This is a genomic window from Acetobacter suratthaniensis (genome assembly GCF_017377745.1).
Taxonomy (GTDB): Bacteria; Pseudomonadota; Alphaproteobacteria; order Acetobacterales; family Acetobacteraceae; genus Acetobacter; species Acetobacter suratthaniensis.
Genome location: NZ_JAFVMG010000007.1, coordinates 1 through 57,671, shown reverse-complemented (window position 1 = coordinate 57,671; position 57,671 = coordinate 1). Strand labels below are relative to the sequence as shown.

Genomic DNA, 57,671 nt, shown 5'->3' with positions numbered 1-57,671 from the left:
TGCCCTTATAGAACAGGTCGGTTTCAAGGAAGATCTGACCATCGGTGATGGAGATCACGTTGGTGGGGATGTAAGCCGCAACGTCACCCGCCTGGGTTTCGATCACGGGCAGGGCCGTCAGGGAGCCAGCGCCATGGGCGTCGGACATCTTGGCGGCGCGCTCGAGCAGACGCGAATGCAGGAAGAACACATCGCCCGGATACGCTTCGCGGCCCGGCGGACGGCGCAGCAGCAGGGACATCTGGCGGTAAGCCACAGCCTGCTTGGACAGATCGTCGTAGCAGATCAGGGCGTGCATGCCGTTGTCACGGAAGTATTCACCCATGGCGCAGGCGGCATACGGTGCAAGATACTGAAGCGGCGCCGGATCGGACGCGGTCGCGGCAACGACGATGGAGTACTTCATCGCGCCTTTTTCTTCCAGCAGGCGCACGAGCTGTGCAACCGTGGAACGCTTCTGCCCAACCGCAACATAGATGCAGTAGAGGGACTTCTTGTCGTCGCCCGCGTCATTCACGCTCTTCTGAGCAAGAATGGTGTCGGTCAGGATGGTGGTCTTGCCGGTCTGGCGGTCACCGATAACCAGTTCGCGCTGGCCACGGCCAATCGGCACCAGAGCGTCAATGGCCTTGATACCGGTCTGCATGGGCTCATGCACGGACTGGCGGGGCATAATGCCGGGCGCCTTGACTTCCGCACGACGCATTTCAACGTCAACCAGCGGACCCTTGTCGTCGATCGGGTTACCCAGACCGTCAACAACGCGGCCCAGCAGGCCCTTACCAACCGGCACGCTGACAACAGTGCCGGAACGGGCAACGGTATCGCCTTCGCGGATGTTGGTGTCATCACCGAAAATGACGACGCCGACATTGTCGCTTTCGAGGTTCAGGGCCATACCCTTCTGCCCGACGGACGGGAAATCGACCAGTTCGCCCGCCATGACGTTCTGCAGGCCGAACACACGGGCAATACCATCCCCTACGGACAGGACAGTGCCGGTTTCGACAACATCAGATTCCTTGTCGAACGAGGCAATCTGCTGCTTGAGGATATCCGAAATCTCTGCGGGACGGATTTCCATCACGCGGCTCCCTTCATGGCGTAATGCAAACGGAACAGGCGGGTTTTGAGGCTTGCGTCATAAAGCTTTGCCCCCACGCGCACGACAAGACCGCCGAGCAGTGAGGAATCGACGCGCTCACGAATGGTAATACGGGAATAGCCGGCTTCGGCCAGACGAACCTGAAGCTGGGCGCGCTGCTCGGACGAAAGGGGGGCGACGCTCACGACTTCGGCCACCACTTCGCCCCTGCGGGCAATGGCGAGCGCGTCGAGGGCAGACAGAACCCGGCGCAACACGGGCAGACGGCGGTTTTCAGCCACCACGCCAACGAAGTTACGCAGAAGCTGCCCGAATCCCTGCGCCTCAAGCACGGCGAGAACAGCAGCGCTGGACACCTTGATGTCGAGCCGTCTGTCCGCGAGCACCGTACGCAGCGGCGCACTTTCATCTATCAGCCGCGCAAGGGCGGCCCCTTCATCAAGCACGGTATCGAGCTGCCGCTGTTCGGCTGCCAGATCATAAAGCGCTGTTGCGTACCGGCCTTCAAGACCATTGGCAGCAAAAGCGACTGGTTGTGCTGTCGTTACGCCCGAAGCCACCACTCTTTCGGTTCTTTCCTTCTGTGCGCGCCGGCATTCCACACGAGAGGGCGCCGCGCCGATGATCCAGAAAATGAATCCGGTTTTAAGGCACCCATCGGCGGGGCGTCTAGCATGCCCGTAACGGCCGCGCAACCGGCAGAACGGCGCAATCGCATTTCAAAGGAAAAAGCCCCCTGTTCCGGCGGCGTACCACGAGGGCGGACACCCCGCTGGGCCACCTCTCAAACCGCTAGCGCAACAGCCCCGAACCGGCACCTGAGCAACAGAGAATCCGCACAGCAGAACGCTGCCGCAAACAGCCGCACACGATTTGATGATATTATGAAATGCTACGGTGGGGAAACTGGAGCGGACAGAGGGAATCGAACCCTCCTCGGTAGCTTGGAAGGCTACTGCATTACCACTATGCTATGCCCGCACTCCGTTTGTGGGGCTTACATAACGCCAAAAGCCCCCAACGCGCAAGAGCCAGCCGCAGGGGCGCCACACACCCGCTGCCAAGTGCAAAATGGCCGACGGCACCACCACCAACACCCGACTGCCGGACACTCCCGCAGCAAAATCACGCAAATATGCCGTGACCTCTTGACTTTAGGCTCACAACATACTTTCTTCCGCCTCCTGCGCTAGGTCGCTTTTAAGTGGCTGGTCAGACCAACGGCTTTCCGTTATAGGTCTTTTCCAGCCGTGACGGACGCGCTGCAGGGGTGTAGCTCAATTGGCTAGAGTGCCGGTCTCCAAAACCGGAGGTTGTGGGTTCGAGACCCTCCACCCCTGCCAGATTTTCTGGCGCTGTACGGGAAAAGTCCGCTTTAATCTTCTGACAATGCGGTGTTTCGTGCAGGGCTGAACAGGTTCAGGTCGCCCGCTCAGGGTGCTATGAACGCAAGATGTGGAAGAGGGTGGGTTCGTGTCGTTCAGTCCCGGTAAGTTCCTGCATGACGTGCGCGCCGAGGCCGAACGGGTCACCTGGCCCTCCCGGCGGGCAACGCTTGTGACCACGGGTGCCGTTCTGGCCATGGCTGGCACGGCGTCCGTCTTTTTCTTTGTGGTTGACCAGCTGATCGGTCTCGGCCTGCGTCAACTCTTCGGGCTGGGAGGCTGAGGAAGCGACATGGCCAAGCGTTGGTACGTGGTTCACGTCTATTCGGGCTTCGAAAAGAAAATTGCCCAGTTCATCCGTGAGGAAGCTGAGCAGAAGGGCCTGAGCGATCATATTGATGAAATCCTTGTTCCCTCGGAAGAGGTGATCGAGGTGCGCCGTGGCCAGAAGGTCAACACGGAGCGCAAGTTCTTCCCCGGTTATGTCCTCATCAAGATGGAAATGACCGATGAGAGCTGGCACCTTGTAAAAGATTCGCCCAAGGTCACCGGCTTTCTGGGTACGCGTAACCGCCCCACCCCGATTTCGGCGGCGGAAGCGGAACGCATCATCCGCCAGACCGAGGAAGGCGTGCAGCATCCCCGCTCCGCCATTACCTTCGAAGTGGGCGAACAGATTCGCGTGGCCGATGGCCCCTTCACCTCCTTCAATGGTGTCATTGAGGAAGTGGACGAGGACAAGAGCCGCCTGAAGGTAAGCGTGTCGATCTTTGGCCGCTCCACTCCGGTCGATCTGGAGTTCAATCAGGTCGAAAAACTCTAAGCGGTTTTGCCGCTCTTATAAAAAAAGCGGCCACTGGCCGCTTTTTTTATGCCTGTTTCAGGCCTCCGCTCCTGCGGGCTCAAAACCGAACAGCCGTCCGTAAAACGCCAGTTCTTCCTCAAAGGCCGTGCGGATCGTGCTTTCCTGCCGGAAGCCATGCCCCTCACCGGGGAACTCACGCAAGGTGCAGGATGTGCCTACCTTCTCCAGTGCGTCTGCCATGGCGCGTGCCTGTGAAAGCGGCACCACCCTGTCCTCCTGCCCCTGAAACAGCAGTACCGGCGCACGAATCCGCGCGACCTTGCACAAAGGGGAACGCTCCAGATAAAGCGGCTCGGATTCGGGCCACGGGCCAATCAGGCCATCGAGATAACGCGACTCGAACTTGTGCGTTTCCGCCGCCAGCGCGCGCAGATCCGTCACCCCGTAAAGGCTGACACCGGCTGCAAACAGGCTGGATTCGGCTAGCGCCACCAACACGGTCATGCCTCCAGCACTGGAACCACGAATGGCAATGCGCCGGGCATCCACCCAGCCTTCTTGCACGACATGCGCACAGGCCGCGATACAGTCGGCCACATCCACAACGCCCCACTGCCCCCGCAGGCGCTCACGCCATGCCCGCCCAAAGCCGGTGGAGCCACCGTAATTGACATCCAGCACCGCAAAGCCGCGCGATGTCCACCATTGCACCTTAAAGGAAAAGCTGTCCTGTGCGCGGGCGGTAGGGCCACCATGCACCTGCACGATCAGCGGCGGTCGCTCCCCTTCAGGCACGCAGGCGGTGCGGCTGGTCGGCGGGTAAAAGAACGCATGGCCGGATGGCGTATCACCCTCCCCAACCCGGAAACGCACCGAAATAGGGCAGGCAATATCCTGCGCCTGCAAAACTGCTGTAGCCGCGTGATAGAGGCTACGCACCTGCTGCGGCTCGGCCGCCATATCCGCCAGCATAATGCGCGGCAGGGCATCGGGCGGGGCATCCAGCCAGACCAGACGCCCATCCGCCAGCGGTACGGGGCACTGCTCGGGCTGGCCGGGTACAGGCAGAAACGTGCCATCTGGCCGGCGCAAAACCGTCTGGCTTTCTCCGTCCCGCACGCTCAGGAACAGACATGCACCCCCCGGCAAGGGCTGATAGCTGCGTTGGCCAAACACCCAGGCTGGCTGGCCAATCTCGCCCGGCGGCACACGGCAGGGCGTAAGCCCGGCATGGGCCTCACCCCGTCCCGCCTGCCATACGCTCCATGCCCCGGAACGGTCTGAAATCACTAACAGCCGCCCGTCTTCCGTCCAGCGCGGTTCAAGCAGCGATTCCTGTCCTTCTGCCCCGGCCAGAACACAGGCCGCACCCAGCCCGGCAAGGGCACCGCTGGCTGTACGCTCAAGCGCAGCCACGCACAGGCGCGTGGATTCCCACGGCATGCAGGGATGCGACCATTCGATCCATGCCAGCAGCCGCCCATCGGGAGAAAGAGCAGGGGCTGCGTAAAAATCCGCCCCGCTAACCAGAACAAGACCCTCGTTCTGTTCCGGGCCGGTGCCAGGATCGAGCGCCACCAGTGCGGCCTGCGGTTCCGCCGGGTTATGCCGGTGGTCTTCGCGCACGGCCAGCAGGCCACCCCCCATAGGATCGAATCGCAGGTCGGCAAAGCGCAGACCGGCCTCACCCGCGAGTTGGCGGGGAGGAGCGATCCGCCCGGATGACGTATTTTTTTCCGCCAGCCACACGGCCCCGCTTTTGCGGTCTGAATACGCAATACCCGGCGCACCCACCGCGTAGGCCCCGCCGCCATATTCATGCACGCGGGTGCCGATATCGGTCTGGGGTGGCAGGGCTTCAGCCACACCCTCTCTCTCGCTCCAGCGCATGAGAACGGTGCGCCCGCCCTCCGCCGAGCGGCGCTCCAGCCAATAGACTGTCTGGCCCCATGCGGTGACTTCCGACAGGGTCAGGGTTTTTCCGGCCACAAGGGCCGCTGTCACGGGAGAAGGCCACGCGCCGCAGGGCATGGGCCTGCGCGGTGTGGAAGGAGGTGCGGATTGCTCTGTCATAGCCACATCCTAGCACCGCCGGGCGGGCCTGTTCAAAAACCCGTGGCCCTAGCCAGACCCCCGCGCATTATGCCACCATCCGCCTTTACGAAGCGTTCAGACTTGACAGAGAGGGAGCACTCACGGTTCCTCCCCATTGCTGCGGGGCTTCCTGCCTGCGCGCACCCTGTCAGAACTGGATACTCCCCCCTGCTGCATGCTCTGCACTCTGTCTTTTCTATCGACTTTCTCACCAACCTGTTCAGCCACTACGGCTATGGGGTGATTGGTGTTGTGGTCATGCTCGAAAGCATGGGGCTGCCCCTGCCTGCCGAAAGCCTGCTCATTACCAGTGCGCTGTTCTGTGCCACCACGCACAAACTGCAGATTGAAGGGGTCATGATCGCAGGGGTGACAGGCGCCATCATGGGCGACAATTTCGGTTATCTGATCGGCCACGGGCTGGGCCTGCATATGCTGGGCAAACATGGGCCCAAAGTGGGGCTAACCCCCCAGCGCCTGCTGCTGGGGCGCTATATCTTTCTGCGTCACGGCGGGTCTGTGGTATTTTTTGGCCGTTTCATCGCCATTCTGCGCATGTTTGTCGCCCTACTGGCCGGGGCTATCCGTATGCCTTGGCATACGTTCCTGTTTTACAATGCGCTGGGCGGCATATTCTGGGCTGGTGGATACACGCTATGCGCCTATATGCTGGGCAACGAAATCCTGCGCCTTTCAGGCTGGATCGCCATCGGCTTCGGCGTTGTGGCCTGCGCCGTGATTCTGGCCCTGCTGATTTTTTTCAAGCGCAATGAAAAACGTCTGACAGAAGAAGCCATGCAGGCCGCACAACAGGATGAACAGCTCAAGGCCCTTCTGCCATGACCGTACAACAGCCTGCCGGATTCCTTCATAAACTGGGCGCACTCCTGCCCGGCCGCCACGAAACATGGCGGGTCATGGATACAAAACCCGACCTGCACGGCCGCACAGCACTGGTGACAGGCGGCAATAGCGGGCTGGGGCTGGAAGTGGCGCGGGGCCTTGCGCGCCGGGGTGCGCGCCTGCTGCTGCCGGTGCGCGATACCGCACGGGGCCAACAGGCCGTGGCGGCGCTGACCGCCTCCTGCCCGCAGGCGCACATCACGCTGCTGGCTCTCGATCTCGCCTCGCTCGAATCGGTCAGTGCTTGCGCACGGGCCGTGGCGGAACAGACCAATACGCTGGATTTCCTCATCAACAATGCCGGGGTTATGGCTCCGGCGCATCGCCTTGAAACGCAGGATGGATTCGAACGCCAGTTCGGCGTGAATCATCTGGGGCATTTCGCCCTGACCGCCGCCCTGCGCCCTCTGCTGCAAGCGGCTCGGGGGGGCGGCACGGTCGTAACCGTGGCCAGCCTCGCGGCCGGACGCAACACCTTGCATTTTGACGACCTGCAAAGCCGCCATCGCTACAGCCCGTTTGGGGCGTATCAGCAGAGCAAACTGGCCAACCTGCTGTTTTCTCTGGAACTGGCACGCAGGGCGGCTGAAAACGGCTGGAACCTGCATGCACGCGCCGCCCATCCCGGCTGGGCCAGCACTGCCATTCTGGCGAACGGACAGGGTGCGACCCTTCCCGCACCGCTTGGCCGAATCGAGCAGACACTGGGAGGCGCTGTCCTGCGCGTTATGGGACAGTCCGCCGCACGCGGGGCCGAACCGCTGCTTTACGCCGCCCTGTCGCCCGATGCGCATGATGGAGACTATTACGGCCCGCAGGGGGCGGGAGAGAGACATGGCCGCCCCGGCCCCGTGCCCATTCCCCCCACCGCACGCAAGCCTAGTCTGGCCGCGCGCCTGTGGGATATTTCGGAACGACTGACCGGCTTCTCCATGGGCTAACGCCCACGGGTTTCAGAATTTCTGGGTCTGGCGCGCGCGGCTCTGCTGGCGCAGCACGCTTTCAATCCAGTCGTTCAGGCGACGGGTTGTATCCTCCGCCTCCTCCCGGTCGGGGTAGAATTCAGGAAAGCGCAGTGCGAGCCACCGCCAGGCCACCAGTCGCTTGTGGCGCTTTTCGGCCCGCTCCAGCTCCTCGCGCCCGGCACGCTCGGCCGGGGGCAGACGCCCCGTACCGGGGGGGAGCACACGCCGCCCCGCCGCATGATCGGCAGCCCAGCCCACAAGCCGCCGGATACCGTTGTCACGATCATCCACCGGACACATGGCATAGGCCCAGCGCGTAGGCAGGTCGAGCGCATCCACCCCTTCCAGCGCCGAGGCAATGGCAAAAGCCTGCTCCATATCCGACAGGCGGTAATTGGGATCATCCTTACGCAACACCGCACGGTGAATGCGTGACAGCACGCCATACAGGCTCTGCGAACCGATTTCCGTGGCAACCGCCTTTACGATATCCACATCCGGCTGCACGAAGGGCCGCAGGTCATCAGGCTGTTCGGGGTCGGCCTCAAGCTGGCGGCGCACGAAATGCGGGCTTCCCGCCCCCGCCAGCACGGCCACAACACCTGTTTCATGCTTGCCAAAGCGCCCGGCACGGCCACCAATCTGCTTGACTTCCTGCACGGTCAGGTCGCGCGTCTGGCGGCCATCGTATTTCTTGAGCGAAGCAAACACCACACGCTTGATGGACAGGTTAAGCCCCATGCCAATGGCATCGGTCGCGACCAGAATATCGGCCTGCCCCGAATTGAAACGCTGCGCCTCGGCCCGCCGCACCTCGGGGCTGAGCGCGCCATACACAACCGCCACCCGCTTGCCATGCTGCATAAGGGCCGCACGCAGGTCCAGCACCTCGCGGCGGGAAAAGGCGATCAGCGCATCGCCCGGCCCCAGATCCGCCAGCCTGACCGGCTGCGAGGCCGCACGCAGCGGGCTTTTGCGCTCAAGCGAGATTTCATCAAGCGGATCGCCACATAGTTCGGCTATCCGCCGCACCATGGGAATACAGTCCGGCGCCCCCAGCACGTAGAGATGGCGCGCAGGCACCCCCATGATCGCGGCTGTCCACGCAGCACCACGGTCGGTATCGAACAGCATCTGCGCCTCGTCGATCACCGCCACATCAACCGGGCTGTAGTAGGGACACATTTCCACCGTAGCTGCCAGATGGCGGCTGCCGGGAACGATCAGACGCTCCTCACCCGTGGAAAGCGATGCCTCGACCCCGCGTGAGGCCAAAGCCTCGCGAAATTCATGGGCCAGAAGCCGCAGGGGGGCGAGTGCCAGCCCGCTTTCCGCCTGTGCCAGCGCATTGAGCGCGGTATAGGATTTGCCGCTATTGGTCGGGCCTGTCACCAGTGTGATGCGGCGCTGCAACGCACGGGCGGTGCGAAAATGCGCCGCATAGCGGTCAAGGGCCGCCACGCGGGCAATCACGGCATTGGCCACCTTGCGGCCCATATCCGGCGCGGGTTGGCCTGCCCCACCCCGGCCGGGGTGTCCCCCTTCTTCCGGGCGGCCGCCACGGCGCCATTCGTTCAGCTTGCCGCGCAGGGCCACAAGTGTCTGGGGGTCGAACTCCCAGCGCTCACGCCCACCCGGTTCGCTCACCTTACGGGCAACAGGCAGTCGATTCTCGGCAATCCAGCGCAGCGCTTCCCGGCCCGAACAGTGCAGCAGGCGCGGCACCTCGCTGAAGGGTACAAGGCTTTCTTCCCACGCGCGGAGCTGCCCTTCTTCCTGCTCACGCAGGCGGCGGCCCGCTGTCTCGATCTTGCTGACCGCATCCTGCCTGCGGCTTTCCTCCTGCCGGGTAATCGTCAGGAACGGATCATCCGCCGAAAGGCCGAACGCCACGGCCACGGCCATCAGCAAAAGGTCTGTCTGGGCGGGAGACGGTACGCGCCCGGTATCCACCAGATCGGCCTGCACGGAGTCGAAAGCCGCGCGCGGCGTGGCCCCGTAGCTGCGCAGCCGCGCCTGCGCCACAGGGGCGAGTGCGCGTTCAAGAGCCTGATCATCCGCCTGCGGGTCTTCCACCGTGGCGCAGGCGTCTTCTATCTCCTCGCGGGTGATCCAGATCCGCCCGCTGCGGCGCGTCTTGTCCAGCAGGCGTGAAACCCATTTCTTGCGCCGCACGAGGCACAGCACATGGCGGTAGGTTTCGTCCTCCACACTACGCTGCCCCGGCTCCAATGCGCGGGCGAGCCGGCGCAGGACTTCGGTTTCCTCCCTTTGTTCGGGGGAGAGGCCAGTGCGCGCCACGGCGGTGGCAAGGGCTTCGCGGGCGGGGGAGGCGGGATGATCTGATACCATGCCCTACCTTGTGCGGCATCAGGCCCGCGCCGACAATGTACTACACCAGACCGACACAAAAAATTACATATCCACGGGCGTTCTGCCGGGTGCGAACACGTCTGATGATGATTTTGCACTGGCGTTGCCCGCCCCCGCCCCTTAAAAACGCCTCCACTGTATCCAGATACCCCGCGCGGGCCGAACCGGGGCGCAGCCCCCGACAACACCCCGCGCCCGGTATCCATACCCAGAACCGATCTGCTGCAAGCGGAGTACAAAGCGGCCCATGTCTGAAACCATTCTCGAAACCGGCATTCTCCCCCTCATGTCCGCCTCTGACGTGCCCAGCAGCCTGCTGCCGGTCGAAGGCCAGGACGGCGTGTGGCATCTGGCCCCGCCCACGAAGGAATACGGCCACCTGTATCCGGCCAAGGTGCTGACCGTGCACCACTGGACGGACCGGCTGTTCAGCTTCACCACCACCCGCGATCCGGGCCTGCGCTTCGAGAATGGCCAGTTCGCCATGATCGGGATTGAAGTGGACGGCAAGCCGCTGCTGCGCGCCTATTCCATTGCCTCGCCCAACTATGCTGATGAAATGGAGTTTCTCTCCATTGCCGTGCCTGATGGCCCGCTGACCTCACGCCTGCGCCACGTCAAGGTGGGTGATACGGTGCTGATCGGCCGCAAGCCCACCGGCACGCTGCTGCTGGACAACCTGCGCCCCGGCCGCAACCTGTATTTCCTGTCCACCGGCACTGGCCTTGCGCCGTTCATGAGCCTGATCAAGGACCCGGAATGCTATGAGCGCTACGAGCACGTGATCCTGAGCCATACCGTGCGTATTTCGGGCGAGCTGGCCTATGCCAACCACATCCGCCACGAACTGCCCCAGCACGAATTCCTGGGCGAGGACATCTCGGGCAAGCTGCTGTATTACCCGGCCGTCACGCGTGAGAGCTTTGCCGTAACCGACCGCATTACCAAGCTGATCGAAAGCGGCAAGATTTTCGAGGATCTGGGTATCCCCGAAATCGACCCCGAACATGACCGCGTGATGATCTGCGGTTCGCCGGAAATGCTGGCCGACACCGAAGCCCTGCTGCGCGCTCGTGGCTTTGATGAAGGCAATATGTCCACTCCCGGCGCGTATGTGGTGGAAAAGGCGTTCGCTGAACGCTAAAACCCCCATCAGACCAGAACCCCGCACAGGAGCATACACATGGCCCATGACTTCGACCTTCTTGTCATAGGCGCTGGCTCCGGCGGGGTTCGCTGCGCGCGAATCGCCGCCAGCCATGGCGCGCGCGTAGCCGTGGTGGAAAGCCGCCACTGGGGCGGCACCTGCGTCAATCTGGGCTGCGTGCCCAAGAAGCTGATGGTGCAGGCCAGCGAATTCGGCGATCTGGTGGATGACAGCCACGGCTTTGGCTGGAACACCCAGCGTGGCACCCATGACTGGCCGACCCTCATGGCCGCCAAGGACCGCGAAATTACGCGGCTGAACGGCATTTATGTTTCCATGCTGGAAAAGGCCGGGGTGACACTGTTTACCGGCCATGCCAGCCTGACAGGCCCGAACGGCGTGCGGATTACCCCCACCGCTCTCGCCCCCGATGCCCCTCCGTGCGAAATTACCGCCACACGCATTGTCATTGCCACCGGCTCCACGCCCACGCGGCCTGCCTTCCCCGGTGCGGAACTGGCCATTACTTCAGACGAAGCCTTTGCCCTGCCCCAGCGCCCCAACCGGGTAGCCCTGATCGGTGCGGGTTATATCGGCATTGAATTCGCAGGGATTTTTGCGGGGCTTGGCGCACAGGCCGAACTGATTTACCGCCACGACCTGCCGCTGCGCGGCTTTGACGAGGATATGCGCACCGCCCTGTCCGACGCCATTACCGTACGCGGCATTACACAACACCGCAACGCCAGCCCCGAAAGCCTGACGCGCGAGGGAGAAGACCTGCTGCTGCGCCTGAGCACGGGCGAGACCCTGCGGGTGGACTGCGTGTTTCTGGCAACCGGCCGCCACCCCAAAACAGCCTCGCTCGGGCTGGAACAGGCAGGCATCAAAACAGCCCAGAACGGACGTATTGTCGTGAACGGGCTGGGCGAGACCTCCTGCCCCGGCATTTACGCCATTGGCGATGTTACAGACCGGATCAACCTCACCCCCGTTGCCATTGCCGAAGGCCATACCCTGGCCGACCAGCTTTTTGGCAAGGCACCGCCGCGCCAGTGGGATTTTGCCACAACGCCCAAGGCCGTTTTCTTCTCCCCGCCACTGGCCTGTACGGGCCTGACGGAAGAAGAAGCCGCCCGCACAGGGGCTGTGGATATTTACCTGACGCGCTTCACCCCCATGCGGCACACGCTGGGCGGACGGCGCGAACGCAAGACGGTCATGAAACTGGTGGTGGATCAGGCCAGCCAGATTGTGGTGGGTGCGCATATTCTGGGTGATGATGCACCGGAAATGCTCCAGGCTGTCGCCATTGCCGTGACCGCAAAACTGACGAAAGCCGATTTTGACCGCACCATCGGCATTCATCCCACCTCGGCTGAGGAACTGGTGACCCTGCGCACCCGTACCCGCGAAACGCCGCACACCCCCTGAAAGCGACGCGCCCGCCCTGCGGGTGCCGCTTAACAGTCATTCTCCCGCCTGCGCCCACGCGACTGCGAAAGGACAAGCCCCATGGCCTTCACGCCCTCCTCTTCCGGCCCCCATGATCTGGCGCTCAAAAACGGTTCCGTCGTGCTACCCGATGGCACGGTGAACACCACGGTCTATGTCCGCGCGGGCCTTGTCAGCGCCATTGGAGGCGAAGCTCCGGCCGCACGCACCATCGATTGTACAGGCCTGACCATTCTGCCCGGCGTGATCGACACGCAGGTGCACTTCCGGGAACCGGGAGCCGAGGAAAACGAAGATCTGGCCACCGGTAGCCGCGCCGCCGTACTGGGGGGTGTTACGGGCGTGTTTGAAATGCCCAACACCAAACCAACCACCTCCACCCCCGAAGCCGTGGCCGACAAGCTGGCCCGCGCCAATGGCCGCATGTGGTGCGAACACGCCTTTTACGTTGGCGCCACCTCCGACAACGCCGATGAATGCGGCACGCTGGAGCAACTGCCCGGCACGGCGGGTATCAAGGTGTTCATGGGGTCTTCCACCGGGAGCCTGCTGGTGTCCGAGGATGCCATGCTGGAGCGGGTACTGCGCTCAGGCCAGCGGCGTGTCGCCATCCATGCCGAAGACGAAACCCGCCTGAAGGAACGTCTGGACGAACGGGTGGAAGGGGATGCCGCATCCCATCCGGTCTGGCGTGATGATGAAACCGCCCTGCGCGCCACCCGCCGCGTGCTGGCACTGGCCCGCAAGACCGGGCGGCGCGTGCATATCCTGCATGTCACCACCCCGGCGGAGCTGGAACTGATTGCCGCCAACCGCGATATTGCCAGTTGCGAACTCACCCCCCAGCACCTGACCATGAGTGCCGAGGACGCCTACCCCCGCCTTGGTACGCTGGCCCAGATGAACCCGCCTATCCGCTCCGCTGCCCACCGCGAAGGGCTGTGGCACTGGCTTCATCAGGGTCTGCCCGATGTCATCGGTTCGGATCACGCACCCCACAGCCTTGAAGCCAAGAGCCGCGCCTACCCGGCCTCTCCCTCGGGCATGCCGGGCGTGCAGACGCTGCTTCCGCTCATGCTTAACCACGTGGCCCACCACCGGCTGAGCCTGCGGCGTCTGGTTGACCTGACCTCCGCCGGGCCGCAACGGCTGTTCGGGCTGGTGCGCAAGGGCCGCATTGCCGTGGGCTATGATGCGGATTTCACGATTGTGGATCTGAAGGCCCGCTGGACGATCAAGGAAGACTGGCTGGCCTCGCGCTGTGGCTGGTCGCCCTTTACGGGCGAAGAAATCACGGGGCGGCCCATCGGCACGCTTATCCGTGGCCAGCAGGTCATGTGGGAAGGTAGCCTGACAGGCACACCGGTGGGGCAGCCTTTCCGCTTTGATGCGACCGACCGACCGGCCTGAGCCTCCAGCCACTCAGGGATCAGGGATCAGGGATCAGGGATAACCGGAATGCTGGTAGGCGAAACCGTCCACCAGCATACGCAGCGGTGCAAAGGCCTGAGCAGAAAAACTCTCGCTCCGCACCGTGCTGCCATCCGGTGATTCCATGAAAACGGTGTTGTTCCAGTCTGCCGCGCTGATACCGGTCCACAGGGTCAGCACCAGCACTTCCTTGTTCTGGGCATCGCGCAGGTGCAGATGGGCATCCCCCGATGACGGCGGCGTGCGGTACAGCGGCCCCCAGCCGCCTGAATGGGCGTGAGTCCAGTCATTCAGCGCCGCGACCTCCTGCGATGTCAGCGTGCGCGTGTGGTGCATAGGCCCAACATCCAGCGTACCACTGGCAATCTGGGGAAATGAAACCGGCTTGAAATTGGGCAGCGCAACACCCCAGATCAGCGCTGCCGTGCTGACCGTGAACGCTACAAACCCGATAATAAACGCCGTTTCCTTACGCATTCCGCTGTCCTTTTCCATGCGCCGTCATGACGCCGCTGCCCGCCCCGGATCGGAGGTGGACGTGCCTGATATGCTCAGGCTTTTCACCGTTTTTTCATGCCGTGCTCAACCCGCCGGGCCAGAACAGGCACCCGGAGCGCATACAGGCCAACTGCTGGTTACACCCTGCCCTGCACGCCGCCTTCGGGCTGTGTCTGCCCGTCTTTTACTGCACCCTGCGCCACCACGCCAGCAGGCGGCTCGGGGGCGATGGTGCGCACACATGTCCGGGCCTCGCCCTCGGGGTTATGATCGAACTCGGGCACCAGCAACGCCAGAATACGCAGGGCAGCCTCTACATCATTGTGCTGTGCGCAGTGGGTAATGTCATTCACGGCACGGGTCACGGCCTCACGGTCGACCACGCGCGGGGTGGCCATCAGCAGGCCCGAGGCATCGGTAGGAACCGGAGCCTCACGCCCGTGGAACAGTTCCTCGCACAGTTTTTCGCCCGGGCGCAGGCCGGTAAACTCAATGGCCACGTCCTCATCAGGCCGCAGCCCGGCAAGGTAAATCATCTGTCGGGCCAGATCGACAATGCGCACTGGCTCACCCATATCCAGCACGAAAATCCCGCCATTATCGAGCAGCTTGTCCGTACCTGACGCCATGCGGGCGCCGCCATCCCAGTCGGTCAGCCCCTGCGTGCCGCGTACGGCGGCCTGCAATACCAGCCCTACGGCTTCTGGCACGGTCATGAAGTAGCGGCACATATCCGGGTGGGTAACCGTCAGGGGGCCACCCCGCTCAAGCTGCTGGCGGAACAGCGGCACAACCGACCCCGTAGACCCCAGCACATTGCCAAAACGCACGGTAATACAGCGCATGGCCATGGGGTTGCCCGAGGCACGCGCGCCAATATCGAGCGCCTGACAGTACATTTCCGCCGCCCGCTTGGAAGCGCCCATCAGGCTGGAGGGATTCACCGCCTTATCCGTTGAAATCACCACCATGGCGCGCACACCGTGCCGGGCGGCGGTATCGGCTACAACGCGGGTGCCGTGGATATTGGTCAGCAATCCTTCGGTAGGGTTGTGTTCAACAATGGGCACATGCTTGAGGGCGGCGGCATGAAACACCAGATCAGGCTGGTAATCGGCCATGATCGTATCCAGCCGGGTTTCGTCACGCACATCCGCCACAAGGCTTTCGCGCTGGATGTCCGCAGCGGTTCGCGACAACTCCATGCTGATCTGCCACAGCGCGAATTCACCGTGGTCGAGCAGTACCAGCCTGCCCGGCCGCAGGTCTGCAATCTGCCGCGCCAGTTCTGAGCCAATGGTGCCCCCCGCCCCCGTAACCAGCACCACACGGCCCGTAATCATGCCCTCCATACCCGCGCGGTCGAGCTTGACCTGAGGACGGTTCAGCAGATCTTCAAGCGGGATGGGGCGTAGGCGCACCTGCTCAGCGGGCGTGAGGTCTGTCAGGGCTGGCGCACGCAGCACCGCAATACCCTTGGCGCTGGCGGCATCCAGCACGGCGGTCAGTTGTGAGCCACGAAAAGCCGGGTCGGTTACCACCAGCGTGTCAGGCTGGTGCCGGCCCTTGGCCAGCCGTTCCAGAATGGACTGGATGTCAGCCACATTACCCAGAATAGGCACGTTGTGGATACGCTGGCCATGCCGATGGCTCCCCACAGCGATAATCCCGGCAACCCGCGTTCCGGCCAGCAGGTTCCGCTCGAAAACCCGCATATACAGATCAACAACCGCATCATCCCCGATCAGCACAATCCGCTGACGGGCGGCCCAGTATGGCACACGGCCATACAACACACGGTAGGCAACCCGAGCCCCCCCGAGCATGACCAGCAGCACCATGGCGTAAATAATGCCAAAAGCCGGGCTGGGCGGCGAAACATGGAAGACCCACAGCGCAAGGGAAAACAGGATGGCGCTGGCAACAGACGCCCCGATAATACCCAGAAGGTCGGAAATCCCTGAAAAGCGCCAGTACTGCTGGGGCACCCGAAACGGCAATCCGCTGATAACAAGCGAAATCACTGCTCCGGCCAGAAACCATAGCGGATGCAAAAGCCCGGCCTTCGGGATAGCCAGCCAATGGGCGATAGGAGCCGCAATCGCCGCCAGAAAGCCGTCGACAACGACATTTACGGCAACCCGGTTCAACGCCCACAACCGTGAACGATCACACCAGAATCTGCCAACTGAGGCCTGAGGATGTTGCGATACCATACTATTGCCCTTATAGCCCGAGGCCTATCATCCTTGAAAGCTATCCTGACCGGGATAATAAACGCTTCATGGCTTTCTCTCCCATGTTCCCGACACATGCCCTGCTGTCTTACCTGCCTGAACTGCTGATTCTGTGCAGTGCGGCCCTGCTGTCAGCCTATGGCGTGCGGCGCATGATCGGGCTGGCGGTGCTGGACCAGCCCGGCCATCGCAGCTCTCACACGCGCGCCACGCCAAAAGGGGGGGGCGTGGGCATTATGGGGGCTTTTCTGTTCGGCTGGCCGGTGCTGCACTGGGCCACGGGCGGAACGGGGCCTGATAGCCTGTCCCTCATGACCGGAGCCGCCCTGCTACTGCTCTGCGCCGTATCCTGGCTTGATGACCTGTACCAATGGCCACCAACCGCCAAACTAGCCACCCAATGCGCTGCGGCTGGCATGGTGGCGGGTGGGTTTGCCCTGACCTGCGGCCTACCCGGCACAGGGCTGCAGGGCATGGCGCAGGCCGGATTTTCATGGCCGGTACCGCTGTGGCTGGCCCACACACTCCCCGGCTGGGTAGTGCCGGTTGCTGGTTGTGCCGCCTCTGTTCTATGGCTGGTTTTTGTTACCAACGCCGTCAATTTCATGGACGGGCTGAATGGTCTGGTTTCAGGCTCCCTACTGGTGGCGGCTCTGGTGCTGGCGGCTCTGGCCCCTATGCTGGGCGCTGCGGAACTCGTCGGGCCTGCCCTGCTGCTGGCCTGCTGTCTGGCGGGCTTTCTGCCCTATAACTTTCCCAATGCCCGGATTTTCATGGGGGATGTAGGGAGTCAGGGCTGCGGGCTGCTGGCAGGCACGGCCAGCCTGTACCTGATCCTGCATACACCAAGCCGCCTGGATGGCGGCTGGCTGTTTGGCCCGGCGGTTCTGACACCTCTGCTGTATGATGTGCTGTTTACGCTCATACGCCGCCAGCGGGCTGGCCTGCCGCTAGCTCAGGCGCATAGAGGCCACCTGTATCAGGTGCTGCACCGCAGTGGCCTTGCTGCGCCAGTCATCAGTCTGGCGGAATGGGGTATGACGCTCTGGGGGGGGGCCACCACAATGATCATGGTCTGCCTGATCCCTGCTCTGGGCACGGTATATGCCACACTGGCCTGCACGGCGCTGGTGCTGGCACCGCAGCTTGCATGGACTGGTTTTACCCTGCACCGCACAAAGGCGCACCCGGTCGGGGCGTGGTCCTGACCGGGTGCACTCTGCGGATTACTTGAGGGTAAAGGTAATGCCCTGTGCCGAACTGGCCAAACGTGCGCCTTCGGAAATGGTCTCGATCTTGATCCGCACGCCGTTCTTGTTCTCCAGCACAGCACCGCCAAGGCCCAGCCCCAGCGTGGCTTCGCCATGGGCGGCAATATAGGTGCCGTTAAAGTCCTTGAGCGCGTGCAGGTTATAGACGGTTCCCGTACCCTTGATGGTAGAGAACCCGACCGCAGCAATGGTGCCGCCCGAAATCTTGAAGGAATGGGTATGGTTCTTGTAGGTCAGCTTACCGCCACCCCACGTATAGCCCACGCCCAGATCGGCTGATTTGGCCGTAATCGTGATCTTGCCCGTCGGATCACCCAGCGCATCTTCCGCGTGAGCGGGAGAGAACAGACCGGCGGCCACAACAAAGGTGGACGCCGCAACAAAGGATGCTAACCGCATAAGGACATTCCTTTCAAAAAACGCTGATCCTCACGCCCTTTCTGGCAACAATGCCAGACGGGCCATGAGGCTGTCTTATGAAAAAAACGTCCCTGAACCTGCGGAGTTCCGCAGGACTTTCCCCCATGCGCGATGAGGGAACTACCCTCAGGTCAGGCCTGAGGGCAGGCTACGCTGAAAACCTCAGGCAGCGGCAACACGGCGCAGACGGCGCACGGTTGCGGTCTTTTCTTCCACCCGGTTGCGGCGGGAAGCATCCGGCCCGGCTTCAGACATAACCGTACGGATTTCCTTCAGATACGCGGCCCCCTTGGGGGTGCGCTGCACCAGCACCGAACGACGATCCAGCGGGTCTACCTTGCGGCGGGCCAGATCCAGTTCACCCAGACGATCCAGCGCACGGGTAATGGCAGGCTTGGAAACGTTCAGCGTTGCGGCGAGGCCGCGCACGGTCTGGCCGTTTTCATCCAGATAGCAGGTGAGAAACACCGCGAGCTGGCGGGCGGACAGATCCGGGCCTGCACCACGCACGAGAGAAACGATGGTATCACGCAGGGTCTTGACCAGATCCTCTGACTTTTCGGCACTATGCGCCATAACCCATATCCTTGCTTGCTTGCCGCCAGCACCTGACGGCCCTCTGTTGCCGACCATCCGGGCCAGCGCGAATTCTTCTACGGTTTATATAGGAACCGGAACGACAGTGTTAAGTGTCTCAAGGCGTAATAGTTTCACTTCTTTTATGACTTCTTGATGGCAGCGGGTGTGCTGGCGAGAGCGTCAAAGCCGAAAACCGCCCCGATAGCCGCGAAAAAACCCCTGATTCCCGGCGAATCTCCGCCTTCCGGGCGGCCGGGGCGGCTGGAATCGTTCCACGCATAACTATCGATATGCACCCAACGCTGGTCAGGTTTTACAAAACGCTCAAGAAACAATCCGGCTGTAATAGCCCCCGCCATAGGCCGCGAGGATACATTACTAAGGTCTGCTACGGCGCTGCGCATCCAGTCCGCATAGCCGGGCCACAGGGGCAGGCGCCACAGCGGGTCGGCCTGCTGGCGGCCCGCCTGCTCAAACAGGGTTGCGGTGGCATCATCATTACAGAACAAAGCGGGCAGATCAGGCCCCAGCGCCACGCGCGCGGCCCCGGTCAGGGTGGCTACATCCAGCAGCAGGTCAGGGCTGGTTTCGCCTGCTTCATACAATAGGTCGCACAGCACCAGACGGCCTTCCGCATCGGTGTTGCCAATTTCCACACTCAGCCCGGCGCGGCTTGTCACCACATCCAGCGGGCGCATGGCCCGGCCAGACACGCTGTTTTCCACACAGCCCAGCCGTACCTCCAGTCGAACAGGCAGATCGCGCGCCATGATCAGCCGCGCCAGCGCCAGTACCGAGGCCGCCCCGCCCATATCCTTTTTCATGCGCAGCATGGCCGAGGATGGCTTGAGGTCATACCCACCACTATCAAAGCACACACCCTTGCCCACAAGGGAGAGCAGCGGCGCATTACGCCCCGCGTTTGACCCACGCCAGCGCGCCACCACCACGCGCGGCCCCCGTTCCGACCCCATGCCCACATGGGCAACCAGAGGGTAGGCTTTTTCCAGCGCCGCGCCTTTGATGGTTTCAACCTGCGCACCAAACGGTTCCAGAGCCGTGCGAGCAGCCCGCGCAAGCTCCGATGGCCCCATGAGATTGGCCGGGGTATTGATCAGATCACGCGCAAGACAGATGGAGCGCGCCATATCCACCGCCAGCCCCTCACGCTCGGCGCGGGTCACGACAAGACGGGGGCGGCTCTTGCGGGCGGCTGCACCGGCGGCTTCATCCTTGAGGCTGTACTGATACGCTCCGAGGCAGAACCCCAGAATGACATCATCGCGCACGATGTCATCAGGGGTTTGCACCTGCCAGTTCCCGGCGGGCAGATCACGCGCCAGCAGGCCGAAACCAAATGGATCACGCACGGGCTGTCCAAGGGTGTTTTTTTCGGCAATGCCAAGCAGAGCCACAGGGGCATCCGTCGTGCCGGGCACTAGCACAAGCTGGCCGGGACGCGCCGCAAAACCGCACTGATGGGCGAAGGTTGCGGCTTTTTCTCCCACTCGTGCCGCCAGGGCGCCGCCTTCAGAGGCCCGCACCGCATGGACAGTCCAGACCGCTTTACGGCTTGTGGATACACTCAGGCATTCCAGCTCACGAATGGGCATGTGTTCTCTCCTTCTTTTCGCGCCAAGACTGCGCCAGCCGGGATGCGGATGCAACGGGAGGGAAAATTCCTTCCCGGTGCTTGATTTTATACCCGCGCCGACCGAGCATGACGCCATGAAGGTTTCCGCCCGCCCGCCCGCCGCCCCGCCAGAACCCAGCCCGGCCCGGCCCGCACCGGAAGGGGCATGTATACGGGCCATTCTCGGCCCCACCAATACAGGCAAAACCCATCTGGCCCTTGAGCGCATGCTTGCGCACGACTCCGGTATTATCGGCTTTCCGCTCCGGCTGCTGGCACGCGAGAATTACGAACGTATGGTGCAGGCCAAGGGCGTACGCGCTGTTGCCCTCATCACGGGGGAGGAAAAAATCATACCCCCTCATGCACGCTGGTTTTCGTGCACGGTCGAGGCCATGCCCACAACGCCCATGCCGGGTAAGCAACCCGTTGACTTTGTAGCCGTGGATGAAATCCAGCTCTGCGCAGACCCCGAGCGCGGGCATATCTTCACAGACCGGCTCCTGAACGCACGCGGTGCGGCAGAAACGCTGTTTCTGGGGGCGGACACCATCGCCCCGCTGCTGAAAACGCTCATCCCGCATATTGAAATAGACACCCGCCCGCGCCTGTCGGCCCTCTCGGGCGTTGGGCACAACCGGCTGTCACGCCTGCCGCCCCGTTCGGCCATCGTCGCGTTTTCCGTGGCTGAGGTCTATGCCATTGCCGAGCTGATCCGCCGCAAGCGCGGTGGATGCGCGGTGGTTATGGGGCAGCTTTCCCCCCGCACGCGCAACGCACAGGTGGCCCTCTACCAGAACCGCGAAGTAGACTACCTTGTGGCCACAGACGCGATCGGCATGGGGCTGAACATGGATATTCACCATGTTGCCTTTGCAGGCCTGTCCAAGTTTGACGGGCAGCGCCACCGCCTGCTGAGTGCCGCCGAAATAGCCCAGATTGCCGGGCGTGCTGGCCGCGGTGCGCGCGATGGCACATTTGGCACCACCGGCACCTGCCCACCGTTAAGTGAAACCTTGGTGGAAGCGGTGGAGGAGCACCGTTTCGAACCCCTGCACAGCCTGTGGTGGCGTAACAGCGCACTGGATTTTTCCTCTCTGGCGGGTTTGCAGACCAGCCTGTGTCGCAAACCACCCGCGCGCTGCCTGCGCCCGGCGGAACCAGCGGCAGATCTGCTGTGCCTGCACGCCTTCATGCAGGATGCCAGCATAAAGGCGCTGGCCAACACGCCACATCTGGTGCGGCTGTTATGGGAAGTCTGTCAGATTCCTGATTTCCGCAAACTGGGCGAGGACAGCCATATTCGCCAATGCGCACAAATCTTTACCCTGCTTGCGCACAAGCGCCACCTGCCTTCGGATTGGCTGGGCGCACGCCTGAAAGGCATGGACAGCACCGAGGGCGATATTGACACCCTCATGCAGCGGCTGATGGGGATCCGAATCTGGTCTTATGTTTCTGCCCGAAGCGACTGGGTTGAAAACGCCGCCCACTGGCAGCGCCATACCCGCCAGCTTGAAGACACCCTGTCCGATGCCCTGCATGAGCGCCTGACCGCCCGCTTTGTAGACCGCCGGGCCGCCAGTCTGGCCCGCAGGCTGGAAGAAGCAGACGGCAAACCCCTACTTTCGGCCATGAGCCGCTCGGGCGAGATCATTGTGGAAGGCCATGCCGTGGGCCATATGCGCGGCTTTTCTTTCGCCCCGGATGCCGAGGCCGCCCGCATGGACCAACCGCTGATCCTGCGCGCGGCACGCCGGGCAGCGCGCACGGAAATGCCCCATCTTGTCGCACGCTTCATGCAGGCCGATGACAGCGAACTGGCGCTGGAGACCGAAACCGGCACACTGAGCTGGCAGGGCGAGGTCATTGCCCGGCTGCGCCCCGGCCTGTCCGTCCTGCTGCCCGATATAACCGTAAGAGACGCCGAGTTTCTTGATGCGGCGCAAAAAGAGAAAATCCGCGCTCGGCTAGGTCACTTCCTTACCGCTCTGATCCGGCGCGAACTTGCCCCCCTGTACCGGGCCGAAACCGCCGTACAGGCCCACCCTTTGCCTCGCGGGCTTGTACACAGCCTGATGGAGCATGGGGGTGTCGCCCCCTGCCCTCTGCTGCCGCCTTTATCCAGTGCGGAAAAAAAACTGCTGGCCCGCCTGCATATCCAGCACACACAGGGCGTACTGCTCTGCACCCGGCTGCTGCGCCCAGCCTCCATGGCCCTGCGCCGCCTGCTACTGGGCATCCATCAGCAAACGACCCTTCCCGCGCTCCCCCCGCCGGGGGCGGTTTCCCTCCCCTGTCCGCTCCCGCCCAACGGCGCAGACACGGCGGCCTATCTCAGCCTCGGCTGGCTCTTTGCTGCGCAGACCCTCGTACGACTCGACCGTGTGGCCGATATTCGCACCGATATGGAGTCGCTTACACGCAAGGGCGCCAAGCCCGCTCCGCCCAATCTGGCATCCCGACTGGGGGTTGCGAAAAAAAACCTGCCCGTGCTGCTGCGCGCCTTAGGCATACGCCTGTATCCACCAACACCTTTGCCTGATGGTCAGCCCGGCCCCCCGGCCCCTCTGCTGATACTCCCCGCCGCACACACAAGGAAACCCGGCGGAAAACCAGCGCGCCCCCAGAAAAACGCCCCCCTTTCCCCCCGGATGGCCAGCGGGCCTTTTGCAGCACTTGCAAGACTGCGAGAGCGGCTGTAAGCCTGCCCTGCTTTCGGGGCTGGGACAGGCATACCGCTCACGGGTTGCCATCAGACAAAAACCCCCCCATATCTGCGCCTTCCTTGGTGACATGGCCCCTGCGCCGGTCATCTGACCCCAACCGGCGTGCATGGCACGGCCGCCAGATATATTCGGAGATGGCAATGACCTACGTGGTCACTGAAAACTGCATCCGCTGCAAATTCATGGACTGTGTGGAAGTCTGCCCCGTTGACTGCTTCTACGCCGGTGAAAACTTTCTGGTTATCAACCCGGATGAGTGCATTGACTGCGGCGTGTGCGAACCGGAATGCCCCGCTGAGGCCATTTTCCCCGATAGCGATGACCGCTCCGCCGCATGGGCTGAAGTCAACTCCAAATATGCTGGCCTGTGGCCCAACATCACCCGCAAGGGCACCCCGCCCGCCGATGCGGAAGAATGGAAGGACAAGCCCAACAAGGCCGACCTTCTTTCTCCCGAACCGCAGAAAGGCTAAGCACCCGGCCCATACCGCTCCGTTCGTGGGGCGCATGGGCAACGGAGGCAGTCAGCCCTTCGGGGGTGGCCACAAGCCCAGACAGATATCAAAAATGGCGCCGGTTTCCCCCGGCGCCATTTTTTTGTCCATCGTAGCGCCCCTGCCATTGCTGCACAGCCACAGCCACAGCCACAGCCACAGCCACAGCCACAGCCACAGCCACAGCCACAGCCACCGACTGTAACAGAAAGCATCGGCTGACAACGGCCGAAGGGCCGAAACCCGTCAGAAACAGCCCCATACGCAAAAACCCCCGGGGTCATAAGACCCCGGGGGTTTCGCCATGTTCACATCACCCTTCGTAAAGGGGGATCAGGCTAAAAGCCTGATCAACGTGACATCATGTGCATGGTGGTGTTCGTCATGATGAACACCGTGCCCACGATCAGGATGGTCACGAAAGCGACGGTAAACACGAAGCAGATGTTGTTCCAGCGCTGCTCGGAAGAGCCGCCCATGTGCAGGAAGTAGTGCAGATGCACCAGAACCTGAACCAGAGCCAGCATCGACAGAGCCGCCAGCGTGCCCGTGGGGGACAGGCTGTGGGTCGAAACCACAAGGAACGACAGAACCGTAAGGACAACAGCGAGAACGAAACCGATCAGGTACGATGACACGCTGCCGTGGCTTTCGCCGGAGGAGTTTGTTTGTGTGCTCATCAGATCATGCTCGCCAGATAGACATAGGAGAAAACGCAGATCCACACGATATCCAGGAAGTGCCAGAACAGGCTCAGGCAGGTGAGCTTGTTCATCATGCGCTCAGGGATCTCGGTCGTGCCCATCAGCTGAACCATCAGCGTCAGGATCCAGATCAGGCCGCATGTTACATGCAGACCGTGAGTGGAAACCAGCGTGAAGAAGGCAGACAGGAACGCGCTGCGATCCGGGCCAGCCCCTTCGGCAATCATGTGTGCGAATTCACGCACTTCCAGACCCACAAAGCCCAGGCCCAGCAGGAACGTGACACCAAGCCACAGAATAACCTGACTGATCTGGTTCTTGTGGGCGGCAATCATGCCAAACCCGTAGGTGATGGAAGAGACGAGGAGCAGGGCTGTTTCCAGCCCAAGCCCACCGAACTCGAACAGTTCATGGCCGGTCGGGCCGCCATTGAACTGATTCCGCAGGACTGCAAAGACGGCAAAAAGCGAGCCGAAAATAATGCAGTCCGTCATCAGATAGACCCAGAACCCGAACACCACCGGAGATTCGTGATGGTGTTCGTCGTGGCCCGCGGTCTGAACAGTTGTATCGTGTGCCATTATTCAGCTGCCTGTGCCATCAGTTTACGGGTGTGCTCGTTTTCGATGCGGGCAACCTCTTCGGCGGGAATGTAGAAATCCACATCCTTGTTCGCGCTGCGGGCAATCACGGTGGCAATTACGCCAACCAGACCGACCACTGCGAGCCACCAGATATACCACACCGCGGCAAAGCCGAAGATCAGAGCGAACAGACCAGCGGCAACACCTGCCACCGTGTTCTTGGGCATATGGATCGCCTGATACTGAGCACCAGCCTGACGCGTATCAATGCCGTTTTCCTTGTCGTGCATGAACGCATCGATCGAATGCACATGCGGGACAATGGCAAAGTTATACACAGGCGGCGGCGAAGACGTGGACCATTCCAGCGTACGGCCATTCCAGGGGTCGCCCGAAACGTCGCGGTTTTCCGGCAGGTTGCAGTCACGGATGGAGACGTAGAGCTGGATCAGCTGGCAGGCGATGCCAAGCAGGATCAGAACCGCGCCAACTTCAGCAACCAGCATCCAAGGATACCAGGCCGGGTTGTCATAGTGGTTCATACGACGGGTCATGCCTTCGAAGCCGAGGACATACAGCGGCATGAACGCGAAGTAGAAGCCAACCAGCCAGAGCCAGAACGCCCGCTTGCTCCATGCTTCGTTCAGTTTGAAGCCCAGAACCTTGGGAGCCCAGAAGTTCATACCGCAGATGTAACCGAAATACACACCGCCGATAATCACGTTATGGAAGTGGGCAATCAGGAACAGGCTGTTATGCAGCACGAAGTCGGAACCCGGGATCGCCATCATAACACCGGTCATACCACCGATGGTGAAGGTGACCATAAAGCCAACCGCCCAGTACATGCAGGCATGGAAGCGGATACGGCCCTTATACATGGTGAACAGCCAGTTGAAGAGCTTAACACCAGTCGGGATCGAGATGATCATGGTCGCAATGCCGAAGAAAGCATTAACGTCCGGGCCAGCGCCCATCGTGAAGAAGTGATGCGCCCACACGAGGAAGGACAGCACCATGATGGAGCAGGTCGCGTAAACCATGGTGTTGTAACCGAACAGGGGCTTGCCAGAGAAAGCAGGCACAACTTCGGAGAAGACACCAAAGGCAGGAATAACAAGAATATAAACTTCAGGATGGCCCCAAGCCCAGATCAGGTTCAGGTACATCATCTGGTTGCCGCCACCATCATTGGTGAAGAAGTGCATACCGAAGTAACGGTCAAGACCCAGCAGGGCCACCGCAACGGTCAGCACGGGGAACGACACCATGATCAGGATGGAAGAGCAGAAAGCCGTCCAGGTGAACACCGGCATTTTCATCCAGCTCATGCCCGGAGCGCGCATCTTCACGATCGTGACGAAGAAGTTCACGCCGGTCAGCAGCGTGCCGACACCAGAGATCTGGATTGCCCAGATATAGTAGTCAACGCCAACACCGGGGCTGAACTGCGTCTCGGACAGAGGCGGGTAAGCCAGCCAGCCGCACTGCGAGAACTCACCGATGAACAGGGAGACGTTCACCAGAATGAATGCAGCAGCCGTCATCCAGAAGCTCAGGTTGTTCAGGAACGGAAAGGCCACGTCACGTGCGCCGATCTGCAGCGGCACGATGAAGTTGAACAGACCGGTCATGAATGCCATGGCCAGGAAGAAGATCATGATCGTGCCGTGGGCCGAAAAGATCTGGTCGTAGTGATGCGGCGGCAGGTAGCCGGGGTTACCGGCATAGGCCAGCGCAAGCTGGGTACGCATCATGATGGCATCCGCGAAACCGCGGGCCAGAGCTACCAGCGCCAGTACGATGTACATGACAGCCAGACGCTTGTGGTCAACCGAAGTAAACCACTCTTTCCACAAATAGCCCCATTTACCGTAATAGGTAATCAGCCCCAGCACCGCGATACCGATGATGCAGACGCCGATAAATGTTCCCACAACGATTGGCACATCCAGCGGAAGCGCCGAGAACGAGAGTCTCCCGAGCATAAATCCTATTCCTTCATATTCATGTCGGACATCGCGGACTGCTGCACCTGGATCATCTTGCCGGTGCTTTTGTCCATGATCATGCCGTTGTTGTATTTGGCAACGATCGTGTTGAACATGCCGGGTTCAACGTGCGCGAAATATTCGACAGGGTTCGCCTCGCTGGGCGCTGCCAGTTTCGGGTAGGTCTGTCCATCCAGCTCTTCAGAGGAAGAACGAACCTTCTCGACCCAGGCGTTGAATTCATCATTACCCATCGCCAGGGCGTGGAACCGCATGTCAGAGAAACCGCGACCGCTGTAGTTGGCGGATTCACCAGCAAAGTCACCCGGCTCGCTGGCCATCAGGTGAAGCTGGGTCTGCATGCCCGCCATCGCGTAAATCATGGAACCAAGGCGTGGGATGAAGAACGAGTTCATGACGGAGTCAGAAGTGATGTCAAAATCAACCGGGGTGTTGACCGGCATGGCCAGCTGGTTGACCGTGGCAATCCCTTGCTCCGGATAGATAAACAGCCACTTCCAATCCAGCGCCACCACCTGCACGTGCAGAGGCTTGGTGTTGGCTTCAGCCTCAAGCGGCTTATAGGGATCGAGGGAGTGACAGGTCTGATAGGTGATCACTGCCAGGAACAGGATAATAAGGGACGGAACGCCCCAGATCACCACTTCAATCTTGTTGGAGTGGCTCCATTTCGGCAGGTATTCCGCGCTGGTGTTGGACTGGCGGTAGTGCCAGGCAAACACGAGTGACAGAATAATCGTCGGCACCACAACAATCAGCATCGCGATCACGGAGGTGGTGATCAAGGACTTAACGCCCTCGCCCACCGGGCCTTTCGGGTCGAGAACGTCCAGTTCACACCCCGCAAGCAGCAACGCTGACGATAGGCCGCCCAATCGCGCCAGTCTCGCCAGTAACTTGTTTTTCATCGCACGCCTCTTGGTTCTGACATCAACATAGCCTCATAAGACTCTTGCCCTGCTGCCATAGAAGCCTGACAACGGCAAGAAAAACCGCGCCACGGACATATTCCGCCCTTACTCACGCCACAAACCCGCCTGCCCGTGCAAAAGACAGGCAACGGGACACACGACATGGCAGAACGAACCATGACAGCAACGCCATGGACGCACCTTATTCCCTACAGGCTGATTCTCAAACGTCAGAAAAGTTCCATCTGCCTTTCGTCACAAGTCCTTGCCGCCTGTTATGGCAGACCGGGGCTTTGGCGCGGTCTGCCCCCACGCGCTCGATCAGGGGACACCCCGGCAGGCCGGAAATCAGATAATGGCAAAAATTAGCTCTATCTTTCTGATTACCGAACAGACCCCCGCGCTCTCGTTTTCGTTACAACATCCACGCCCACCATCAGGACCGCTCCACTCCCCATTCTGATTGGACATATCAGCATTCATTTCCGGCATACCTTGGCGCACAAAAAAACCCGGCCTCAAAAGGCCGGGTTGTCTGCTTCTCTCCTACGGAAGAGCCGTGCGTTTGGTAGCGGAGTCAGTCCCCTGAGTTCCGCACGCCCATGAACTGCAGCAGGAACTGGAAAAGGTTGATGAAGTTCAGATAGAGGTTAAGCGCATCATAAACACTGCGCTTGCCCATCATCTCCGGGCTTTCATAGGCTGCAACCTGCATGTAGGTCATGCGGATACGCTGCGCATCGAACGCACAGAAGGCGGTGAAGATCAGCACCCCGGCAGCGCTATAAATATAATAGACTGTGGCGCTGTGCAGGAAGAGATTGACCAGCCCGGTGATGAGCAGGCCCAGCAGGCCCATCATCAGAAAGGAGCTGAAGCGCACCAGATTGGCCTTGGTCGTGTAACCCCACAGCGAAGTGGCGGCGAACATGCACGATGTCACCAGAAAGACGCGCATGATGGACGTGCCGGTATAGACCGCAAAAATGCTGGCCAGACTCGCCCCCATAGCAGCGGCAAACGCCCAGAACAGAGCCTGTGCACCCTGAAGCGAAAGGCGGTTGATGCCAAAAGACATCACCAGCACGAACGCCAGCGGCGACAGCATGGCCAGATCACCAAGGAGGGTCGGCCGCAACATCAGTGCGCCTGAAGACACCATCACCTGCTGAAAAAACAGGCCGCTGAGGGTCGTATTGGCAATCAGATAAGCCACGATGCCGGTCAGCAGCAGACCGGACGCCATCCAGTTATAGACACGCAGCATATAGGATCGCAGTCCGGCATCCACGCTGGCCTGCGCGTTCCATCCCGATGCTGAGGCAGGGGAACGGTAATCCCGACTAAACGACATGGTGCACTCTCCTTGATACCGGACTTGCCGGGTCGAATTATAATTGTGGTTGCATTTCCCCCACGTCAAGGGTGGGAAGCGTGTATGGCATAACATTAAGGCCGAAATGGCCCCGCCGCCCGGCGCGATACTCCGTACCGCAAACCCCTTTCAGCCCCACGGTGTTGCCATGTTCCTGATCGCAGGTCTTGCCATTCCTCCCGAAATGACACGGTTTTTCCGCACGTTACAGGGCTTTTTCCCATCTGGAGAGTGGCTCCCCGCCCCTGTTCTGGCGCTGCCACTGATTACGCTGGGGGAGGCCACGTCCCTCACGGCCATGGAAGAGCTGGATCACGGGCTGATGGCGCTGCGCCTGAAGCGACCGCTCTCCCTACGCCATACCGGCTTCACTCTCCTCGAAAGACAGCACCGAATCTTGCTGGCGGCTCTGTTTGAGGGGGCGGAGGCAGATCACCTTTCCGTGAAAATCCGCTCAGCCGCACGCCGGGCCGGACTGGCCCCAGCCCCCCCGAGCACCCCTCTGGCAGCCCCTCTGGCAGACGTTACAACAGCCCCGGTGGAGGAGGTTAACCACTGGCTGTCCATTCATTATGCGACCTGCCCCGATCAGGAGGAACTCTACGAATTCACTGTGTTCAGTTCAGGAAAAAACCACGATCCGCTATCCTTGGAAAAGGAAGCTGACTACCCTTTCACGAACTGTTTCAGACCTGATCCAGAATTGTTATAACACTCAGGCCGCTGTGCCGGGCACCACCGCCTCACGCCGCCGTCATGTGCCTACTGCCCTGTAAGGCCTGCAAATTATCCGCACCGGAAAGGGCAGCTATTCGCGGCGCGTGATTGACATCCCGCTCACGCCTTGGCTGATGTGTCAGAAACCGGACCACCGGCTATTATTTTTTCCTCACCTTTACACCAGTCGAGGACATGAACGCATGACCCGCCCCGCCTCCGCCAAGAGACGTTCGCTGCAAGGAATTCTCGCGGCCGGAACACTCTGCGCCGCTGCCTTGCCCTGTGTGGCCTTCCCTGCACACGCCGATACCCTGGGCGACACGGGGGAAGCCATCATTCACGCGGATGAGCATCCCGAAAACTGGCTGACTTATGGCCGTACCTATAGCGAGCAGCGCTACAGCCCGCTGGACCAGATTACCCGCGCCAATGTCGGCAACCTGAAACTGGCCTGGTATTACAATTTCGATACCAACCGCGGCCAGGAAGGCACGCCGCTGGTCGTGGACGGCATCATGTATGCCACCACCAACTGGTCCAAGATGAAAGCTCTGGACGCAGCAACCGGCAAGCTGCTGTGGGAATACGACCCGCAGGTACCCGGCAACATTGCCGACAAAGGCTGCTGTGACACCGTAAACCGCGGTGCTGGCTACTGGAACGGCAAGGTCTTCTTCGGCACGTTCGACGGTCGTATGATCGCTCTGGACGCCAAGACCGGCAAGAAGGTCTGGGAAGTCAACACCATTCCGCCCGAGGCCTCTCTGGGCAAGCAGCGTTCCTACACCGTTGATGGCGCAGTGCGCGTGGTCAAGGGTCTGGTGCTGATCGGCAATGGCGGCGCGGAATTCGGCGCTCGTGGTTTCGTGTCTGCTTTCGATGCCGAAACCGGCAAGCTGAAGTGGCGCTTCTATACGGTTCCCAACAACAAGAACCAGCCTGACCATGCCGTGTCCGACAAGGTACTGATGGACAAGGCCTACAAGACCTGGGGCCCCAACGGCGCATGGGTGCAGCAGGGCGGTGGCGGCACCGTCTGGGACTCCATCATGTATGATCCGGTGGCCGATCTGGTCTATCTGGGCGTGGGTAACGGCTCTCCCTGGAACTACAAGTACCGCTCCGGCGGCATGGGCAGCAACCTGTTCCTGGGTAGCATTGTCGCGCTCAAGCCTGAAACCGGCGAATACGTCTGGCACTTCCAGGAAACGCCGATGGATCAGTGGGACTACACGTCAGTCCAGCAGATCATGACCATCGACATGCCCATCAACGGTGAAACCCGCCGCGTGATCGTGCATGCACCCAAGAACGGCTTCCTGTACATCATCGACGCCAAGACGGGTGAATTCCTCGCAGGTCGTAACTACACCTACGAGAACTGGGCCAGCGGCCTCGACCCGCTGACCGGTCGCCCGATCTACAACCCCGAAGGTCTGTGGACGCTTAACGGCAACTTCTGGTACGGCATTCCCGGCCCGCTGGGTGCGCATAACTTCATGGCGATGGCTTACAGCCCCCGCACGCACCTGATCTACCTGCCCGCGCACCAGATTCCGTTCGGCTACAAGAACCAGACCGGCGGCTTCAAGGCTCACCCGGACTCCTGGAACCTCGGTCTGGACATGACCAAGACCGGCCTGCCCGACAACGCGGAAGCCCGCTCGGCCTACCTGAAAGACCTGCACGGCGAAGTGCTGGCCTGGGATCCGGTGAAGATGCAGACCGTGTGGCAGATCGACCACAAGGGTCCGTGGAACGGCGGCGTGCTGGCCACCGGCGGCGACCTGCTCTTCCAGGGTCTGGCCAATGGCGAATTCCACGCCTACGACGCCACCAACGGTTCCGACCTGTTCAAATTCAACGCACAGAGCGGCATCATTGCCTCGCCCATCACCTACAGCGTGAACGGCAAGCAGTATGTTGCGGTTGAAGTGGGCTGGGGCGGTATTTACCCCATTTCCATGGGCGGCATGGGCCGCACCTCGGGCTGGACGGTCAACCACTCTTTCGTGGCTGTGTTCTCGCTCGACGGCAAGGCTTCCCTGCCTGAAATGAACAGCCTGGGCTTCCTGCCCGTTAAGCCGCCTGCCGAATACGACAACAAGGTCGTAGACAAAGGGTACTTCGAGTACCAGACCTACTGCCAGACCTGCCATGGCGATAATGGCGAAGGTGCCGGTATGCTGCCCGACCTGCGTTGGTCCGGCTCCATCCGCCACAAGGATGCGTTCTACAACGTTGTAGGCCGCGGCGCTCTCACTGCCTATGGCATGGATCGCTTCGACACCAGCATGACACCTGACCAGATTGAATCAATCCGTCAGTACCTGATCAAGCGTGCGAACGATACGTACCAGCGCGAAGTTGACGCTCGTAAGAACGCCAGCGGAACACCGCAGGAGCCGGTCATTGGCATTGCGCCCCAATAACCCGGCAGTCATGACGTCATTCGGCACTCAGGCAATACAGTGGTAAACATGATGATGAACAGACTAAAAGCCGCTCTCGGAGCGGTCACTGTCGGGCTTCTGGCAGGCACGTCCCTGGCTCATGCTCAGGAGGCTGATGCAGACCTGATCAAACAGGGTGAATATGTCGCGCGTCTTGGTGACTGCGTGGCCTGTCACACGGCCCTGAACGGTCAGAAATTCGCAGGTGGGCTGTCGATCAAGACGCCCATCGGCACGATCTACTCGACCAACATCACGCCCGATCCCACCTACGGGATCGGCACCTATACGCTTCAGGAATTCGATGAAGCGGTTCGTCATGGCGTACGTAAGGATGGCAGCACGCTGTATCCGGCCATGCCGTACCCCTCCTTCTCGCGCATGACGCCTGAAGACATCAAAGCCCTGTATGCGTATTTCATGCACGGCGTGGCAGCGGTTCCGCAGAAGAATCAGGAAGCGGACATCACCTGGCCGCTGTCCATGCGCTGGCCGCTGAGCATCTGGCGCACCATGTTCGCCCCGGCGCCCAAGGCCTTTACCCCGGCCCCCGGCACCGACCCGGAAATCGCCCGTGGCGAATATCTGGTAACCGGCGCTGGCCATTGCGGCGCCTGCCATACCCCGCGTGGTTTCGCCATGCAGGAAAAAGCGTTTGATGCAGCAGGCGGCCCGGACTTCCTGGGTGGCGGCGGTGTCATCGACAACTGGATCGCGCCCAGCCTGCGCAACGACCCCGTTGTGGGTGTTGGTCGCTGGTCTGAAGATGACCTGTACACGTTCCTGAAGTCTGGCCGTACAGACCACTCCGCCGTGTTCGGTGGTATGGCTGACGTGGTGGGCTGGAGCACGCAGTACTTCACTGACGCCGATCTGCACGCCATTGCAAAATACCTGAAGTCCATGCCGCCGGTACCCCCGTCGCGTGGTGACTACACGTATGATGCCTCCACCGCTCAGGCGCTGGATTCCAACAGCGTGGCCGACAATGCTGGCGCCAAGATCTATCTGGATCAGTGCTCGGCCTGTCACCGTAACGATGGTGGTGGTGTCGCCCGTATGTTCCCGCCGCTGGCAGGCAACCCTGTTGTCGTAACCGACAACCCGACATCGGTTGCCCATATCGTGGTGGCTGGTGGCGTGCTGCCGCCCACCAACTGGGCGCCTTCGGCTGTGGCCATGCCGGGTTACAAGACCATCCTGTCCGATCAGCAGATTGCTGATGTGGTCAACTTCATCCGCTCCGCCTGGGGCAACAAGGCTCCTGCCAACGTAACGGCGGCCGATATCCAGCACCTGCGTCTGGATAACGCACCGATCCCGACCGAAGGCTGGGCTAACGCCACGGCGGCTACGGCAACCTGGGGCCTGTTCATGCCGCAGCCTTATGGCGCAGGCTGGACCTTCGCTCCGCAGACCCATGCGGGTGTGGACGCAGCCCAGTAAGGCACGCATCCTCCCCCTTCCCGGTCATGGGTTCGCCCCTGACCGGGCGGGTTTTGAAAAACACCGCAGCGGCAACGTTGCGGTGTTTTTTTATGGGCGCAGCAGGCCGCCCATTGCACGGCTCCAACCGCCTGCACATATCTCTCCATCATGATCGTCACGCCTGAAGCCTGCGAGCAAGACCCGCAGGGCACCACAGCCGGAACAGAGCCGCTCGACGGGCTTTTAACCGCCATTCGCGCCTGCACCCATTGCGCGGATAGCCTGCCCTTCACACCTCGGCCCGTTGTGCATGCAGACACACGCGCACGCCTGCTGATTGCCAGTCAGGCACCGGGCACACGGGTGCATGAAACCGGGATTTCCTTCAACGATGCTTCGGGGGACCGCCTGCGGGAATGGCTGGGCATGGAGCGGGATGTTTTTTACGATAAGAGCCGCGTGGCCCTTGTTCCCATGGCTTTCTGCTATCCCGGTGTGCAGGCAAAAGGGGGCGATAAACCACCTCCACCTGCCTGTGCGGCCCTGTGGCGCGCCCGGCTGCTGGCGCAATTGCCCAATATCCGCCTGACCCTGCTGGTTGGCGGGTTTGCCCAGAACCATGTGCTCGGCAAGGGCAGCGTTTTTGAACGTACGCTGGATTTCGAACGTTACCTGCCGCGCTTCTTCCCGCTGCCCCATCCCTCATGGCGGACAGGCCAGTGGGAGCGGCGCACCCCGGCGTTTCGTGCACAGGTCATTCCGGCTTTGCGCCAAGCCGTGCAGGCGGCACTGGATTAGGGGCAGCCCCACCCTGCCCTGCGTGTTAAGCGCAGGATGGGGCCAAGCCTGACTGAGCGATTATTCAGGAAAAAGCGCCATCCAGATACGGGTTGGACGCATCAAAGAAGGCTTCATTCTCGCGGAGTTCTGCCTCGATCACGCGCAGGCTGGCCAATGCGCTGAGCATTTCAACCCGCACAGACAGATTGGTTTCCGAGCGCTCCAGCAACGCCAGATGCGCCACAGCCTCGCCCGCCGCTCTGGCGGTGCGACCATACTGCCCACCATAACGTCCAGAAAAACGATGCATGCGCGCCATCATAAGCCGGATTGGCCGGTTGGCGTCATCGGGCAGCGCACCGCGTTCGAGAATACTCCGCAGGCGTAGCAGGTTGAGTTCGATGGTCATGCTGGACAGCACCCCACCCAGATAACGCTCCAGCACAAAAGCATTATCAGCTCCCATGCCAGACAACCGGACAAAGCCTTCCACATTGCGCCCGATAACCTCGGGTGCGGACATCGGGCGGGCAGAACCCGCCTGCCTGCGCAGACGGCGCAGAATATCCACACGCATGTCCCACCGCAGGCCATTGGGATCAACCGGCAGGAAGATGCGGTACATCCACATGCAGAACATCATCGCCAAAAATAGCGGCAAGGCGGTGTTGAAATACATGATTTCATCCAGCCGTCCCTCGTTCATAGGGCTGACCAGAATAGGCAGAAACAGGTTGTACGCTACAGCCGCCAGAGCAAGCGGCGCCCAGGCAAACGCCATGCCCCCCACCAGCATGGGCACGGCCAGCACCAGCGCCAGTGTTTCATAAACCGAGGGCCGCGCCATAACCCACAGATCCAGCGCACAGCACAGACCAATGACGCAGATTGTGCCGTGCAGAAAAGACTGTGTCGCTAGCGCCGGTTTTTCCAACGTTGAGAACAATGCGCAGACAATGGCCACAAACATCATGAAAAACAGGCCATCGGGCCAGGCGGTAGCAATCCAGATCAGGCCCGCACAGAAAATCGTCACGCTGGCACGCAGGCTATTGTAAAACGCCATGCGCCAGTCACGATAAGAGCGCATGGGATAATGAAACTGATCATGCGGCTGGGTGCTGCGGCTCATTTCAAACTGTTCTATCGCAAGCGACAGTTCATCCAGCAGGGCTGACAGCTTGTGCAATACCTGCCCCTGCCGCGACAGCCCCACCTCAAGCGCCAGATCAACCGGAGGATGGGTTGCGGCCACCATTTCGCGCTCAAGGCAGGCGGTGGCCAGTTGCCGACTATCCGCACGCAGGTGCGCCAGATCAGCCAGCACCGGGTTGATCGGCTGCTCACCTTCCAGCCGGGTGGGAAGATCGTTAAGAAAACTGGCGGTGCGGGCCGCCAGTTGTTGGTAATCCGGCCCATCGCTATGCGGCACGTTAATAAGCGTGCCCAGTTCCAGCCCGCGTGACATCAGCACCGTAATGGCGGCCAGCGCCGCACGGGCATGATCGCCCTCGTGCTGATGGGTGCCCATTTCAATTTCGGCAAACTCCACCTGATCGCTCATGGTGGCGATGGTGGAAAATACACCCGGCGAGGACAGAACAGCCCGACGATCCCCCGCAAGCAGGCTACGCAGGGCGGGAACAGCTCCCTTGAGCGCTTCGACAAAATTGGCCGCCAGCCGGTTTCTTGCGCGTGAGCCAAGCTGATACTGAAACAACGAGGAGATGGTGGTCTCCACCACAATGCCCAGCGTAATATAGGTGGCGCGCGCCATAGCAATCTGGAAAATCTGATCCGGGGCGGCAGCGCCATCCAGCGCGATAATGGCGTAAGTAAACCCCGAGGCCCGCATGCCATGAATACGATAATTGGTCATGGTGGCCGGGCCGGGCAGCAGGGTACCGATAAAGCAGAAAAGCCCGATCCCCACCGCAACCCAGAAAATATAAAGTAACGGTGACTGCGGCATGCAGCCCACCAGCACAAAGGCACAAAGAATCCCCACCACCATGCCGAACATGTGCCAGCGTGCCTTGGCAATGGATTTGCCGCGCGTACCCTGCGCGACCATCCACACCGTAAGCGCCGCCCATTGCGGGCTGCCCAGTTCCCACCACAGGGCGATGCCAAGGGCAATCAATGAGGAAATGGTGGTGCGCAGCGCGTAGCCAAACGCCAGCGCATCAGGCGCATACAGCCAGCGCAGGCCATCAAGCCTGCGTGGCGCGCCACCACCCGTCAGAGCCTGACGGACAATAAGCGCGACCGCCTGAAAGAACCGCCCCACTGAGCGAGGAAAGCCAGTCTCCTGTGGGCTGGCCGGGTCAGTCGGGGTGGAAGATGCCATGCTGGTCTTTTACCTCAGAGCGGGGCAAAAGCGTATGCACGGCAGGTATGCTCCGCAAGGAACATCCTCGAGAGACCGTTATGCAGAGCCGTTCAGGAAGGCCAGCACCCCAACCGGCCTCCCCTGTCTGGTATCAGTCTTCGTAGGACATCAGGGTGGTGACAGGCACGCCATCCATGCGCGCACGGCCACCAAGCCCGGTCAGTTCCATCAGCACCGAAGCCCCAACAACATTGGCACCCGCCTTGCGCAGCAGCGTGGCAGAGGCCGAAAGCGTGCCGCCGGTTGCGAGCAGGTCATCCATAATCACAACGCGCTGGCCGGGCAACACGGCGTCTTCCTGAATTTCCAGCGTGTCGGAACCGTATTCCAGATCATAGGTATGCGAGACGGTTTTACCCGGCAGCTTGCCACGCTTGCGCAGCATCAGCATGCCGCAGCCCAGACGGTCGGCCAGCGGCGCAGCCGTCAGGAACCCGCGTGATTCAACCGCTGCCAGCACATCGGGGCGCAGGGGAGCAACCTGGCGCGCCAGACGGCCCATGGCCATCTGCCATGCGTCCGGGTTACGCATCAGGGTCGAAATATCGTAAAAGAGAATACCCGGCTTGGGAAAATCCGGAATATGCCGAATGAAGCTCTTGAGATCGATCTCTTCGCGTACCGTCATGGTCTGTCGCAACCCTTTATCCCTGCGGCCCACAAGAGGGCGTCATGTTCATTCCTGCCCGCCACCGGCAAGGCCGCAACGCTGTATCCCGCACGGGGGTATTCCGCAAGGGTGCCACGCGGTTCAGCTTCCCGCGCGCGCATCCAGTGCAATGCTGACAGCCTGCATCAGCCCATCACGCCGGAAGGGCTTGGCCAGCAGGCAGGCGGTTTCAACGCCTCCACGCGGGGGGGGAGAATCCGCCGTCAGTTCGCCCGACATATACACAACCGCCAGCCCCGTATAACGCTCGGCCAGCACACGTGAGAGCGTGACACCATCCAGCGGGCCGGGAAGCTGAATATCCGTTACCAACAGATCCAGCCCGCCTTCGACACTGGCGGCCACATCAAATGCCTGCTCACCATCGCCTGCCTCGAACACGCGATGCCCGGCCATGCCAAGGATTGTCACCACAATGTCACGGATAACCGCATCATCCTCCACCACCAGCACCTGAAGGCTGCGGGTCGGCTCGGGGCGGGACGCGGACTGCGGGGCAGCAGGGCGGCCCATGGGCAGGCCACGTTCTGCCTGCGGCGGTGGCGGCGGCAGCGCCCCTCCGGCCCGTGTGGTTTCGGTCTGCCCGGCACTGGTCAGCTCGGCACGGGCCAGAGCGCCATGCGCCTCACCCACCGGGGCCGATGCCTCGGCACGCGCAGCCTCGGCAGCACCGGCCAGCCCACGCGGCAACCAGAGCGAAACCTCCGTGCCGATCCCCCGCCCTGTCGCCACCATGACACGCCCATGCGCCTGCTGCGAAAAGGCCAGAACCATAGCCAGACCCAGCCCGGTGCCCGCCCCTTCGCGCTTGGTGGTAAAAAAGGGTTCAAACAGACGATCCATGACATCGCGCGTCATGCCCGAGCCGCTGTCGATCACATCCAGCCGCACCCAGTCGCCTGCGGGCAGGGGTGTTGCCTCGGACACCACGCGCATGGCCCGGCCTTCTTCCACCGGCAGGCTCATCAGGTCGGCATTGACCGAGAACGTGACATTACGCGCGATAATCCGCAGGCTCCCGCCCGAGGGCATGGCATCACGCGCATTGATCGCCAGATTAAGGATGGCGCTTTCAAGCTGTGCTGCATCAACACAGACCGGCCACACATCCATTACATGGTCGCATTCCACTACAATGCGTGGCCCGATCACGCGGCCCAGCAGCCCCCCCAGCACCGCAAACAGCTTGCCCAGATACAGACAGCCCGGCGAGCCGGACTGCCTGCGCATGAAGGACAGAAGCTGGCCTGTCAGCGCTTCGGAGCGGTGCCCGGCATGGGCGGCGGCGGACAGGTATTCCTGCCGCTGCTCGGCCTGATCGGGCTGGTCATATTCTGCTGCCAGTTCCAGATTGCCCAGAATGACAGTCAGCAGGTTTTTGAAGTCATGCGCTATCCCTGCGGTCAACTGCCCCAGCGCACGCAGTTTCTGCGCCTCGCCCAGAGCTCGCTCGCTGCGCAGGCGCATGGTAATATCGGCCGCCGTCAGCACAAAACCACGCTGCTCCGCCGCCCCATCGGGCGCGAAAAACACCGTACGGCACAGTTCCAGATCCGCCCCGTTCGTGCCCTGACACTCCACCACCACCGGGGGGTCTGGCTCGGCGCGGGCCAGACTGGCCTCCACATGCTCGATCGGTTCCAGCAGGGGCACGCCATCCACCACCAGCACGGCGCTGAGCGTATTGTAAGGCAGGCCAGTGCGCAGAAAATCCTTTTCCAGCCCCAGCACGACAGCAAGCTGCTCGTTCCAGTGCCACAGGCGGCCATCGGCCCCGAACACCGCCACACCAAGGCTCAGGCTGTCCAGCGTTGCCCGCAGGCGGAGCGCGAGATCACGCGAGGAAGCCTCGGCCCGTGCTGCCGCCAGCGAGGAACGATCCAGCACCCAGCCCGATGAAATCAGGCTGAAAACACCTGTCAGGATACCCAGCAGTGCCAGCCTGCGCTGCCAGCTTGTATTGCGGAGCATGTCGGCCACACGGTCGGCCTGATCGAGCGTGCTGGCGCGGCTCAGCACCGCCAGATTCTGATCCAGCCCGGCCAGCGCCTGCTCACCCCCGATGGGCATACGATCGGCGGTGGGCGCCCATGTGGCGATATCCGAAAGCTGGGTCTGCACCGCATCAAGCGGTTCGTTCCGCCCGGCCTGTTCGCGCTGCTGCACAGCACGAAACGCCGCGAATCCACCCAGACTATCAGTAAGCTGCCCGATGGCCTGCGCGTAGCAGGCGGCATCTTCATCCCGATGGTGGGCTTCCCATGCGTAATGGCAGATACGCGCATCACTGGTGGCGTGGTGCAGGCCGCGCAGATAGCTGCCCGCCGACGTGCTTTCACGATCCAGCGCACCGTGCCGGGCCATTTCGTTACCGAGTTCAATACCCATCGCGCCGAAGGTCACGATCAGCAGTCCCGCCCCGATCAGCGCCAGCGCGTGGGCCCGTCTTGCCGGATGCCTTGGCATGTCAGGCATGCTCCCTGTCTGTCCCTGCACCGACTTTGCGCCGGTGCGTCATTCCGTCAAGCCCCGCGAACGCATAGGCGTCTTTCGGCCCACCCCGATAACACCGTGGCAGGGGTGCGCAAACCCCGCTCAGGGAGCCGCCACACGGCTATGCCGCCACAACCACACACCTAGTGCTCCGGACAGCACAAACAGGGCGGCGGCGGCGGCATACTGCCACACAGCCCCTACACCAGCCCCGGCCCCCAGCAGGGCTGCCATAGCATTCTGAGGCAGACCACCCAGCACCGTGGCCAAAAAAAATGGCCATACCCCCATGCCCGACAGCCCGCACAGCAAATTGAGCAAAAGAGCCGACCCCACAGGCAACAGGCGCAGGGTCAGCACACTCAGGAAAGGCTGGCCCGTCAGAACCCCGTCCAGCCGGGCAAGAGACTGCCCAAGCCGCCCCGCACCCGCCCGTAACACACGGCCCTGCCCGGCCCAGCGCGCCCAGTAAAACCCGCACAGGCTCCCCAAAGCCGAAGCCACGGTAATCAGCGCCAGCCCTTCGAGCGCGCCATAGGCCAGCCCGGCGGCAAATGCCGCCACCTGCCTTGGCAGGCCAAAGGCGCACCACAGCCCCGCCCCCGCCACAAAAACCAGCCGCCCCCACGCCCCTTCACGGAGTACGCCCGCGCCATGCAGCATCTGATCCAGCCAGAGCGCATGGCGCAGCCACACAGCCCCCGCCGCCAGCAGGGCCAGCATTAGAAAAGGGCGCACAAACGGCCGAACCAGAGGCCACAGGCCACCTGCCACAGGCGGGGTAGATGAGGGCGGGAGAGTATCCATACCCCCGTGGCGCTACCATCTTCTTGCAGCCCCCCGCAAGCAGGCTGTAAACCCGGCACAGCAACACGGCAGCCGCTGCCCCGGCACCCTGCCCAGCCACGGAACGACACGCCATGCCCACACAGCCAACCCCACCCGCAAACCCGGACAAAGCCCCCCCGCGCGGCACCATGACAGACGCCAGCCGCCGTCTGGTTTCGGGCTGGCTGTTCGCGCTGTGCTTCATGCTGCTGGGCATGATCGCCATTGGCGGGGTCACGCGGCTGACGGGTTCGGGCCTGTCCATCATGGACTGGCAACCCGTGAGCGGCATTATTCCCCCGCTTTCACATGCTGAATGGGAAAGGCTGTTCGCACTGTATCAGACCATTCCGCAATACCACCTTCAGCATGAAGGCTTCGGGCTGGCGGGATTCCAGAAAATTTTCTGGGCTGAGTGGACACACCGTTTCTGGGGCCGCCTGATGGGGCTGACCCTGCTGCTGCCGCTGCTGTGGTTTACGGTGCGCGGCATGATTACGCGCGCACTGGCGGTACGGCTGTTCGTGTTTTTTGTCCTTGGCGGGCTTCAGGGCGCGATTGGCTGGTTCATGGTTGCCTCCGGTTTTCGCCCCGACAGCACGGCGGTTGAGCCTGTGCGACTGGTGCTGCACCTGAGCGCCGCCCTTATCCTGTATGCCGCGATCCTGTGGACGGCTTTTTCCATCCGCTGGCCCACGCCTGAAAACACGGCAACCACGGCAGCCCCCAATACCCGCGCCGTGCGCGCGCTGGCTTTCTGCGCTACGGGGCTTGTGTGCCTGACCATCATTGCGGGCGGCTTTACGGCTGGCACCCATGCGGGCTTTCTGTTCAACACCTTTCCGCTGATGGACGGACACCTGATCCCCACCGGCTACGCCCAGCTTTCTCCCTTCTGGCTCAACTGGTTTGTCAACAAGGCGGCGGTGCAGTTCGACCACCGGTTGCTGGCCACCCTGACCGCCCTGACCATCGGCGCCGTGCTGCTGGTGGGGCTGCGCACGCGCGGGCTGGGACAGCGTGCGCAGAACAGCCTGATCCTGCTGGGCTGGGCGGTGCTGATCCAGTACGCGCTGGGTGTTACCACCCTGCTGCTGGTGGTGCCGGTCTGGGCGGGCGCTGTGCATCAGACCTTTGCCGCCGTGCTGCTGGGCGTAATGCTGTTTGTGCTACACAGCCTGCGCCGGGCCTGAAAATGGCCTGCCCCCTGCACATACAGCGCGGCATAAACCCCGCGCCACAATGCAAAAGCCTCAATGCAGGGCATGGGGCAGAGCAGGGCGTTTTATGGTTGCGTTTGCAGGGCGGCCCTGTATTGTGACGAGCATGATTCGCCACCGCTCCTTCTCCGAAGTCTGGAATGACCGCGCCTGCGCGGGCCGGAGCCGTGCGCCCTTCCGTCTGGATCTGCTCCTTCGACTTACCGGCCCCTGAGCGATCCGGGTGGCCGCGCGCCGCCGCGCCCAGGGGTAAAACCGCATAAGCGCCCGCACGCGGGCTGAGCAACGCAGGGCCACACAGCCCAGTGCGCCAGATACGATAAATCAGGAACATATCCATGTCTGCTGACCAGACCAGCTTCACGCATCCTTCCTTCGGTCGCATGGCCGCCGATCGCGTCATTATTTTCGACACCACGCTGCGCGATGGCGAACAGTCGCCCGGCTTTTCCATGAACCTGGCTGAAAAGCTGCGCATGGCCGAAGCACTGGCCACACTGGGCGTGGATGTGATCGAGGCCGGGTTTCCCGTGGCCTCGAAGGGGGATTTCGAGTCCGTCAACGAAATCGCCCGCAACACCAAGGGCGCTGTTATCTGCGCACTGGCCCGTAGCGGCGGCGCGCGTGACATTGCCGCCGCAGGCGAAGCACTGGCCCCGGCCGAGCGCAAGCGCATTCACAACTTCATTTCCACCTCGCCGCTGCACATGAAATACAAGCTGCGGATGGAGCCCGAAACGGTTCTGGAGCTGATTACCTCGGGCAACCGCGCGGCCCGCAACCTGACCGATGACGTGGAATGGTCAGCCGAGGACGGCTCACGCACCGAGCCGGATTTCCTGTGCCGCTGTGTGGAGGCCGCCATCAAGGCTGGTGCCACCACCATCAACATTCCCGATACCGTGGGCTACGCCACCCCCGAAGACATGGAAAAAATCTTTTCCATGCTGCGTGAGCGCGTGCCCGGTGCGCATGAGGTCATTTTTTCGGCCCATAACCACAACGATCTGGGGCTGGGTGTCGCCAACACGCTGGCCTCGATCCGGGGCGGGGCGCGGCAGGTGGAATGCACCATCAACGGGATTGGCGAGCGCGCAGGCAATGCGGCGCTGGAAGAAATCGTGATGGCGCTGCGCACGCGCAACGACCAGTACCCCTTCACCACCGGTATCAACACCACTGGCCTGCTGAAGGTCTCGCGCATGCTGGCCACCATCACCAGCTTTGATGTGCAGCCCAACAAGGCCATTGTCGGGCGCAACGCCTTTGCCCATGAAAGCGGTATCCATCAGGATGGCGTACTGAAAAACGCCGCCACCTACGAGATCATGACCCCCGAAAGCGTGGGCTGGACCCGCTCGGCGCTGGTCATGGGCAAACATTCTGGCCGGGCCGCCTTCCGCGACAAGCTGCGCGCGCTGGGTTACGACAACATGGATGACGAGCGCCTGAACGACGCTTTTGCCCGCTTCAAGGATCTGGCTGACCGCAAGAAGGTCGTTTACGACGACGACATCGTGGCACTGGTGGATGACGAGGCCCGCGATCACGACCATATCCGCTTTGTCAGCCTGAGCCTGCGCTCTGTCTCCGGCCAGCCCTCCGAGGTGGAACTGGATCTGAGCGTGGACGGCAAGCCCGCCCATGCCAGTGCTACGGGCAACGGCCCGGTGGATGCCGCCTTCAACGCCCTGCGCGCGGCTTTTGCCCATGATGCCCGTCTGGCGCTGTTCTCTGTCGCGGCCGTAACCGAAGGCACGGACGCGCAGGCCCGCACCACCGTGCGGCTGGAAGAAGCCGGCAAGCTGGTGGATGGTCAGGGAGCTGATGCGGATACGGTTGTCTCTGCCGTGCGGGCCTATGTGCATGCGCTCAACAAGCTGCTGGTCAAACGCGCCCGCACAGAGCCTGAAGCCCTGAGCGTCTGACACCCGGCACGGGGCGCCAGCCTTCCGGCCCCCCCGCCAACCCGGCCTGAAAGCCACCAACAGGCGAGGCCGGTGGACATTGCTGTCAAAAAACCGGTACAGGCTGTGCGCCGTGCCGGTTTTTTCGCATGCGCGCGGCCCTGCGCCCTTGTCTGCGCCGCCGCACCCCGGTAATCGGAACATGAATATTCCCGCGCAACCATGAAACGGCCCCGATAGTCCGTGGTTGCGCCCCACACCCTGCGCCCGAACCTGGAGTCCTGGATGTTTTCTCGTCTGCTCGGTCTTATGTCCGCCGACATGGCTATTGATCTGGGTACCGCCAACACCCTTGTTTACGTCAAGGGGCGCGGCATTGTTCTGAACGAACCGTCCGTTGTGGCCATTGCCGAGTCCCGTGGCAAAAAGCAGCTTCTGGCGGTGGGTGAGGAAGCCAAGCAGATGGTGGGGCGCACGCCGGGCAATATTTCGGCTATCCGCCCCATGCGCGATGGCGTGATCGCGGATTTTGACGTGGCTGGCGAGATGATCAAGCACTTCATCCGCAAGGTGCATAACCGCCGGGCCTTTGCCAGCCCGCAGATTATCGTCTGCGTGCCTTCCGGCTCCACCGCTGTCGAACGCCGCGCCATTCAGGAAAGTGCCGAAAGTGCCGGTGCGCGCCGGGTTTTCCTGATTGAAGAACCCATGGCCGCCGCCATTGGCGCGGGCCTGCCCGTGACCGAGCCTTCAGGCAGCATGATTGTCGATATCGGTGGCGGCACAACGGAAGTGGCCGTGATCTCGCTGGGCGGCATTGTGTACGCACGCTCGGTGCGCGTGGGCGGGGACAAGATGGATGAAGCCATCATCTCCTACATCCGCCGCGCACATAACCTGCTGATTGGTGAAAGCTCTGCCGAGCGTATCAAGATCAGCATCGGCTCGGCCATGATCCCTGACGAAAGCGAAGGCCAAGGCCCTTGGCAGGATGTCAAAGGACGCGACCTGATCAACGGTGTCCCGCGTGAAGTGCCGGTTTCGCAGGCGCAGATCGCGGAAAGCCTGATGGAGCCCATCAGCCAGATTATCGATGCGGTGACTGTCACGCTGGAAAACACGCCGCCCGAACTCGCGGCCGATATTGTGGACAAGGGCATTGTTCTGACCGGCGGCGGCGCGCTACTGTACCGCTTGGCCGATGTGCTGCGCCTGACCACCGGCCTGCCCGTAACCGTGGCGGAAGATGCCCTGTCCTGCGTGGCTATGGGCACCGGTCGCGCGCTTGAAGAAATGAAGCGCCTGCGCGACGTGCTAACCACCATGTACTGACCCCACCCCGCGCAACGCGGCAGGTTTTCTGCCGCGTAAGGGTGAAAGGCCACAGCCACAAGACAGGGATCCCCGTTTTCCATGCTCCCGGTTTCCATTCAGGTCAGACAGGCTCTGGGCAAGCTGGTATTACCAGCGTTGCTGCTCCTGTCTGTGGGAGTCATGATCGCCGGGCAGGTGGAAAAACGCGCGACTGAAAAAGCCCGCATGGCTGTAGCCGGTACGCTGGCCCCCCTATGGAACATGGTATCCCATGCCCGCGCGGGTGTGGCCGATGTCAGCAACGGTATTCGTCAGGCACGCCATCTGAGCGAGGAAAACAGCCGACTTGAGGCGGAAAACGCCACGCTGCGCCGCTGGTATGATGTTGCGGTGTCCCTCGCGCGCGAAAACGATGCGCTCAAAACCGAACTGCACTGGGTGCCGGAGCCTGTTCCCTCGTTTGTCACAGGCCGGGTCGTGGCGGATAGCGGGGGAATTTATGCCCGCGCGGTGCTGCTGGTGGCTGGCACGCAAAGCGGTATCCAGACCGGCAACGTCGCGCTGGCCGCCAATGGCCTTGCGGGGCGGGTTACGGAAGTCGGCCCCCATGCGGCGCGTGTGCTGCTGATTACCGATATTTCCAGCAGGCTGCCCGTCATGCTCGAATCCAGCCATGCACCGGCCATTATGGTGGGGGATAACAGCGAAACACCGCGCCTGCTCTACTACCCGCAGGATACCCGCCCGCTTGAGGGCGAGCGGGTGGTAACCGGCGATCAGGCCGGGGCTTTCCCGGCCGGTATTCCCGTGGGCACGGTGCACTACACCCATCCCGGCACACCGGTTGTGCAGCCTTTCGCCCGGCTGAACCAGTTGACCATGCTGCGGGTGTTTGACTTCCGTCAGGCGGAAATAGAGCCACCGGGCGCACCGGGGCATGTGCCGCTCACGCATCCCTCGCACCGGCCACTGGCGCTGCCGTTCAAAACCCTCCTGTCACCCGGTCAGGAAGGATAAGCGCCATGCCCCCCATGCAGTGGGACCCCTCATCCGAACCACAGGATACACTCGGGCAGCGACTCGATAACGCGGCGCGGCATCTTCTGCCCAGCTTTATCGCCCTGCTGGCCATTATCGTGCTGTCGGCCCCGCTGGGGCTGCCGGGTGCGGCCGAGCTTCTGCCCCCGCTCATGATCGGGTCGGTTTTTTTCTGGTCGCTGTGGCGTCCGTCAGGCATGCCGCCGCTTAATGTCTTTCTACTGGGCATTTTCATGGACCTGATCGGCTTTACGCCGCTGGGGGTCAGCGCCTTCATCCTGCTTCTGGTGCATGGCTTGGCCAGCTACACCCGCTTTGGCCTCATGCGTCTTAATTTTTTATTGGTGTGGTGTGTATTCGGGCTGATAGGAGCAGCGGCATCTGTATTACAATGGGCGCTGGCCTGCGTGTTCAGGCTGCATGCCCTTGATCCCGCACCCGCCTTTTTTGAAGCTTTGCTGTGCATAGGAATCTACCCGTTGCTGTCCGCCGTGAGTTCATGGTTCCTCCATATTCTGGACGGAAAGCCCGCATCCTGATGGACGGGGGGGTGGGGCCATGCGTCTGACGCGGCGCAAGCGCGAAAGCCGCAGGCTCATGCCCATGCGTGAGCAGAAAGACCCCGCGCGCGGGGTCTTCACCCGGCGCGCCCTGCTGTTCATGGCCGTGCAGGTCGGGGCCATGGGGGAGCTTGCGCACAGGCTGTATGGATTACAGATCGACGATGGCGATCACTATGCCCGCATGGCCGCCAGCAACCGTGTAAGCAAACGGCTTTTAGCCCCGCCACGCGGGCGCATTGTCGATCGGTTCGGCCTGCCGCTGGCCAGCAACAAGGAAAACTGGCGCGCCCTGCTCATGCCCGAGGAAACGACGGATGTTGCAGGCACCATAGAGCGGTTTTCCGCCATTATCCCGCTCGATGAGCGCGACCGCAGCCGCATTGCGCGCGAAATGCGCCACCAGCGGCGCTTCGTACCCGTAATGCTGCGTGACTTCCTGTCATGGGATGAAATGGCGCGGATCGAACTCAACGCGCCATCCCTGCCCGGTGTGCTGATTGATGTCGGCACGCGGCGCGTTTACCCCGATGGCGAGCTGATGGCCCATATCGTGGGGTATGTAGCCCCCCCGAACGAGCAGGACGTGGCACATTCCACCCTGCTGGCGCTGCCGGGCATGCGTGTGGGCCGCGCGGGCATAGAACAGAATCAGGACGAGCAGCTACGCGGTACCGCCGGGTCGGTTGAGATGGAAGTCAACGCCGTAGGGCGGGTGATGTCCGAACTCAACCGCGTGGAAGGCATGCCGGGAGATGAAGTCAGCCTGACACTCGACCGTGGCCTGCAACAGAAAGTACTCAACCATATCGGCGATCAGACCGCCTCCGCCGTGGTGCTGGACTGCCATAATGGCGAGGTACTGGCGATGGTCAGCACCCCTTCTTTCGATCCATCGCTGTTCGATAGCGGGGTCAGCCACGCCCAGTGGATCGAATGGACAAACAACCAGCACACCCCCCTGATCAACAAGGCGGTGGCCGGGGTTTATCCACCCGGCTCCACCTTTAAACCCGCCGTGGCCATGGCGGCGCTGCAGGCGCGCTCTGTCTCCCCCACAGACCGGGTGTTCTGCCCCGGCTATCTGGATGTGGGCGGCACGCGCTTTCACTGCTGGTCACGCTGGGGGCATGGCTCGGTGGACATGCACGATGCGCTGAAATACTCGTGCGATGTCTATTTCTATGAAATTGCCCGGCGCGTGGGCATGGATCATATCGCCCAGACCGCCAACCAGCTCGGGCTGGGTGTACCGCTGGATATTGAACTCCCCCACACGCGCGACGGGCTGATACCCACCCCCGCATGGCGCAAGGCCCACCACCACCACTGGAACGGGGGCGATACCATTGTCAGCGGGATCGGGCAGGGTTTTGTACAGGTGACACCCCTCCAGCTTGCCACCTATACGGCGCGCATCGCCACAGGGCGGGCGGTCTCCCCGCATCTGATCCGCTCTGTCAACGGCACGCTGGGCGAAAAAGCCAGCCCCGAGCACTGGCCCGCGCTGGACATGCCCGATTCCTACTTCAAGGCTATTCGGGGGGGAATGTTCGCAGTCGTGAACGAACCGCACGGCACCGCCCCCAAGGCCCAGCTAGACCTGCCGGGCATGCTGATGGCGGGCAAGACGGGGTCTGCACAGGTGCGCCATGTCTCACGCGCGTTGCGTGAGAGCGGGCATTTCAACTCTGCCGATCTACCGTGGGAATACCGCCCCCATGCGCTGTTTGTCTGTTTCGCCCCCTATGATGCGCCACGCTATGCCGCAGCTGTGGTGATCGAACACGGCAATACCGGGGCCGATGCCGCAGCCCCGCTGGCGCGCGACATCATGCGCGACACCCTGCTGCGCGACCCCGCCAACCGCACCACGCCACCCCCTGAAAGCGTGGCCGACGCGGGTTCGACCATTGAATAGGCCCGCGCGCTTCCATAAACGCCTGCTCCGGGCGGAGCCAAGCTTTCGCATTCTCGCCAAGCTGTGGCGCATAAGCTGGTTATATGTGCTGCTGATCGCGGCACTGGCCGGTGTTGGCTATATCACGCTGTATTCCGCCGGGGGGGGCATGCCCTACCCCTTCGCCATGCCGCAGGCCATCCGCTTTGCTATCGGGCTGGTGCTCATGATCTGTGTGGCGCTGCTGCCACCGCGTATTCTGGTCATGGCCGCGGCCCCTATCTATGGGCTGTCGCTCGTGCTGCTGGCCGCGGTGCTGCACATGGGCCATGTGGGCAAGGGGGCCGAGCGCTGGCTGATGATCGGCGGCATGCAGGTGCAACCCTCCGAATTTGCCAAGATTGCGCTGGTGCTGGCTCTGGCGGCGTGGTTTTCACGCATTAGCTACGCCCGCATGGCCAATCCGCTCTGGCTGGTGCCTCCCGCCCTGATGGTGCTGGTGCCGGTAGCACTGGTGCTGAAGGAGCCTAATCTGGGCACGGCCGTCATTATCGGCGGGGTGGGCGCCAGTCTGTTTTTTGCCGCTGGCATGCGGCTATGGCTGATAGGGCTGCTGGTGCTGCCCGTGCCCTACGCGCTCAAGCTGGCCTACAGCCACCTGCATGACTACCAGCGCGCACGTATCACCACCTTCATGAACCCCGAAAGCGACCCTCTGGGCGCAGGCTACAATATTATCCAGTCCAAGATTGCACTGGGTTCGGGGGGCATGTGGGGACAGGGCTACCTACATGGCTCGCAGGGGCAGCTTAACTTCCTGCCCGAAAAACAGACCGACTTCATCTTTACCATGATTGCGGAAGAATGGGGGTTTGCGGGGGCCGCTGTCGTGCTGGGCCTGCTGCTGCTGCTGATACTGGGCGGCATGACCATGGCCATATGCAGCCGCAACCGCTTCGGGCGGCTGGTTGGGCTTGGTATCAGCATGAACTTCTTCTTTTACTGTCTGGTTAACCTGTCGATGGTCATGGGGGCCATTCCGGTGGGAGGCGTGCCTCTGCCGCTGGTCTCCTACGGGGGTTCGGCCATGCTGAACGTCATGCTGGGCTTTGGCCTGCTGCTTTCGACATGGGTGCATCGCAACAGCCATTTTGGCGAAAGCCTGACCCGCCCCGACGCGTAACCCCGCCCGATGCAGACCATGGGTACCTACACGCGTACCGCATAGCTTTCACTTGACAGGGATAAGGGTGACTTTTACGTTGCCCTCTAAAGGTAATATTTAGTACCATTTCCCTTACACGGTTCTTTCCGCCTCATTCCTGGCCCGTTCCCTGGCGCAAGCCGGTTTTTCCCCGTCCGCGGGATCAGGCCATGCGAGAGCGCGAAAAGACTACTCTGACACAACCAAAGCCCAGCCCGGTCAGGCCACCCTGAGCGGGTCAGGCCCCTATCGCATGAACAATAACCCGGCACAGAACGCGGTGAGGCCTGCCCCCCCGCTGACCGCCGGAAACACAGGGCCATAACCACGGTGATTACCCGCACTCTTCCCACCCGCCCGACCCTGCTTGCGGCCACCGCCCTGCTGGCGCTGAGCGCCTGCAAACGCGAAAACCCGAACGCGGGCCAGATGCCGCCACAGGCTGTGGACATCGTCACAATCCACCCCAGCGCCGTTGATATCCACACCAGCCTGCCCGGCCGCACCAACGCCTTTGAAATCGCGCAGGTACGCCCGCAGGTAACCGGCGTGATCGAAAAACGCCTGTTTGTGGAAGGCTCGGACATAACCGTTGGCCAGCAGCTCTATCAGGTCGATGCCTCGCGCTACAAAGCCACCTTTGAAAGCGCACAGGGTCAGCTTGAACAGGCGCAGGCCCGCGCCGTCACGGCTTCGGCCAAGGCCCGCCGCTACCGTGACCTGGTGCGCGCGCACGCCGTCAGCAGCCAGGATTATGACGATGCCGTAGCGGCTGAAAAAGAGGCGCTGGGCCAGGTGCTGACCGCACGCGGTCAGGTGGCGAGCGCTCAGGTCGATCTGGGCTACACCAAGATGTACGCCCCCATTACCGGACGGATCGGCCGTACCCTTACCACCGTAGGTGCGCTGGTTACAGCCAACCAGACCCAGAACCTTGCGGTCATTACCCGCCTTGATCCCATTTATGTTGACGTAAACCTGCCTGCCATCACCCTGCTGCGCCTGCGCCGTGAACTGGCTGACGGCCGCATCAAGCCGCAGGCCGATGGCAAGGTGCCGGTTACGGTCACCCTTGAAGACGGCTCGCCCTTTGGCCAGACCGGCCGCATGGCGCTGGCCGAAGTCAATGTCGATACCTCGACCTCGACCGTGATCGTGCGCGCCATCATGCCCAACCCCGACAAGATGCTGCTGCCCGGCATGTACGTACATGCCCAGCTTGACGAAGGCACCGACCCCAACGCCCTGCTGGTGCCGCAGGAAGCCGTCAGCCGTAACACCCACGGCGACCCGCAGGTCTGGCTTGTAGCAGCGGATAACACCGTCTCGCTGCGTCAGGTGACCCTTGGGCAGGCTATGGGTGGTTCGTGGGTTGTGCTGTCCGGCCTTACCAGCGGAGACCGCGTGGTTGTCAGCGGTGTGCAGAAAATCCGCCCCGGCATGAAAGTCGCCCCCCACGACACGCCCACCGAACAGACCGGCGCCGGCGCCAAGCCCGCCTCCCCCGCTGCGGATAAGAACGGGCAATAAAACCCATGTCTCTCTCAAGATTTTTCATCGACAGGCCCATTTTCGCATGGGTTATCAGCCTTATCATCATGCTGGTGGGCGGGCTGTCCATTTTCAAGCTGCCGGTGGCCCAGTATCCGTCCATCGCGCCGCCGCAGATTGCCATTACGGTCACCTATCCCGGCGCGTCCGCCGATACGGTGAACGATACCGTCGTGCGCCCGATCCTTCAGCAGATGTTCGGGCTTGACCATCTGGAATACATTTCCTCGCAGTCCTACGCCTCGGGGCAGATGGAAATCGACCTGACCTTCGCACAGGGGACCGACCCCGACATCGCGCAGGTGCAGGTACAGAACAAGCTCCAGCTCGCCCAGCCCAAGCTCCCACAGGAAGTCACGGCGCAGGGTCTGAGCATTACCAAGGCGGTCAAGAACTTCATGCTGGTGGTGGGCTTCATTTCCACCGATGGCAGCATGACGGGCGATGATATTGCCGACTACGTGGCCTCGAACATTTCCGACCCCCTCAGCCGCGTGACCGGCGTGGGTGATCACACGCTGTTCGGCTCCGAATATGCGATGCGGATCTGGCTCGACCCGGACAAGATGTTCAATTACGGCCTGACCATGCCCGAGATCGTCTCGGCCATTCAGACCCAGAACATTCAGGTGTCCTCGGGTGAACTCGGCGGCCTGCCCGCCAAGAAAAACGTCCATCTCGACGCCACCATCATCGGCCCGACCCGTCTGACCAAGGCTGAGGAATTCGCCAAAATCCTGCTGAAAGTGCAGCCCGATGGCTCACAGGTCCGCATCAGCGATATTGGCAGCGTGGAACTGGGGCCGCAGACCTACAACATCGCCTCGTACTACAACAACAAGCCCGCCACAGCCATGGCGCTCAAGCTTGCGCCGGGGGCCAACCAGCTCTCGACCGAAGCCGCCGTGCGCGCACAGATCCATGAACTGGAAAAGTTCTATCCGCCGGGCCTGAAAACCGTTTACCCGCTGGATACCGAGCCCTTCATCACCCTGTCGATTGAAGACGTGGTCGTGACCCTGCTTGAGGCCATCGCCCTCGTGTTTCTGGTCATGCTGGTGTTCTTGCAGAACTTCCGCGCCACACTTATCCCCACCATTGCGGTGCCGGTGGTGCTGCTGGGTACCTTCGGCCTGCTGGGGATCATGGGCTACTCCATCAATACCCTGACCATGCTGGCCATGGTGCTGGCGGTGGGTCTGTTGGTGGATGACGCGATCGTGGTGGTGGAAAACGTCGAACGTATCATGACCACGCAGAAACTCTCGCCCGTGGAGGCCGCCCGTGTCTCCATGGACGAGATTTCGGGTGCGCTGGTTGGCATTGTGCTGGTGCTGTCCGCCGTGTTCCTGCCTATGGCTGCTTTTGCGGGGTCTGTCGGGGTTATCTACCGCCAGTTTTCCATCACCATCGTCGCGGCCATGTGGCTGTCGGTGCTGGTGGCCATGGTGCTTACTCCCGCCCTGTGCGCGACCATGCTCAAGCCCGGCACCCATGAAAAAACCACCGGCCTGCCCGGCTGGTTCAACCGCAACTTCGAGCGCATGACCGCAGGCTACCTGCGTGGCGTGCGCTTTATGATCCGGCGTGAGCTGCTCTCGCTGCTGGCCTTCGCCCTGATTTCGGCCGGGGCTGTCTATCTGTTCTCACGCCTGCCCAGCGGGTTCCTGCCGGATGAAGATCAGGGCCTGATCTTTGGTCAGGTTACAATGCCGCCCAACACCCCGCGCGGCGAAACCGAAAAACTCAACCGCGAGATCACGGACTATATTCTCAAGACCGAGGGTAATCTGGTCGAATCCGTGCTGGCCGTGAACGGCTTCAACTTTGCCGGACAGGGACAGAACGCGGGCGCATTCTTCATCCGCCTCAAGGACTGGAAAGAGCGCCCCAAGGCCTCGCAGACCTCATCGGCCATTGCCATGCGGATCATGATGCACTTCTGGTTTGACCCGCGTGCGCAGATCTTCGCCATTAACCCGCCTGCCGTGCTGGAACTGGGTAACGCCACCGGCTTTGACCTTGAGCTGGAAGACCGGGGCCACCTTGGCCACGCCAAACTGCTTGAGGCACGCAACATGGTGCTGGGCCTTGCCAGTCAGGACCCGCGCCTGATGGCGGTACGCCCCAACGGCATGGAAGATGCAGGCCAGTACACGCTGGATATCGACCGTGAAAAAGCCAATGCGCTGGGGATTACCATCAGCGACATCAACACCACGATCGAAGGCGCGCTGGGTTCGATCTACATCAACCAGTTTACCCGTAACGACCGTGTAAAGCAGGTGTATATTCAGGGCACAGCCGATGCGCGCATGCTGCCGCAGGACCTGAACAAATGGTACATCCGCACCAACACCAACACCATGGCGCCGCTTAACGCCTTTATTAGCGGTCACTGGATCAGTGGTCCGCAGAAGGTGGAAAACTATAACGGCTACAACGCCTACGAAATTCTGGGCCAGCCTTCGGCGGGTCACAGTTCGGGCGATGCCATGGACGCCATCAAGGGTATTCTGGCCAAGCTGCCCACGGGCATCAGCTACGAATGGACTGGCCTCTCGTTTGAAGAAGCCGCTTCCGGCTCCTCTACCGGCTCGCTTTATGCTCTGGCGGGTATCGTCATCCTGCTGTGCCTTGCGGCACTGTATGAAAGCTGGGCCATTCCGCTTTCGGTCATGATGGTGATCCCGCTCGGGGTGCTGGGGGCCATTGCCGCCACCCTTGGGCGCTCCATGAACAATGACGTGTATTTTCAGGTCGGGCTGCTCACAACCGTGGGTCTGGCTGTCAAGAACGCCATTCTGATTGTGGAATTCGCCAAGGCTGGCTTTGAAAAAGGCAACTCGCTGGAAGACAGCGTGCTGACAGCCGCACAGGAACGCCTGCGCCCGATCCTTATGACCTCCATCGCCTTTGTGGTGGGTGTGTTCCCGCTGGCTGTCGCCAGTGGGGCGGGGTCTGCCTCGCGGCAGGCCATCGGCACGGCGGTCGTAGGTGGTATGGCTACGGCAACGCTGCTGGCCGTCTATTTCGTGCCCGTGTTCTTTGTCACTATCCTGCGCCTGTTCAAGGTCAAGCGCATGAACGAACACACCGAACCCACACCGCCCGCAACCGGACATGACTAAAACCATGGCATTTTTTGCATCTTTCCGTCGCTCTGCCCGGCTGCGTTCCGTATTGCTGGGTATGGCCGCAACGCAGGCTCTGTCGGCCTGCACCATGATCCCGAACTACAAGCGGCCTCAGCCGCCGCTTGCCCAGACATGGCCTGCCTACCAGACCACCGGGGGCAGCCAGCTTGCACAGACCGCCACCGATATTGGCTGGCGCGACTTCTTTACCGATCCGCGCCTTCAGGCGCTGATCAGCATTGCCCTGCGCGAAAACCGTGACCTGCGCTCGGCTGCTGCCAGCATTACCGAGGCACAGGGCCAGTACGACGTGCAGCACGCCGGGCTGTTCCCTGCCATTTCGGCATCGGGCGGGCCGATCTATCAGGCCCCGTCCAGTGCGGCGGGTCTGAGCTTTGCGCCGGGTCTTGATCAGGGAAAAGGTGGCGAAGCCTATAGCGGCGGCCATGTTTTCAAATACTATCAGGGCGGTATTGGTTTTTCCGCGTATGAAATCGACCTGTTCGGTCGTATCCGCTCCCTCTCGCGCGAGGCGGCTGAACATGCGCTGTATGAACAGGAAAACCTGCGTGGCATGCTGATCAGCATCGTCGCACAGGTGGCCATGGCCTATATTACCTGGCTGGGCGACCATGACACGCTGGCCATTTCCGAACAGACACTGGCCACCCAGCAGCAGACACTGGCGCTTATTCAAGCCAAGTACCAGCATGGCGAAGCCGATATGCTGACTGTCCGGCAGGCGGAAACGCAGGTGCAGGAAAGTGCGGCCCTGCGTGCGGATTCCATGCGCAAGGTCGAGCAGGATGAAAACCTGCTGACCCTGCTGATCGGTGCGCCCATTCCTGCCGACCTGCCCGCCCCCCGGCCACTGGGACAGCAGACGCTGCTGGCGGATATTCCCGCAGGCCTGCCGTCTGACCTGCTGGCCCGCAGGCCGGATGTTGTCGGGGCCGAACACGACCTGCTTGCCGCGCAGGCCGATATCGGGGCAGCCCGCGCCGCCTTTTTCCCGCGCATAACCCTGACAGCCACCGATGGCGTATCCAGCCTGCAGTTCCACCGGCTGTTTACCGGGGCCGCCACCACCTGGGGGCTAAACCCTTCTGTGCAGATCCCGCTATGGACGTGGGGCCAGAACAGCGGCAACCTGAAGCAGGCCAAATCCCGGCGTGACCAGAAAATTGCCACCTACGAAAAAACCGTGCAGAGCGCCTTCCGCGAAGTGTCCGATGCCCTTGCCGCACGCAAGGCCTATCTGGACGAAGCCGAACAGACCGAAGCGCTGGTGATCTCCTCGGGCGAGGCCTTCCGTCTGGCTAAAATGCGCTTTGACGCTGGTTCTGATTCCTACCTGACAACGCTGGACTCCCAGCGTTCGTATCTGCAGGCCCAGAGCATACGGATCATGGTCGAGGTTTCCAAATACCAGAACCTTGTCACCATTTACCGCTCGCTAGGCGGCGGCTGGCGCGAACAGTCCGCCCCCCAGCCCGGCCAGCAGGCAACGCAGGCAACGCAGGCAACGCAGGCAACGCAGGCAACGCAGGCAACGCAGGCAACGCCAGCCGCCACACACTAGGCGTTCGGGCAAGCCCCACACACGAAAAAGGCCGCTGAAAATATTCAGCGGCCTTTTTTATTATTCCTGCGCTCTGCGCCAGATCAGTGCGCGGACTGACCCTGCGCCAGTCGTAGCAGCCAGAGCTGGGCAATATCACGCACCGGCCCCTTGCCCGTAATATGCTCAAAGGTTGCAGCAGCTTCCTTAGGCTGGTTAGCCTGCAACTGGGCCAACCCCAGATGCAGTGTCGCAACCGCAGGATCACTCACCCCTTTGGTGATCGCCTGACGCATCAGAGCCAGACCATGCTCCGCCTGCCCGGACAGCACCGCATTGTATCCGACAAGGAACAGGGCATCGCCCCCACTCTGGGCCAGGGCCGCCTGTTCATCCGCAGCGCTGGCGGCCTTGCGTTCGGCAGCGGCTTTTTCAGCCATCGCCCGCAGCCGCGCCTGACGGGGGGCTTCAGCGCCCGTGCCTAAAACACCCGCCGCATAGCCCTGCGCCATCAGGTCGCTGGCCAGTTGTGGCAGATGCTGTTGTAGCGCAATTTCCACCATATCCATGTAATCGCGCGCCTGCAGGCTATCGCCCGCCGCCATGCGAATACGGTACACATCAAGCTGCAGGGTGTCCGGTATGGCCGTACGGGTCACCAGCTCGTGCAGCAGCAGCGCCCAGTATTCCTTCTTGCCGTAATACCGCGCCAGCATGGCGTAAGCCTGCGAGGCCGTATCCGCATCCTTCAGCGCTACGGCGCTGGCGGCCTGCATCTGCAATATGGACTCGCCGGGTTTATGCCCGGCAGCCACATCGGCAGCGACCATCGGCGCGACAACGCGCAGTACTCCCGTGTAATCACGCTGGAGATAGAGCGACTGCACCAGCAGAAGCTGCATTTGCGGATTAGGGCCAGCCACCTTGAGGTAGCGGCTGATAGCACTGCTGGCAGCGGCGTAATTCTTGGCCGTATAGGCCATGGTGGCCTCGGACATCAGCATTTGATTACGTGCGGAAACCGGCGTACGCGACGATGCCATAAGCTTTTCGTACGCGGCAATGGCCGTGGCCGTATCACCCGCCTGCGTTGCGACAGCAGCACGCATCTGGGTAATGACGTAATCATCATAAGCACTCAGCCCGCTGACCGCAGCCGCCTGATCCACCGCCTGTCGGGCGCGATCATAGGCGTGAGAAGCCAGAGCGGTCTGGGCGTCCCGCAGAGCCGTGGCGACTGCGGGTGTGAGCGTATCCGCCGCCTGAAGCGACGGCACGGATGCCAGAGTGACAACCCCTGCCGAAACCACTCCGGCTGGAGCCGCCAGAACCAGAGCCGCCCGAGCGAGCAGACCACAACGTGCAAAACGGAAAACCATGAACCCTACCCGGTTTTTCAAGGTGC

Annotated in this window: 44 protein-coding genes and 2 tRNA genes (1 of these 46 running past the window's edge); 26 read left to right on the top strand and 20 right to left on the bottom strand. The window is 61.8% G+C overall.

Annotated features, from left to right (window positions below):
• The 3 genes from atpA to J2D75_RS08130 all read right to left on the bottom strand — a co-directional run.
• Positions 1-1,084 carry the 5' portion of a F0F1 ATP synthase subunit alpha gene (atpA, locus tag J2D75_RS08140; protein ID WP_207854279.1) on the bottom strand. The gene continues 452 nt to the left of window position 1, outside the view, so the window shows 1,084 of its 1,536 coding nt (coding positions 1-1,084); the start codon lies at positions 1,082-1,084; its stop codon lies off the left edge, out of view.
• Positions 1,084-1,707 carry an ATP synthase F1 subunit delta gene (gene atpH, locus J2D75_RS08135; protein WP_207854278.1) on the bottom strand — a complete coding sequence of 208 codons (624 nt, stop codon included), beginning with the start codon at positions 1,705-1,707 and terminating at the stop codon, positions 1,084-1,086. Before atpH ends, atpA begins: the two co-directional genes overlap by 1 nt.
• Before the next feature lie 305 nt (positions 1,708-2,012).
• A tRNA-Gly gene (locus J2D75_RS08130) sits at positions 2,013-2,086 on the bottom strand.
• A 285-nt stretch (positions 2,087-2,371) separates the two neighbouring features.
• On the opposite strand from J2D75_RS08130, the gene J2D75_RS08125 reads away from it, so the two are divergent.
• The 3 genes from J2D75_RS08125 to nusG all read left to right on the top strand — a co-directional run bounded on the left by J2D75_RS08125 (position 2,372) and on the right by nusG (position 3,313).
• Positions 2,372-2,448, top strand: a tRNA-Trp gene (locus J2D75_RS08125).
• A gap of 130 nt (positions 2,449-2,578) precedes the next feature.
• Complete coding sequence (secE, locus tag J2D75_RS08120) at positions 2,579-2,773, top strand: preprotein translocase subunit SecE (RefSeq protein WP_207854277.1); 195 nt, start codon at positions 2,579-2,581, stop codon at positions 2,771-2,773.
• Between the two features lie 9 nt (positions 2,774-2,782).
• Entirely contained in the window at positions 2,783-3,313 is a 531-nt protein-coding gene (gene nusG / locus J2D75_RS08115) for a transcription termination/antitermination protein NusG (protein WP_207854276.1), read from the top strand.
• Between the two features lie 57 nt (positions 3,314-3,370).
• On the opposite strand, the gene J2D75_RS08110 is transcribed toward nusG, so the two are convergent.
• Positions 3,371-5,368, bottom strand: a complete 1,998-nt coding sequence (locus J2D75_RS08110; protein ID WP_207854275.1) for a S9 family peptidase — start codon at positions 5,366-5,368, stop codon at positions 3,371-3,373.
• A 201-nt stretch (positions 5,369-5,569) separates the two neighbouring features.
• Here J2D75_RS08110 and J2D75_RS08105 point away from each other — a divergent pair, with 201 nt between their 5' ends.
• Both J2D75_RS08105 and J2D75_RS08100 read left to right on the top strand, forming a co-directional pair.
• Positions 5,570-6,232 carry a DedA family protein gene (locus J2D75_RS08105; RefSeq protein ID WP_207854375.1) on the top strand — a complete coding sequence of 221 codons (663 nt, stop codon included), beginning with the start codon at positions 5,570-5,572 and terminating at the stop codon, positions 6,230-6,232.
• Positions 6,229-7,233, top strand: coding sequence for an SDR family oxidoreductase (locus J2D75_RS08100; protein ID WP_207854274.1), 1,005 nt, complete (start codon positions 6,229-6,231; stop codon positions 7,231-7,233). Before J2D75_RS08105 ends, J2D75_RS08100 begins: the two co-directional genes overlap by 4 nt.
• A gap of 12 nt (positions 7,234-7,245) precedes the next feature.
• On the opposite strand, the gene J2D75_RS08095 is transcribed toward J2D75_RS08100, so the two are convergent.
• The gene (locus tag J2D75_RS08095; protein WP_207854273.1) at positions 7,246-9,609 is read right to left on the bottom strand and encodes a helicase-related protein; all 2,364 of its coding nucleotides are present in this window, start codon (positions 9,607-9,609) and stop codon (positions 7,246-7,248) included.
• Here J2D75_RS08095 and J2D75_RS08090 point away from each other — a divergent pair.
• From J2D75_RS08090 to J2D75_RS08075, 4 genes are all read left to right on the top strand, one after another.
• Positions 9,608-9,754 (top strand): hypothetical protein, encoded by a 147-nt coding sequence (locus J2D75_RS08090; protein WP_207854272.1) that lies wholly within the window; start codon positions 9,608-9,610, stop codon positions 9,752-9,754. The two genes, J2D75_RS08095 and J2D75_RS08090, sit on opposite strands and share 2 nt — an antisense overlap.
• A gap of 123 nt (positions 9,755-9,877) precedes the next feature.
• Entirely contained in the window at positions 9,878-10,774 is an 897-nt protein-coding gene (locus J2D75_RS08085) for a ferredoxin--NADP reductase (protein WP_207854271.1), read from the top strand.
• Between the two features lie 39 nt (positions 10,775-10,813).
• Positions 10,814-12,211, top strand: coding sequence for a glutathione-disulfide reductase (gorA, locus tag J2D75_RS08080; RefSeq protein WP_207854270.1), 1,398 nt, complete (start codon positions 10,814-10,816; stop codon positions 12,209-12,211).
• Between the two features lie 81 nt (positions 12,212-12,292).
• Entirely contained in the window at positions 12,293-13,642 is a 1,350-nt protein-coding gene (locus J2D75_RS08075; protein WP_207854269.1) for a dihydroorotase, read from the top strand.
• Positions 13,643-13,675: 33 nt separating this feature from the next.
• On the opposite strand, the gene J2D75_RS08070 is transcribed toward J2D75_RS08075, so the two are convergent.
• Together J2D75_RS08070 and J2D75_RS08065 are read right to left on the bottom strand one after the other, a co-directional pair.
• Positions 13,676-14,140 (bottom strand): hypothetical protein, encoded by a 465-nt coding sequence (locus J2D75_RS08070; protein WP_207854268.1) that lies wholly within the window; start codon positions 14,138-14,140, stop codon positions 13,676-13,678.
• Between the two features lie 158 nt (positions 14,141-14,298).
• A complete protein-coding gene (locus J2D75_RS08065; RefSeq protein WP_207854267.1) occupies positions 14,299-16,377 on the bottom strand; it encodes a nucleoside-diphosphate sugar epimerase/dehydratase in 2,079 nt (692 codons plus the stop codon).
• Here J2D75_RS08065 and J2D75_RS08060 point away from each other — a divergent pair.
• Positions 16,371-17,606, top strand: coding sequence for an MraY family glycosyltransferase (locus tag J2D75_RS08060; RefSeq protein ID WP_207854374.1), 1,236 nt, complete (start codon positions 16,371-16,373; stop codon positions 17,604-17,606). The genes J2D75_RS08065 and J2D75_RS08060 overlap by 7 nt on opposite strands.
• Before the next feature lie 18 nt (positions 17,607-17,624).
• On the opposite strand, the gene J2D75_RS08055 is transcribed toward J2D75_RS08060, so the two are convergent.
• From J2D75_RS08055 to J2D75_RS08045, 3 genes are all read right to left on the bottom strand, one after another.
• Positions 17,625-18,068 (bottom strand): hypothetical protein, encoded by a 444-nt coding sequence (locus J2D75_RS08055; RefSeq protein WP_207854266.1) that lies wholly within the window; start codon positions 18,066-18,068, stop codon positions 17,625-17,627.
• A 183-nt stretch (positions 18,069-18,251) separates the two neighbouring features.
• Entirely contained in the window at positions 18,252-18,665 is a 414-nt protein-coding gene (locus J2D75_RS08050) for a MarR family transcriptional regulator (RefSeq protein ID WP_207854265.1), read from the bottom strand.
• A 143-nt stretch (positions 18,666-18,808) separates the two neighbouring features.
• A complete protein-coding gene (locus J2D75_RS08045) occupies positions 18,809-20,281 on the bottom strand; it encodes a leucyl aminopeptidase family protein (RefSeq protein WP_207854264.1) in 1,473 nt (490 codons plus the stop codon).
• Between the two features lie 115 nt (positions 20,282-20,396).
• On the opposite strand from J2D75_RS08045, the gene J2D75_RS08040 reads away from it, so the two are divergent.
• Together J2D75_RS08040 and fdxA are read left to right on the top strand one after the other, a co-directional pair.
• Positions 20,397-23,006, top strand: coding sequence for a helicase-related protein (locus J2D75_RS08040; RefSeq protein ID WP_207854373.1), 2,610 nt, complete (start codon positions 20,397-20,399; stop codon positions 23,004-23,006).
• 164 nt (positions 23,007-23,170) lie between these two features.
• Positions 23,171-23,503 (top strand): ferredoxin FdxA, encoded by a 333-nt coding sequence (gene fdxA, locus J2D75_RS08035; protein ID WP_207854263.1) that lies wholly within the window; start codon positions 23,171-23,173, stop codon positions 23,501-23,503.
• Positions 23,504-23,874: 371 nt separating this feature from the next.
• On the opposite strand, the gene cyoD is transcribed toward fdxA, so the two are convergent.
• The 5 genes from cyoD to J2D75_RS08010 form a co-directional block, all read right to left on the bottom strand.
• Complete coding sequence (cyoD, locus tag J2D75_RS08030; protein ID WP_207854262.1) at positions 23,875-24,204, bottom strand: cytochrome o ubiquinol oxidase subunit IV; 330 nt, start codon at positions 24,202-24,204, stop codon at positions 23,875-23,877.
• Positions 24,204-24,809: a cytochrome o ubiquinol oxidase subunit III gene (cyoC, locus tag J2D75_RS08025; RefSeq protein WP_207854261.1), complete on the bottom strand. Its 606-nt coding sequence runs from the start codon at positions 24,807-24,809 to the stop codon at positions 24,204-24,206. Before cyoC ends, cyoD begins: the two co-directional genes overlap by 1 nt.
• Positions 24,809-26,800 (bottom strand): cytochrome o ubiquinol oxidase subunit I, encoded by a 1,992-nt coding sequence (gene cyoB / locus J2D75_RS08020; RefSeq protein WP_207854260.1) that lies wholly within the window; start codon positions 26,798-26,800, stop codon positions 24,809-24,811. Before cyoB ends, cyoC begins: the two co-directional genes overlap by 1 nt.
• 5 nt (positions 26,801-26,805) lie before the next feature.
• Positions 26,806-27,732 carry a ubiquinol oxidase subunit II gene (gene cyoA, locus J2D75_RS08015; RefSeq protein ID WP_207854259.1) on the bottom strand — a complete coding sequence of 309 codons (927 nt, stop codon included), beginning with the start codon at positions 27,730-27,732 and terminating at the stop codon, positions 26,806-26,808.
• A 580-nt stretch (positions 27,733-28,312) separates the two neighbouring features.
• Positions 28,313-29,089 (bottom strand): Bax inhibitor-1/YccA family protein, encoded by a 777-nt coding sequence (locus tag J2D75_RS08010; RefSeq protein ID WP_207854258.1) that lies wholly within the window; start codon positions 29,087-29,089, stop codon positions 28,313-28,315.
• Positions 29,090-29,258: 169 nt separating this feature from the next.
• Between J2D75_RS08010 and J2D75_RS08005 the strand changes: the two genes are divergently transcribed.
• The 4 genes from J2D75_RS08005 to J2D75_RS07990 all read left to right on the top strand — a co-directional run bounded on the left by J2D75_RS08005 (position 29,259) and on the right by J2D75_RS07990 (position 34,509).
• A complete protein-coding gene (locus J2D75_RS08005) occupies positions 29,259-29,822 on the top strand; it encodes a hypothetical protein (protein WP_207854257.1) in 564 nt (187 codons plus the stop codon).
• A 208-nt stretch (positions 29,823-30,030) separates the two neighbouring features.
• Positions 30,031-32,262: a PQQ-dependent dehydrogenase, methanol/ethanol family gene (locus J2D75_RS08000; protein ID WP_207854256.1), complete on the top strand. Its 2,232-nt coding sequence runs from the start codon at positions 30,031-30,033 to the stop codon at positions 32,260-32,262.
• 48 nt (positions 32,263-32,310) lie between these two features.
• The gene (locus J2D75_RS07995; RefSeq protein ID WP_207854255.1) at positions 32,311-33,729 is read left to right on the top strand and encodes a c-type cytochrome; all 1,419 of its coding nucleotides are present in this window, start codon (positions 32,311-32,313) and stop codon (positions 33,727-33,729) included.
• Positions 33,730-33,879: 150 nt separating this feature from the next.
• Positions 33,880-34,509 (top strand): uracil-DNA glycosylase family protein, encoded by a 630-nt coding sequence (locus tag J2D75_RS07990; RefSeq protein ID WP_207854254.1) that lies wholly within the window; start codon positions 33,880-33,882, stop codon positions 34,507-34,509.
• Between the two features lie 64 nt (positions 34,510-34,573).
• Here J2D75_RS07990 and J2D75_RS07985 read toward each other — a convergent pair whose 3' ends face one another.
• The 4 genes from J2D75_RS07985 to J2D75_RS07970 all read right to left on the bottom strand — a co-directional run bounded on the left by J2D75_RS07985 (position 34,574) and on the right by J2D75_RS07970 (position 40,853).
• Positions 34,574-36,841: an FUSC family protein gene (locus J2D75_RS07985; RefSeq protein WP_207854253.1), complete on the bottom strand. Its 2,268-nt coding sequence runs from the start codon at positions 36,839-36,841 to the stop codon at positions 34,574-34,576.
• Positions 36,842-36,974: 133 nt separating this feature from the next.
• A complete protein-coding gene (locus J2D75_RS07980; RefSeq protein ID WP_025860350.1) occupies positions 36,975-37,511 on the bottom strand; it encodes an adenine phosphoribosyltransferase in 537 nt (178 codons plus the stop codon).
• Positions 37,512-37,634: 123 nt separating this feature from the next.
• Positions 37,635-40,019 carry an ATP-binding protein gene (locus tag J2D75_RS07975; RefSeq protein WP_243428609.1) on the bottom strand — a complete coding sequence of 795 codons (2,385 nt, stop codon included), beginning with the start codon at positions 40,017-40,019 and terminating at the stop codon, positions 37,635-37,637.
• A 129-nt stretch (positions 40,020-40,148) separates the two neighbouring features.
• The gene (locus tag J2D75_RS07970) at positions 40,149-40,853 is read right to left on the bottom strand and encodes a TVP38/TMEM64 family protein (RefSeq protein WP_207854252.1); all 705 of its coding nucleotides are present in this window, start codon (positions 40,851-40,853) and stop codon (positions 40,149-40,151) included.
• 170 nt (positions 40,854-41,023) lie between these two features.
• Between J2D75_RS07970 and J2D75_RS07965 the strand changes: the two genes are divergently transcribed.
• From J2D75_RS07965 to J2D75_RS07920, 10 genes are all read left to right on the top strand, one after another.
• On the top strand, positions 41,024-42,067 hold the full coding sequence (locus J2D75_RS07965; protein ID WP_207854372.1) for a COX15/CtaA family protein: 1,044 nt from the start codon (positions 41,024-41,026) through the stop codon (positions 42,065-42,067).
• Positions 42,068-42,432: 365 nt separating this feature from the next.
• Entirely contained in the window at positions 42,433-44,022 is a 1,590-nt protein-coding gene (locus J2D75_RS07960) for a 2-isopropylmalate synthase (RefSeq protein ID WP_207854251.1), read from the top strand.
• A gap of 264 nt (positions 44,023-44,286) precedes the next feature.
• The gene (locus J2D75_RS07955; protein ID WP_207854250.1) at positions 44,287-45,333 is read left to right on the top strand and encodes a rod shape-determining protein; all 1,047 of its coding nucleotides are present in this window, start codon (positions 44,287-44,289) and stop codon (positions 45,331-45,333) included.
• 81 nt (positions 45,334-45,414) lie between these two features.
• Positions 45,415-46,332 (top strand): rod shape-determining protein MreC, encoded by a 918-nt coding sequence (gene mreC / locus J2D75_RS07950; RefSeq protein ID WP_207854249.1) that lies wholly within the window; start codon positions 45,415-45,417, stop codon positions 46,330-46,332.
• A gap of 5 nt (positions 46,333-46,337) precedes the next feature.
• The gene (locus J2D75_RS07945) at positions 46,338-46,892 is read left to right on the top strand and encodes a rod shape-determining protein MreD (RefSeq protein WP_207854248.1); all 555 of its coding nucleotides are present in this window, start codon (positions 46,338-46,340) and stop codon (positions 46,890-46,892) included.
• A 19-nt stretch (positions 46,893-46,911) separates the two neighbouring features.
• Positions 46,912-48,834, top strand: coding sequence for a penicillin-binding protein 2 (mrdA, locus tag J2D75_RS07940; RefSeq protein WP_207854247.1), 1,923 nt, complete (start codon positions 46,912-46,914; stop codon positions 48,832-48,834).
• A complete protein-coding gene (gene rodA, locus J2D75_RS07935) occupies positions 48,827-49,996 on the top strand; it encodes a rod shape-determining protein RodA (protein ID WP_243428608.1) in 1,170 nt (389 codons plus the stop codon). The genes mrdA and rodA overlap by 8 nt, the downstream gene beginning before the upstream one ends.
• Before the next feature lie 354 nt (positions 49,997-50,350).
• Complete coding sequence (locus J2D75_RS07930; protein ID WP_408736752.1) at positions 50,351-51,547, top strand: efflux RND transporter periplasmic adaptor subunit; 1,197 nt, start codon at positions 50,351-50,353, stop codon at positions 51,545-51,547.
• Positions 51,548-51,552: 5 nt separating this feature from the next.
• The gene (locus tag J2D75_RS07925) at positions 51,553-54,699 is read left to right on the top strand and encodes an efflux RND transporter permease subunit (protein WP_207854245.1); all 3,147 of its coding nucleotides are present in this window, start codon (positions 51,553-51,555) and stop codon (positions 54,697-54,699) included.
• Positions 54,700-54,760: 61 nt separating this feature from the next.
• Positions 54,761-56,287, top strand: a complete 1,527-nt coding sequence (locus J2D75_RS07920; protein ID WP_243428618.1) for an efflux transporter outer membrane subunit — start codon at positions 54,761-54,763, stop codon at positions 56,285-56,287.
• A gap of 83 nt (positions 56,288-56,370) precedes the next feature.
• Here J2D75_RS07920 and J2D75_RS07915 read toward each other — a convergent pair whose 3' ends face one another.
• A complete protein-coding gene (locus J2D75_RS07915) occupies positions 56,371-57,645 on the bottom strand; it encodes a hypothetical protein (protein WP_207854370.1) in 1,275 nt (424 codons plus the stop codon).
• Positions 57,646-57,671: the final 26 nt, after the last annotated feature.

Bases quoted from the DNA above. Each gene is read 5' to 3' on its own strand.
- nusG (WP_207854276.1), top strand. From the start codon at position 2,783: ATGGCCAAGCGTTGGTACGTGGTTCACGTCTATTCGGGCTTCGAAAAG.
- J2D75_RS08110 (WP_207854275.1), bottom strand. From the start codon at position 5,368: ATGACAGAGCAATCCGCACCTCCTTCCACACCGCGCAGGCCCATGCCC.
- J2D75_RS08100 (WP_207854274.1), top strand. From the start codon at position 6,229: ATGACCGTACAACAGCCTGCCGGATTCCTTCATAAACTGGGCGCACTC.
- J2D75_RS08090 (WP_207854272.1), top strand. From the start codon at position 9,608: ATGCCCTACCTTGTGCGGCATCAGGCCCGCGCCGACAATGTACTACAC.
- J2D75_RS08095 (WP_207854273.1), bottom strand. From the start codon at position 9,609: ATGGTATCAGATCATCCCGCCTCCCCCGCCCGCGAAGCCCTTGCCACC.
- J2D75_RS08085 (WP_207854271.1), top strand. From the start codon at position 9,878: ATGTCTGAAACCATTCTCGAAACCGGCATTCTCCCCCTCATGTCCGCC.
- gorA (WP_207854270.1), top strand. From the start codon at position 10,814: ATGGCCCATGACTTCGACCTTCTTGTCATAGGCGCTGGCTCCGGCGGG.
- J2D75_RS08075 (WP_207854269.1), top strand. From the start codon at position 12,293: ATGGCCTTCACGCCCTCCTCTTCCGGCCCCCATGATCTGGCGCTCAAA.
- J2D75_RS08070 (WP_207854268.1), bottom strand. From the start codon at position 14,140: ATGCGTAAGGAAACGGCGTTTATTATCGGGTTTGTAGCGTTCACGGTC.
- J2D75_RS08065 (WP_207854267.1), bottom strand. From the start codon at position 16,377: ATGGTATCGCAACATCCTCAGGCCTCAGTTGGCAGATTCTGGTGTGAT.
- J2D75_RS08055 (WP_207854266.1), bottom strand. From the start codon at position 18,068: ATGCGGTTAGCATCCTTTGTTGCGGCGTCCACCTTTGTTGTGGCCGCC.
- J2D75_RS08050 (WP_207854265.1), bottom strand. From the start codon at position 18,665: ATGGCGCATAGTGCCGAAAAGTCAGAGGATCTGGTCAAGACCCTGCGT.
- J2D75_RS08045 (WP_207854264.1), bottom strand. From the start codon at position 20,281: ATGCCCATTCGTGAGCTGGAATGCCTGAGTGTATCCACAAGCCGTAAA.
- J2D75_RS08040 (WP_207854373.1), top strand. From the start codon at position 20,397: ATGAAGGTTTCCGCCCGCCCGCCCGCCGCCCCGCCAGAACCCAGCCCG.
- fdxA (WP_207854263.1), top strand. From the start codon at position 23,171: ATGACCTACGTGGTCACTGAAAACTGCATCCGCTGCAAATTCATGGAC.
- cyoD (WP_207854262.1), bottom strand. From the start codon at position 24,204: ATGAGCACACAAACAAACTCCTCCGGCGAAAGCCACGGCAGCGTGTCA.
- cyoC (WP_207854261.1), bottom strand. From the start codon at position 24,809: ATGGCACACGATACAACTGTTCAGACCGCGGGCCACGACGAACACCAT.
- cyoB (WP_207854260.1), bottom strand. From the start codon at position 26,800: ATGCTCGGGAGACTCTCGTTCTCGGCGCTTCCGCTGGATGTGCCAATC.
- cyoA (WP_207854259.1), bottom strand. From the start codon at position 27,732: ATGAAAAACAAGTTACTGGCGAGACTGGCGCGATTGGGCGGCCTATCG.
- J2D75_RS08010 (WP_207854258.1), bottom strand. From the start codon at position 29,089: ATGTCGTTTAGTCGGGATTACCGTTCCCCTGCCTCAGCATCGGGATGG.
- J2D75_RS08005 (WP_207854257.1), top strand. From the start codon at position 29,259: ATGTTCCTGATCGCAGGTCTTGCCATTCCTCCCGAAATGACACGGTTT.
- J2D75_RS08000 (WP_207854256.1), top strand. From the start codon at position 30,031: ATGACCCGCCCCGCCTCCGCCAAGAGACGTTCGCTGCAAGGAATTCTC.
- J2D75_RS07995 (WP_207854255.1), top strand. From the start codon at position 32,311: ATGATGATGAACAGACTAAAAGCCGCTCTCGGAGCGGTCACTGTCGGG.
- J2D75_RS07990 (WP_207854254.1), top strand. From the start codon at position 33,880: ATGATCGTCACGCCTGAAGCCTGCGAGCAAGACCCGCAGGGCACCACA.
- J2D75_RS07985 (WP_207854253.1), bottom strand. From the start codon at position 36,841: ATGGCATCTTCCACCCCGACTGACCCGGCCAGCCCACAGGAGACTGGC.
- J2D75_RS07980 (WP_025860350.1), bottom strand. From the start codon at position 37,511: ATGACGGTACGCGAAGAGATCGATCTCAAGAGCTTCATTCGGCATATT.
- J2D75_RS07975 (WP_243428609.1), bottom strand. From the start codon at position 40,019: ATGCCAAGGCATCCGGCAAGACGGGCCCACGCGCTGGCGCTGATCGGG.
- J2D75_RS07970 (WP_207854252.1), bottom strand. From the start codon at position 40,853: ATGGATACTCTCCCGCCCTCATCTACCCCGCCTGTGGCAGGTGGCCTG.
- J2D75_RS07965 (WP_207854372.1), top strand. From the start codon at position 41,024: ATGACAGACGCCAGCCGCCGTCTGGTTTCGGGCTGGCTGTTCGCGCTG.
- J2D75_RS07960 (WP_207854251.1), top strand. From the start codon at position 42,433: ATGTCTGCTGACCAGACCAGCTTCACGCATCCTTCCTTCGGTCGCATG.
- J2D75_RS07955 (WP_207854250.1), top strand. From the start codon at position 44,287: ATGTTTTCTCGTCTGCTCGGTCTTATGTCCGCCGACATGGCTATTGAT.
- mreC (WP_207854249.1), top strand. From the start codon at position 45,415: ATGCTCCCGGTTTCCATTCAGGTCAGACAGGCTCTGGGCAAGCTGGTA.
- J2D75_RS07945 (WP_207854248.1), top strand. From the start codon at position 46,338: ATGCCCCCCATGCAGTGGGACCCCTCATCCGAACCACAGGATACACTC.
- mrdA (WP_207854247.1), top strand. From the start codon at position 46,912: ATGCGTCTGACGCGGCGCAAGCGCGAAAGCCGCAGGCTCATGCCCATG.
- J2D75_RS07925 (WP_207854245.1), top strand. From the start codon at position 51,553: ATGTCTCTCTCAAGATTTTTCATCGACAGGCCCATTTTCGCATGGGTT.
- J2D75_RS07920 (WP_243428618.1), top strand. From the start codon at position 54,761: ATGGCCGCAACGCAGGCTCTGTCGGCCTGCACCATGATCCCGAACTAC.
- J2D75_RS07915 (WP_207854370.1), bottom strand. From the start codon at position 57,645: ATGGTTTTCCGTTTTGCACGTTGTGGTCTGCTCGCTCGGGCGGCTCTG.